We start from the raw sequence: 43,555 nt of genomic DNA, 5'->3' as shown, positions 1-43,555 counted from the left end.
GGCGTTGGTAGTCCCGGTACTGGCATGTAGGCGGAGAGACCTGGCAAATCCGGTTTCTCGATACGCAGAGGTGCCGAGTGGTCCTGACCCTACGGGGTGCAGGGAAGTCATTGATGCCAAGCTTCCAGGAAAAGCTGCTAGCCATAACTTATAGAGAACCGTACCGCAAACCGACACAGGTGGACAAGTAGAGAATACTAAGGCGCTTGAGAGAACTCGGGTGAAGGAACTAGGCAAAATGGTACCGTAACTTCGGGAGAAGGTACGCCCTTGCTGGTTAGTTTACTTGCTAAACGAAGCTGGTGAGGGCCGCAGAGACCAGGTGGCTGCGACTGTTTATTAAAAACACAGCACTCTGCAAATTCGAAAGAAGACGTATAGGGTGTGACGCCTGCCCGGTGCCGGAAGGTTAATTGATGGGGTTATCTTCGGAGAAGCTCTTGATCGAAGCCCCGGTAAACGGCGGCCGTAACTATAACGGTCCTAAGGTAGCGAAATTCCTTGTCGGGTAAGTTCCGACCTGCACGAATGGCGTAACGATGGCCACGCTGTCTCCACCCGAGACTCAGTGAAATTGAAATCGCTGTGAAGATGCAGTGTACCCGCGGCTAGACGGAAAGACCCCGTGAACCTTTACTACAGCTTTGCACTGGACTTTGATGATAACTGTGTAGGATAGGTGGGAGGCTATGAAGTGCGGACGCCAGTTCGCATGGAGCCGACCTTGAAATACCACCCTGTTATTATTGAGGTTCTAACTTGGGCCAGTAATCCTGGTTGAGGACAGTGTATGGTGGGTAGTTTGACTGGGGCGGTCTCCTCCCAAAGAGTAACGGAGGAGCACAAAGGTACCCTCGGTACGGTCGGACATCGTACCAAGAGTGTAAAGGCAAAAGGGTGCTTGACTGCGAGAGTGACGGCTCGAGCAGGTACGAAAGTAGGTCTTAGTGATCCGGTGGTTCTGAATGGAAGGGCCATCGCTCAACGGATAAAAGGTACTCCGGGGATAACAGGCTGATACCGCCCAAGAGTTCATATCGACGGCGGTGTTTGGCACCTCGATGTCGGCTCATCACATCCTGGGGCTGAAGCAGGTCCCAAGGGTATGGCTGTTCGCCATTTAAAGTGGTACGCGAGCTGGGTTTAGAACGTCGTGAGACAGTTCGGTCCCTATCTGCCGTGGGCGTAGGAAAATTGAGAGGAGCTGCTCCTAGTACGAGAGGACCGGAGTGGACGAACCTCTGGTGTACCGGTTGTGACGCCAGTTGCATTGCCGGGTAGCTAAGTTCGGACGGGATAACCGCTGAAAGCATCTAAGCGGGAAGCCTCCCTCAAGATGAGTTTTCCCATGAAGCCCGTTGAAGACTACGACGTTGATAGGCGAGGTGTGGAAGCGCAGTAATGTGTGAAGCTAACTCGTACTAATTGGCTGATTGTCTTGACCATATAACCTGAATTGCTTCGGAATATGGCAACAAAAGATTAGAGCCGAAAGGCAACTTGTGTTACCCTTACTTCTTTACCAGCCTGACTGGCAAGACAGTTAATCCTGTCAACCCCAGTTTAGGATAACCAGTTTTCCTGGCGACCATAGCGGTCTGGAACCACCTGACTCCATCTCGAACTCAGAAGTGAAACAGACCCGCGCCGATGATAGTGTGAGGTGTCCTCATGCGAAAGTAGGTCATTGCCAGGGCTTTATTCCAAAGCGGCCTTTGTGCCGCTTTTTTTATTTGTGCTTTTTGAATCGTTTGAATGTTGTTTTTGCGAGCAACGCGAAGCAATCCAAATGTTATTGCAAATATCTCAACTGCTCGAAAAACGCATTATTGCTGTAAATGTTGTTGCGAGTGAAAGTGAAGCATTTAATCGCGTTTCCTCTAGATCTGCTTGATGAAGGAGAATCCAAAAATAAAGTCGCTCAAAACTATAATCGATGTATAAAAGGACTTCTTAAAATGTTTAATTTTACTGGTAATTATACTGATAAATATCAATTAACTATGGCACAAGTCTATTTTTTAAAAGGACTAAAAGACGATGCTATATTTGATTATTTCTTTCGCAAACTTCCTTTTAAAGGAGGATATGCAGTTTTTGCCGGTTTGAAAGATTTTTTAGAAATACTCGAAAATTTTTCGTTTACTAAAGATGACGTTGAGTATTTAAGTGAACAAGGTTTCCATCCACAGTTTCTAAATTATTTAAAAAATTTTCGGTTTAAGGGTAATATATATTCGTGTCAGGAAGGGGAAATTGTTTTTCCTCTTTGTCCAATTGTAAGAGTTGAAGCATCTATTATTGAGGCACAAATTATAGAAACCGTTCTGTTAAATATTATAAATTTTCAATCGCTTATTGCTACAAAAGCTAATCGTATGCGACAAGTGGCGGGTGAACGTAAACTTCTTGAATTTGGGTTACGAAGAGCACAAGGTCCTGGTGGTTTTTATGCAAGTCGTGCTGCAATGGTTGGTGGATTTAATGCGACTAGCAATGTCTACGCAGGTCAAAAATATGGACTTCCTATTTCTGGCACCATGGCTCATTCATTTATTCAGCAATATAACGATGAATTATCGGCATTTCGTGATTTTGCAAATTATTGGCCGAACGATTGTATTTTATTGGTAGATACCTATAACTCATTAAAAAGTGGATTACCTAATGCAATTACGGTTGGCAAAGAAATGAAAGAACGAGGCCAACAGTTGAAAGGGATTCGATTAGATAGTGGAGATCTGGCATATCTTGCCAAAATGTCACGCCAGATGTTAGATAGTGCTGGTTTGCATCAAGTTCAGATTATAGTTTCTAATCAATTGGATGAATATGTAATTAAGAGCTTAATTGATCAGGAGGCTCCTATTGACGCTTTTGGAGTTGGTACTAATCTCGCTGTAGGACATCCGGATGCAGCGCTTGATGGGGTTTACAAACTGGCTTTTTCTAATAATAAAGCACGAATAAAATTATCAGAAAATATCAGTAAAATTACTCTGCCTGGCAAAAAACAAGTTTATCGACTATTAGACCAGAGGCGAAACTTCATGGGTGCAGATGTGATTGCTCTTAACGATGAAAAAGCTATTCCGAAGATGCACCATCCTTTGGATATATCGAAATCGTTGTCGATTCAAGATATTGAGAAACAACCCTTATTACAAAAGGTTATGGAGAAAGGCAAGTCATTACTTGGTTCTATAGCGCTTTCGAATATAGCACAATATCGTCAAGAACGATTTAATCAATTGTCTGAGGAATATAAGCGATTTGATAATCCTCATATTTATAAAGTTGGGCTAAGTAGCGCGCTTAGAGATGAGCGTGATGCACTAATAAAGCAGTTTAAAGATTTATGAAAACATTAATTATCCTTGATGTGCAAAATGACTTTTTACCCGGTGGTAGTCTTCCTGTTCCTAACAGTGATTCCATTATCCCAGTAATTAATCAATTACTGCCTAGTTTTGAGTTGATAGTAGCCACACAAGATTGGCATCCTTCCAATCATAAAAGTTTTGCCTCTAATCATAAAGAAAAGAATCCTTTCGAGAAAATCATGCTGCAAGGAGCTGAACAAACGTTATGGCCTGATCATTGTGTGCAAGGAACAAAAGGTGCTGACTTTCATCCGCAACTAGAGACACGGCCCATAGAAGCCATTTTTCGAAAAGGAACCGCTCCTGAAATTGATAGTTACAGTGGTTTTTATGACAATGGTCATAATAAAAATACAGGGCTGTCTGGTTATTTAAAAGCTAAGGATGCGTACAATCTTTATTTCTGTGGGTTATGTGCTGATATTTGTGTTTATGCCAGTATCAACGATGCACTGGTCGAAGGTTTTCAGTGCACTTTAATAGAGGACGCTACTGCGCCTCTTAATCATGCGACTTTTCAAACGATGAGAACTGAATTACTTGGTAAAGGAGTTCGCATTATAAAGAGTGATGAAATTAATCGTTAAGGCATTTTGTCTACAGGACAAATTAAAAAATCATGAATGCGCCAGCTAAATTGGTGAATTTCTTTAATGGCTCCACCAATGTTGGCAACTAAGTTGTCAGTTCTTTTGGGTACGACCAAGGCTTCACCAAAATAAATATGGCCGTCTTCTCGTATCCTAAGTTTTACTTCTTCCACCCAGGATAATTGCTTTAAGTAATTTAAAATAGTGGTAATCAAAGGCTCGATGTCTTGGCTACCAATTTTTGTAGGGGTTTCATCCATTAAATTGAAAATGGCATTTTTGGTATTGATAAAACCATCTTTGAGAATACTTATTGAAATAAGGATTGCGACTAAAGCATCACTCCATGGCCATCCCCAACTAATACCAATGATTCCAAAAATTGCTCCAACTGCGGCTATCCAGTCAGCACGGTTTGTACGTCCGTCAACATACAACGTTTTATCATGCAAAATTTTAGCAAGCTTAATTTTAAATAGGCCCAAAAAATAGGGAGCAATTACTTTGTAAAGCATCACGACAATGATTAAATAGCCAGCCCAAACCGAATGATTGGATATAGTAAAATATGGAATTGTAGGATGCTCTTGCTTGATAAGTACAAATGAGCTGTCAATCAATAAAAATAAACCAATACTCATTAATGCTGCAGAGCCAAGTAAAAAAGCAATCTTTACTGAACTATGAAATCCATAAGGAAATTGTGAATTAGGGGCACGAGTATAAATTCTAGCTGTGATTAAAAATGATATAGGGGCGGTTAAGCTTAGAATATCTTCTAACCATACCGTTTTCATAGTTTGGATGTTTCCCATCACCAGAAATTCAAGAATAATAATTGAAATCAGGTAGAAAATTGATAACCACTCCAGCAATTTCGCTTGATTGAAATGTGGAAGTAAATTTTTAGGGAATTCAAAATCTTTAGTTTTATACATAGTAGTCCATTTCTCAATTTTAGAGTTATGTTATCGCTTAAGTGGCGAGCTGTCTTCTCGCCATTATTTGGAACAAACCTTCTTGTTGCATTAGTTCGCTAAAAGAGCCAGATTGGATAATTTCACCTTGATTCATGACCACAATTAAATCGGCCTTTTCGATAGTTGTTAATCGATGTGCGATAACAAGACGAGTTACCTTTAACTGTTCAAGACTTTCAATAACAATCGATTGTGTAAGGTTATCCAAGGCACTGGTGGCTTCATCAAAAAATAAAATTTTTGGATTTTTAGCCAATGCTCTTGCTATGAGTACTCGCTGACGTTGGCCACCGGATAGTGTCCCACCACGCTCAGAAATAACCGTATGCATACCCATAGGCATTTTTTTAATATCATCCGCAAGACCTGCTTTTTCAGCAGCAAGCCAGGCATCTTCTTGAGTCAAGAGAGCAGTACCTACAATATTGTCAAATAGGGTACCTGAAATGAGAAAACTATTTTGCAGGACAACCCCACACTGTTCACGAACGCGCTGAATATTTAGCTGTTTAATGTCATGATCATCGAAAAAAATATTTCCTTGATTCGCTTTTTCAAAGCCTAGAAGAAGACGTAACAAGGTTGATTTTCCCGAACCAGAGGGACCAGTCACCGCCACATATTGTCCAGGTTCAATAGTAAAAGAAACATCTTTTACTACGGTTTGTCCTTTTGAGTAGGAAAATCGTAAACAATCCACTTCAATTTTTCCTTTTAGCACTCCAGGATCATACTTTCCAGCATGAATTTCAGGTGTATTTTCAATAATGGGTGTGAGACGTTTGAGCATAGGAATACTATTGATAACAGTACTAACCGCATCGGTCATTCCAAGCATTCCAGCCGTAAATTGGCCAAGAGCCGCATTAAAAGCCAGGAAGACGCCCAAGCTTAGAGGATCGGCGCGATTAATAAATTGAGCAAAAATAATGACAAATAATAGAGGCAAACTAAAAGCATTTAAGCTAGATAGTAAGGCGTTATACCAATTGGCTTTATAAGTTTCATTTTTTATTTGACTATTTTTAATCGCCCACAAAGAAAATGCTGTTTTTTCGCGACCTGTGGTCTGGATTTTTGCAATACCACCTAATAATTGGATAACCATCCCAGATAACTCACCGCTTATCTCTGTTACTGTTTTATAATAGGACAGCTGTCTTCTGCTAATAAATAAGGTATAGACACAAATGAGAAAAGTAATCCCTGTGGCAGTAAGCGCTAATCCACGGTCATAATAAAATAATAAAGCCAAAGAAAAGATTGAAAAAATACCGCTTAATAGCGAACTGATCACAACGCCTGCCATGATGTGACGAACGCTGCTGGCGGCCATTGCTCGTTTCGCTAAGTCGCCGCTGGTAAACTGTCGAAAAAACGTGGCTGGAAGTCGGATAAGTCTATCCCAGATGGCTATTTCAAGGTTAAGATTTAATTTACTGCCTATCCGAAGAACAGTAACTGCACGAACGAGTTCAAACATGCTTGCTGAAATCGCTGCTACTAATAAAGCCCACACGATTTGTTTAAGCTGTGAGAAGTCACCTGCAGGAACCACCTGTTCAAATAAAATACCAGTAAACCAAGGACTTACAAGGCTTAGTATTGCTGCCAAAGAACCAACGACAAGCAACCGCAGAATATCGCGCTTACAACCACGAAATGAAAAGGGGATTAAATCTCTTATCTTTAATGCCTTTTGTGGCAATGGGCAATAAACCTGCCAAGCGGTTAATGAGAATAATTGAGCTTCTTTCGCCGTTAGTTTTTTTCTAATACCGTCAAGAGGATTAATTAAAATTAAGCCGTAGGTGACTCTGGGAAGTGCCAAGAAAAAACCTTCTTCATCCGGTTTTTGCAATAAAACAGGTTGAATAATACTTCGCCACCATTTGCCGCTAAGCTGTACCTGACGTGTCTGCATCCCCGTTTTTTGTGCAATGTCATCAATAGTGTGGAGCGTTAGGTACTCAGAAATAGGATGTTGATAAAATTGGGCCACATGCTGAACGCAAAATGTTAGCGTGTTCTTGCGTCCTGTTTTGCCAATAATATTATAAGGATGGAGGGTAGACAACATCTGCATGTAGGCTCGCTTGAGCAGACTATTTTCAATTTTTTTTCGCTGGCTGGTACGGTATTTCTCATTTTGGCGAGTTAAATCAGCTGTTTTAATTAATGATTTATGAATAGAGTTATAGAAATTTAATACAGCTTGATGCTTATTTTTTTTCTCTTCTAGTATAAGGGATGTAGAATAACTGTCGTTATGTTGATGTAAATAATTAATAAAATGTTGTTGCCATTGGTGCAGGGTTTGGGCTGAAATCTCTTGCCAATCTATAAGATTAAGTTCAATATCAATAGCGCAAGAAGCTAATAATTGCCAATTCGTATTAGCGTTACTTCCTTTCAAACCAAGTAATAACTCACCTGCTTGCCAATGTCCTAAAGGATAACGTTTACCGCGCTCATTGCCTTTGGTTGGCACTAAAAATATATCAACACTACCTTTGGTAATGATATAGGGCTGCTCAAGGCTGAAGAGATTGAGTTCCCGTGATGAAGGAGTTTGGGTGGCTTGCTTATCATTCATAATTAAGCCTCACTTGCCAGTAAATGACAATATGTTCCTCTAATAGCTAACAAGTCTTCATGGGTGCCTCGTTCAACCACTTGGCCTCCTTCAAGTACAATAATCTCATCAGCATCACGGATAGTACTCAATCGATGAGAGATAATTAATACAGTACAACCTAATTGCCGTATATGAGAGTCTATAGTTTGCTCCATGTGTGGGTCGAGTGCAGAGGTTGCCTCATCTAAAACAAGGATGCTTGGTTTCTGCAGCAAAGCCCGGGCGATTTCCAAACGTTGACGCTGCCCGCCACTGAAGTTTGAACCGCCTTCATTAATCATGCTTTCATAACCTTCTTCACGTTCGCCGGCTATAGCATCATGCATTAAAACTGCCTTACAGGCACTGAGTATCTCTTCATCAGGAATGGTTGGGTTCCACAAGGTTAAATTGTCTTTCAATGTAGCATGAAATAAATTAATGTCCTGATCAACACTAGCGATAGAGTTTACCTTGATGTCATTCGGTATATCTTGCATTGATTTACCATCAATCAATATATCGCCTGACCAAGGCTGGTAATGGCCTAACAACAATTTCCCAATCGTTGACTTGCCGCTGCCTGAACTACCTACAAGTGCAACACGTTTGCCCGGTTTTATTTCTAAAGAAAAATTAGTGAACAAGGGCTCTGCTAAAGGACTATAGCCAAATGTAATATTATCAAGAACCACATGACCTATTAATTTGTGGTTCTTCGGAAATTCATTAATGGCAGATTTATGATAGCGTTGCGCTAATTTATGGGTGGTAATGTCTTCAATGGTGTATAAATCAGCAGAAATTTCCTGCACTTTTCCACCTAACATAACAAGCATTTTAATGGGCTGGATGAAACTTCGATAGAGGATTTGAAAGCCAATGACAGTGCCGATAGTCATTGCTCCTTGAATAGTTAACCAGGCACCTACACTCAAAATAATAGTATTTGTAAGTAGATCAAGCGCGTTTGGCACTATGGATGAGGAGTCTCTTGTCCAGCCCAATTGTTGCTCTGCCAGCAGATGATTGGCATGCATCCCACTAAATTTTCGAAAGAAATCTCCTTCAGAACCTGAAGCTTTATAAGTTTCTATAAGTTGTAATCCGCTTACGGCTGTGCTCATTAAACTATTTAATGCTTTCGTTTGACGTTGACTCTCACTCGCTCGCCGATTCGCTATAAATACCAAGGTTGCAGCATTGAGAAGTGTGGTTACAAGCACCAAAAAGGTTAAAGGGACGCTCAGTAAAAATAATACAATTAAATAAATGAAGGCCAACATTAAATTGACCATGTTAGTACCAAATTGTTGAGAAACTAAATTCGCTACAGAATCACTGGATTGCAGACGATTAAGAATATCTCCTAAATAACGCTGATTAAAAAACGACATGGGTAGACGCAGCAAACGCCAAAAGAAAGAAGAACCATTAACTAAGGCTATTTTAGTTTCGAGTCGTCCAAGCATTACTCGCTGGTACCAGGTTAAAAGTCCGCTAAAAATGGCTGCTATAATCAGACCTAATAATACAGGCCTTTGCCAACTAGTCAGTTGTTGGACTAACACTTCATCAATAAAAATTTTATTCAGTGCAGCAATGGCTATTCCAGGAATTGCAAGACTTAGTGTGGCTAAAATTATAAATCCCACTGCTGTTTTGGAATGACGTATGCGCTCAAGTAAACTGGGTAAAATTTTAGGTTTGTGGCCTGATTTTTTAAACGCGGGGCCAGGTTTCAACTCAAGAATGACCCCTGTAAAACCCTCATCCAACTCTTCCCAGGTTAGCGTTCGTGAACCATAGGCAGGATCATTAATATAAACATGATTCTTGCTTATTCCTTCCAATACCACAAAATGATTAAACTCCCAGTGAATAATGGCCGGTAGATGAGCGTCATGCAGTTCTTCAGGCTCCATACTGAACGCTTCGACTTCCATACCATATTTTTCAGCAGCCCGATAAATGTTATCAGCTCGGCTTCCATCTCGTGAGACGCCGCAATCATTGCGTAATACATCTTGAGGAATCCATTTGCCATAATGGGCTAATACAATGCCAAGAGCTATCGCACCACATTCAACAGCTTCTATCTGTAAAATTGTTGGCGTTCTTTTTATGCGATTAAGCCATCGGTCTAATATCATAATAACTAATCTAATCCCAGGAATTGTTTAAGCGCTGGTATAACCAAAGTAATTGGAGGCTGGGTTTTAGTGATAATATCTGCGGTGCATAAAGTCCCATTTGTAATAATCATATTTGGTCCTTTTGAGGTAGTCCATTTATACTGGCTGGGTGTGTTTGCCCTTATCAAATTAATGCGCACATACAGCTGAGGACCACCTTTGGTAAAATCCTCAACTAATTTTTCATTCGATAAAACTGCCATCATGCTGCTATTGGTGCTAGGGAAACTGGCCACGTCTTCCACAATCCCCACAATGCTGCCATATTCTTGTTTTTTAACCGTACTAGGGACAACGTGCGCAACCATTCCTGGCAGAATAATTTTACCCATCCCAGCCGGAACATACACAGCCGCATCCACAGTTTCTGCATAGGGCTCAATGTCCATGATTTTGCTACCTGCCTGAACAATTTCACCTGGTTTACCAATGATATTAATAACTTCACCATTAATTGGACTTACAATAATGCTGTGCACTTTAAGTTTTTTCCGTATGAGTGCTAACTCCATTTGTGCCTGTAGGATTCTATTTTTAAGGTCAACCAATCTTTGTTGATTGGATTCAGCACGGCGCTTAAATTCTATAATGTTTTCAGCCATTTTTTTTCTAATGGCATCGCGTTCCTGTAATTCTTTATAGTAGTTACTTCTCAATTGAGCTAATTCTTGTCGAGAAATGACTTTATCAACTAATTTTTCACGTTCTTCAAGCGCTTTTTTCAAATACTGTAAATGAAGATTGGCATTATTTAAATCATTTGCCCAGTTTCTCTGGAGATTGGCGTTATTTTCCTGTTCAAGCTTAAAATCTTTTTGGATAAATTGTTGTAAATCATTAAGTTGCTTCTGCAGCGTAACCAGTAGTTGTTCTTTGTTTTCTAGCTCTAAAGTAAGAAGGGGAAGTCTAAGGGTTGCTAATTGCTGTCCTTGTTTGACCAGATCGCCAACCTTCACATCCACTGTAAGTAAGCGTCCAGAATCCTCTGCAATCGCATCATATATTTTTTGACCACCACTAATTAAAATACCATTTCCTGTTACTCGGGTGTCAATACGCCCCCATATTGACCAAAAAACTATCATTAAAAGCAATAATGCGAGACCTGTCAGGATGAGCCAATTTAATGGAGAAACAATTCGAAAAAGATTGTCTAGTTTTTCTGGATTATTTAATTTTAGGAGACTTTTTTCCCGAAACAACTTCGCCATGAAATATTCCAACCACCGACCTATGTTTTCAGTATATCTCTGATATTCAAAGAATTCGAATTAACAAAAGGATTTTGCAAATGTCAAAAGTAATAGTTTGTAGTATAGACTTTTAAATGCATAAAAATGTAAGAAAATAAATTCCCGCTTTCGCGGGAATCAAGACGTGGTGATAGTTGTGAACCAGGATTAAACTAAATTGGCATCTTTCACATCCACCAGGAAGATTTTCTTATCGGTATTACTTTTGAGTGATGCGCGGATGGAGTGATCCTTCATCAGCTTTTTAGCAATATCGAAGGCTTGTGTTTTTGTTTTTCCTGTTTCCAATCGCAACCAGGTATATAAAGTTAAGAAAGAACCATCACTGTGATCTTCATAAAATGCATTATGAGAAATAATACCGTTCTTATCAGCTATGTTATTAGGCTCCAGAAACTCATAGTCCGTGATCATTACAAAAAAGTTCTTGTTAGTCCGTTCGGCTTCAGCAGGTGATATCTGCCTCTTTAAAGGTCCAAACTCCGTTAACCTCTTCATAAGAGACTAGTTGTAGCCAGGTGTCATCGATTGATGGGAAAAGATTATAAATAGAGATACCACTAATGGCTTGCAGTTTCGCGGGTAAATCAACAGTTAACCATTTCACCAGTTCTACTTCTTTTTCAAGCTGATCAAGAGAAGGGGGGACGCGATAAATGTTGAAACCATAGCCCCAAAATGCCCACAAGTAACCGTTTGCTTCTTTATAAGTTTCTTTTTGAGCCGCAGTTAAGGAGGACTCCTTGGCAGGTATGCCTTCGCCACCATCATCAGTAGAGGATGATAACCATCCTCGATTAACAAACTCTATACCGATGCTTGTCGTATTCATACCAGAACCATGGTTCTCAAATTCAACCAAATCATTAAATTGCAGAATGCTTGCATCGCGTTTGACAGACATGTGAGAGGTTTCATTTTGCGAGTCATCAAAGCCATCTCCAGAATCTGCAGTAATCTCATGAAGCACAAGATGTTTAATACCGAAAGGATCGCGGTAAGCATTTTTACTCTTATTATGGATAACAGAATTGTCTGTCTTCCAATCTTTATAGTTTTTATACCAGTGATTCCTGTATTGAACTAAACGGTATTAATTACTAAAGTATCTGCGCTTGCGGGATTGTACTCATTTAAATTTTTTACAATATCTGCTTCTGAAGGTGCCCCTTCACTGGCTTTTATATTTTCAAGAAAATTCACAACCTGAGTTGAAGGTTGTATATCACTGTCAGTAATAAGCTCTTTGAAGGCATTAGAGAATCCTTCAAAAGGTTGTATCAGTTTCTTACCAGTTAGGTTGAATGATCCAAAAATTCTTCCATGAGTAATTAAGAATTATAGACGATAAAATTTTAAAATTGGGAGGGCTTATCTAATTGTTGGTGTAAAAATTTAGTGAGAAGAGTCCTGTGAATCATTCTGGATATTATCAATGATTCAGCATTTTACTGGATGCCTCGGACAAACCGAGGCACGTAGGAATGAAAAGATGGTTTCTTGTCGCTTACAAGTTGGGACAAGCCGAGGCACGTAGGAAAAGATGGTTTCTTGCTGCTTACAAGTTCGGACAAACCGAGGCGCTTAGGAAGAGCAATGATGGCTTCTTATTTGCCTACCTGCCTCGGCTTGTCCGAGGCATCCAGTGAATGGAGGTCAGGCAGCATTATCGCCTGCCTCTCGTCTGAGCTTGATATTAAATAAACGAGTACTAAGAATATTAATGCAAAGTCCGCTGATGACGAGTAAACCAGCTGCTAATTTCCAGGGCTGGAAGGGTTCACCTAACACAATTACAGAGCTTAAAATGCCTACCAATGGAACCAATAGAGTAAATGGAACTATCATTCCTACAGGATAGCGGCTTAACAACCAATTCCAGACGCCATACCCAACCCAAGTTGAAATATATACAATGTAAGCTAAAGAACTTGCCCCACGCCATGTGATGTTATTATAAGTATTAATAATACTTGTCGCTCCCTCAAAAGTAAGGGTGATCAAAAACATCGGAATAATCGCAACAAAACTGCCCCAAACAACTAAAGAAATCATGTTAATTTTGGGCGCTTTTTTCGTAATTAAATTTCCGAAACCCCAAGTGGCTGCTGAACCAAGAATTAAAATAAAACCTAATACTGAAATATTACTATCAAAATGCAGCGCCACGAGTCCAATACCTGCAAAGGATACCAGAGCGCCTAAAATTTGTAAGGGATTGGGTGTTTCCTTTAAAAAAACTGTTGCAAAAAGCATACTGAAAAAAACCTGTACCTGAATCAAAAGAGAAGCCATTCCAGGTGTCATCCCAGCATGCATTCCTAAAAAAAGCAGGGTAAATTGCAAAGCAAACATGACTAAACCATATGACATCACTAATCTGAAAGGTACTGCGGGTGGTTTGATGAAGAAAATAGCTGGGATACTCGCGAGTGTGAATCTTAAAGTACATAACAGCAGTGGAGAAATTTCCTCAAGACTTAACTTAACAAAAAGAAAATTTATTCCCCAAACAAGAGCTACTAAAAGTGCGAGTAAAATATGAGAAACGGGCATTTTATTTGGATCCACTTAGCAAGTGCTCTATTTTAGCTTAAAAATTTAATATTGTTTAGAGAAAATTCACTTTGTAATATTGAAAATTAAGAGATAGAAGAAGTTTTTATTATTGTGATTTCGAGTAACTATTTGTAATATCAGATAATAAATTCTTGATCTCAGGTTGTCGTGCAAATTAGAAAAATAATTGTAAAGATAACAGCCTTGTTATTTGGCGCATATTCTACTCTGAGTCAAGCAAATAGCACTTATCAAATTAAAGCCTTATTAGATAATCATCAATATAAAGCTGCTTATGAATTAGCTGAGTCAATGGAATCAAAGTATGCCGGCAATCCACAGTTTGATTTCTATTATGGTAAAGCAGCTTTGGTGTCTGGCCATGTTGATGTCGCAGTATTTGCGTTTGAGCGTGTGGTCATGGCAGAGCCTTCGAACCGTGTAGCGTGGTATGAACTGGCTCTGGCCTATTACTTTACTAATGATTATAAGCCCGCCGAAAAGATTTTAAAAAAACTCAGCCCTTATGAATGTAAGGATAAGGTTTGTCTGGCCTCCCGCGCATTTATTCAACGAACTCAGAAAAAAACCAGGAGGAAAACTTACAAAATTATTGGAAACATTCAACTTACCCCAGGGTATGATTCCAATGTTAACAGCACCACGCTTGCAAGTTCCGTACTGGTCCCCTTTATAGGCCCTGTTCCATTGATTGGTGCGGACAAAGGTCTTGAATCAATGTTTACTGGTTATGCCACCGATTTTGGTTTTTTAAAAAGGTTGAATAAAACAACGCAGTTTTTTACTGACGTTAATAATGTCGGAAAAATTAATTATAGCGCCCACCGATTTGATAATAATGACGTGCTTATTTCACCGGGGATAATCAAAAAAATAGGGAATTATAAATTAAAAATTCCTATTATTTACCAACAAATTTCTATCAATCAGCGGTTTTTTAGTGAAACAATTGGTATTGGTTTGGAAGGTTCTCGTAAACTTAATACAGCGCATGAGGTTATTTTAGCCGGTGAGTACGGAAAGTCGGATTATTTTGTAGCTATTAGAAACGCTAATAATGCATTAATCACTGGAAAATGGATTTATACACCGCCTAAAAATCCTTATGAAATTGAGTTTTCTCTGTATACAAATATAGGTAATGCACTGGATACAACGGGTGCTTATTTGATTAAAGACTATTATGGGGCAAAATTTAAAGTAAAATGGACTGGGATTCCTAGATATCAGCCAAATTTACTCCTCAATTATATTAATTCAGAGTTTTTAGCCCCTAATCCTAGATTTTTAGTCACTCGAAAAGATGATTTTTACAATGTAATTCTTGGTGTTCAATGGGAGTGTACGCCTAGCTTATTGATTCAGCCTGCGTATAGTTATACTTATAATACAAGCACGTTACCCACCGTGAATTATGATAGAAGTGTTGTGCAAGTGAATTTTACTTATAAATTTGTAATTTAGTGCTCTTAAGGAGAGCTATGTTAACAGTCAACAATAACAATAAGCCTCTTGTGACATTAGTCAGTGCATTTTTTCTTGCGTCAATTTTTACACAACAACTGTTCGCAGAGGTAATAGGAAAAATTCTTGCTCAAAAAGGAGAGTGTTTTGCTTTCATTGGAAGTAGAAAACTTTCACTGAAGCAAGGCGATCCTGTCGTACGTGATGAGAAATTGGTAACAGGTACCGATGGTTTTTTACAATTGCGTCTGATGGATAAGAGTATTGTTGCTTTAAGACCCAATTCAGAGTACCAAATCAACCAATACAATTTTAGTAATGACAAAAACTCAACTTATCAAGCATCACTTCAGAAAGGGCAGTTTCGACAATTAGCAGGTTTAATTGCCAAAAAAAATCCCACGGCTTATAAAATACAAACTCCTTTGAGTACTTTAAATGTTAGAGGGACTTATTTTGGTCATCGAATCGTAGACCAGCAATCTATTGAAGTCAGTGGTTGTTGGCACGGACTAGCTTTAGTGCGTACACCTCACTCGTGGTTGTCCATTGGTCCTAATGCACCATTTAAATATAGCTACCTGGATCCCGAAAAGCATACCCCTATAGGATTAGCTGAGGAAGTCGGCATACTGGAAGGACTAATTCCAGACAATGAGAATTTAAATCTTTTAGAAACAATTGATTTCCAGGAAACATTAAATGACTTTTTGAATGATATCTCAGGCTTTGAACAATCCGTTGCTGCAATCGAGGATATTGAACTTATTACAGATTTGCAGCAACTCAATGAATTACAGGATATTGCTAATGAGGAGCCTCTTCCACCGGAACCTGAGCCTGAACCAGAACCTCCGGAACCACCTGTACCCCCTGAGCCGCCAATACCTCCAGAAGAATAAATGTTGAGATAAGTGAACAGCACAAAGCTGTTCACTTATTCTAAGATTAATTAATAAAATCATGTGTCGCTAATTGATAAGTGTTTAAAAAATCATCCTGAATGACGGTTGCTTTATTATCAATAGCTTTCAATTCCGTATCTTGCTTCAAAGTGCCTGTGCGGAATTGCCAACCTTTTGGTAATTTAAGTTCAGTACCCAGTTTCTCTAATGTTTCGGCGGTTTGCGGTTTCTTTTCAGTACTATAAGACTGCATGACAAATACCTGACCTTTAGGGTCGATTAATTCATACACTGGTTTTCCGGATTTATAAATCCAGGTGGTTTGACGATCAACCTGATGTTGTTTGTAGGGTTCAGACGCGGTTAATAAGTCGGTTATACCTAACTTAAGGACGCCTGCTTCACGCATTGCAAGGCCACAGATTACTTTTTTCTCAGGGTTTACGAGTTGAGAATTAACCATTCCATCAATCATCCAGTAGCGAGGTCCGTTCAACTTTACAAAGGAAGAATCGGTTTCTTTTTTAACACATTCCTTAGTGATTTTTCCCCAGTTAGCCTCGGGGCAATCATTAAGACCTATTGTGTTATAAACGGCCAAATTTAATCTACTTTTTGAATAAAGAATTTCACAATAGCGTGAATCTCGAAGACCCTCAATTTGATTGGCGTAAATTGTAAGTGGTAGGCACAACAAGGGGAAACACAAATTCCTTAGTTTAGAAAGGGGCGCTTTCATTTGGTATCTCCATGGGTTAAAGTTCGCAAAAAAACCTTGTTAATAGGTTTATTGGGAATATTCACTATACTGTACAGATAAAGTTAAAGGTAGTACTTTTCAATGAAAACACTGACAATTGCAATGTGGGATCCTGGCTTTAGTATTCAGGACTTATCACTTTCAGAAAAAATTGATGTGCTTGAAGAAAAATTCAAAGCTGTTTATCAATTAGCAATGTCATCATTGACCGACGAAACAACGTTTCTTTTTCTTTGTCCTGAATTTAACTTATTGAATATGAAGGATTTATCAAATCTTTCATACACTAAAAGCGAGTTTGTCGATATTGAAAAACGTCTTCAGAAATTAGCGAATGATTATCCACAAGCGATTATTATTCCAGGTACTGCTTATATTCAGAAAACATTAGATTTGAATGATCCGGAGAAAGATAAGAAATATGCTGCCACGATAAAAAAATGGCAGCTAGAACATCTGAGAACCTTAAAAAATTTTCGACAAGAAATTAAAGACAAAACGATTATCAAGAGTACTGCCTCTATTTTTTTCGAATCAAAAGCAACTAAACCCAAACGCTATAGCAAACGAGTGGAAGCAGGTGAGTACATTGATGCCATTTCTAGTATTTTATACCCAGGACATTCCTCACCATTTTTCACCCATAACGGTATTCGATTTGGAATCGAAATTTGCGCTGATCATGAAGATGGTGTTCTACTTTCTGAACAAAAAGAACCAATTGATGTCCATGTTATCATTGCTAATGTCATGAGGACTATGGCAGGTAAAGTTGCTAACAAAGGTTGTCAAGAAAATGTTATTGTCGTCAATTGTGCCGGCAATTTTAGCTATGCCCCAACGGCTGCAAAAGAAGTAGGGGTTTGGGTTTCTGGTGAAGGGGACTTAGAGCGACTTAAACAAGATGATAGTTCAAGTAAAGATTTGAGGATTTATTCTGATATTCCTGTGCCTAATCAAAAAATTTCTTTAACACCCTAAACTCTTTTCTTTAGTTAAGACATTGATTATAGTGCATATTACCTAATGGACTATGCTAAGGTCTTGCTATGAAAATTACATTCATTTCCACTCAAAATTTTGCAGTACAATTGGAGCAAAAACTGCAAAATAACAGCGATACGGTTTTAGATTTGTCGAATAATCCCTTGGGCAAGCGAAAAGAGCAAGAGCTGTTGGATATTGCAAAGGTTTTAATTCCAAGCCCAGTGACTACCCTCAATTTATCCCAAACAGGCCTCCATTTGTTAAAGCCTATTGATGTATTGCTTCAATTTCTTAGAAATCTTAAGAGCACAAAGGTTGTTAATATTGATTTATCAGGAAATTGGTTAGGCACTCAAAAAACAAATGAAGATTTAAAGCAGATTGTTCAAGCATTAATAGAGGCTGGTGTTGAGGAAATCAATTTTTCCAGTAATCAATTCGGCAAGGTGGATATAAAAACGCTTCAGGAAATATTTACCATTCTTAATCAGAAGCCTATATCTAAAGTTTATTTAAATGGTAATCAATTCGATAGCTTAGGCGGTGCGCATTTTGTTGCTGATTTCTTATTTAAGACGTTGGAAACTAAAGCAATACTCACAGACAATGATTCATTTACCCAGCAAGTTATTACACGAATAAATTTGCTTCATGAGGCCAATAATCCGGAATCATGTATTCCAGCTCTGCAATAAATTTCAATATTAGAGCGCATAAACGGAAAACAACAAAAGGAGTTGAGCGTGAAAAAATCAGCGTTAGCTATTCGTAATGTATCTTCAATAGTCCCTGATGAAATTGAGGCGATTATGAGGCTTTCGGGTTTGGATAAAACCATTGCTATTGATCCCCATGCTTTAGAACCCGTTAGAGAATTGCAAACTAAACTTGCCAATGATGAAAAAATAACCGCTGAATTAATAAAAAAACAAGAAGTACGCGATTATTTGTATGAAGCGATTAAAGCAAAGACTGGAAATCATGTCATTCTTCACCTTGATCATGATAAAGAAGATGCAGAAAGCTATATTTTGAATAAGCTTGATAAAATGAAACAGAATCAGCATATCAATGTTCTTTATCTGGGAGGAGGGCATGGTGGTGGTCACAATGGTCTTGTTGATGAGGAAACGAATGGTTTAAAAAAGAAGTCTGTTCTTGCCATAGTGAAGAGTCTTCAGGATAAGGAAATTACTACAGGGGCTGCAATATTAGGCTCCTGTTACAGTGCTGCATTTACCAATCAATTTAGAGATTTTCTTATTAAGGAAGGCACTATGCTGACGGATTCGGTAGAGTGCAATAACAATGGGTTTACCAATGTTGTTGATTGGGCTACTGACGAGGCGCGAGAGGCATTTTTTTCCGCAGCAGATATTGATGGTTTTATAGTTAAACCGGGTGATATTCGTGCTAAATTTAATGAACTTGTAGGAGTTAATCCTGAATTAGAGAAGAAATATCTTCTTGCAGCCTATGCTGATTATACAAAAAAAGACATAAATACTTTCGATTATGAACAGGTGAAATCTGCCCTGCAGGTTAATAAAGATCTTAATTGCGAAGTATTAAATCATCGTACTGATTTATTTGATAAAGAGCTCATGGCGTTGGCAGAAGAAATAGCAGCCTTAGATGACGTGAAAGCGAGCACGGTACAACCAATTATCGCTAAATACCCAAGAATTAAGGATTACACAGAGCATTTATTCAATTCAATTATTTTTGAAAGTAATCAACAAACGTGTATTGACAAGCTTTCTCAAGAAATTGAGGCATTTGGAAATGCAAAGCAACCAGGTGAAGACGATGATATCAGTGAGGAATTATTTAAATATCTGGACACTAAATTTCAAACGTCTGAAGAAAAGAATTTTTTAGAAATTGCCAAGCATCTCTGTAAAATTGATTATGCTCAAACACTTGATGAGTTTAAAACATTTTCAAATAATAATTTGAAGAATTATATGTCTCAACATTATAGTCCGCTGGATAGTTTGGGGCCGCAGATCAAGGTTTTTGCCAGTGAGGATGATGTTTATCAAAAGATAGCGCAAACTCTTCAACGAGATACTCTGACATCAAAAGTAATTAGCACGCCTACTGAAAGTTTATTACTAAAATTAAGTGAAATGACTGGAAAGCCAGCGCATGCCTGTGCAGATGCCTATAGCAGAATTGAAAAGGTTATCGCTCTTCTTCAGTCTAATCAATTGATAAATGTACACACAGAAGAGGATGTCAGGAAGTTTAATCAAATTTTGATGATGAATGATTTCAATACACGTTTTGCACAAGCAATGGTGGCTTCACAGAAAGTGGTTGAAAAAAATGAACAAGATGATGTGCAAGTTGCTGTAGTTATTGAACATAATCATGATTATAAAGATAAATTTAACGCCTTAAAGGCAACAATATCTTCAGATAATGTGGATAGTGATGAAGCAGTGGAAGCTGATGGAGAGGGAATATCTATTTAAAGTATCAATAAGGGCAGTCAGTACTGAAGGGTTGGTTTATAAATTCGGCAGGGGATAAAGCACATTGTTTAATAAAAATATTGACTATGTGCTGAGCAACATAATGTGATGTTTGACTTCCGCCATGACCGTCATAAACCCCTAAAAGAATTGGTTGCCCAGAGGTGATAGTTTGTATGGCAACGGAAATGTTATCCCATGAGCGAGATTTTGCAGTTTGTACTAAGTGTTTGGCAATTTCTTTTTCAGTTTTCTGTCCTGGTTTGCCCTGATTAAGGCTAGACAATGCTCTGGCAAGATAATTTTCATGTTCTGCTTTAGTCTCACCTCTGGCGGCATCTGTAAAACCATCACAGGTTGTAATAATCTGTAATTTTTGAGCAAGTAGAGCATCTAAATTGGTTATATCAATTGTGGCATTGGAAGAAATAAGTTTTTCTGCCTTATTTATACCTCGTATTCCAAAATCACCAATCGCTCGAGATACGGCTAGAATGCCATTGACTCGATGAGCAAAGCCGTCATAGGTAATAAAACCTCCTTGTTTTTTTACACGAATTTGTTCAGAGCGTAAATTGGGTTTATGGGTGAGGGAATTTAAGCGTGTTACTCCTGTGATGTGTCCTTGTGGATCATAACTCACGAGAAATGCAGCTGCATCTGCTAAGGTCGCTGTGATAAGACTGCAGCATCCGTCATAGATCGTGGTTGAGGCTGTAGTACCACTTTTTTCTGATAATGATCTCACCTCTTCATCAAGTTGTTTATAGGTTGTCCATAAACGTTTTCCTATTTCTTGAGGAGTTAGGTTTGTCAGTGTATTTTTTTCAAGAACGCACCAGGCTAAAGCATCTTCTTGTGTTGGGCGCACATGGATAGTTTCAAAGCAGCCAAATTTATAGTCTTTGTTCTCTTTCTCTACATCATTTTTTTCAGGTAAGGAAATAATCTCAATCATTATTATTCTCGTGAGACCTTGTGTTAGCTACTAATAAGTGTAGAACTTGCCCGATAAGAAAAGTAAATTTTTTATCACACAATAAAAAATTTATGCAAATAATATGCTGATTAATTCCTGGTACCCAAAAAATGCACTACTCTTATAAAGTACCTCTTTATTGGATAGAGTTATGAAAAAATCGAATGATGCTACAAAAGAAAGTAAAAAAAATAAGAAAATTTCAAAAGAAAACCTCAAAAAGACCTCCGGTGGCAATCGACGTGAGCCTCGTGAGTTGCCTGGTGTGATACTACCAAATGACGATCTTATTACAAGATTACGTAATCTAACTCGGAATAAATAAACGTTGGATCAACGACTATTCTCGTGTTCCTGCGTGCCTCGGTTTGCCCGAGGCATCCATGGAAAAGTTAATTAAAATAGCGTCGATACAATACTAAATAAGTGCCGTCATTTTCCAAGTCAAGAAGATATTTGTTAATAATAGCAACAAGACCCTCTTTGCTTTTATTAGCCATAATGCCATAGCCTGAGCTAATTGGTTTACCCACGGACCTAAATAGATTGCTGTTGTTTGCAACCCAATATTGAACGATGCCGGCATCTAATAATACTGCATCTACTTTGTTGTCATAAAGTGCTTGAAGAACGTCTTCTACATTTTTATATTCCAGAACTTGGGAGGAGTGGCCAAATTGAGCATGAATCCATGCTTTAAAAATAGTTCCTTCCTCTATTCCAACACGTTTACCTTTGATATCACTAATCGTTTTAACTGAGCTGGATACTCTGGTTGCATATTGTCCTCCGCCTGGAAGATAGGGAAGGCTAAAAATAAAATCTTTTTGTCTCTCTGGGGTGATAGAGATTGATCCTATTGCTAAATCAATATGGTTAGTCAGAGTTTCACTAAATAATTGGGGAAATGTAAAATTTCTAAACAAGCATTCAAGTTGCGCGCGACGACATATTTCTTGCATTAAATCGATTTCAAAGCCAGAGAAATGCTCTTTCTCGTCAGCCGGTATACCAAAGGGCGGATTGTAACCAGATATGCCAACAAGTATGGGTTGAGCAAATAAATGAAAGGGGCACCATAGAAAAATCAGAAGAAGAAGTATGTGCATAGAGCTTCCTATCTCATTTATTGTTCATTTTAGACCAATTACTGAATAAAAACAGGAAGTTTAAATAGGGTTTCTACGAACGCAGTGAAGCAATCCTGGAGATTGATTAAAATCTGGGTTGCTTCGCACCGCTCGTAAGAGATAAGTCTGATATTGGTTAAAACTCAAGCTTGCCATTCATAGTTGCTTCTTCATTCAAGCCTAAATTAACTGGCGTGTAGCCTGCACGAACAAAAGCAGCTTTGAATTGTTCAATTAGATAATCTGGTGCATTTTCTCTGTCATTATTCTGACTTTTTTTACTGCGATGGCCTCCACCATGCATGGTCACAGTAGCTTTTTCGCAGGCTTTTGCGAGTGTTTCTTCAGGTATAAGCAGATGCGCATAAATATTTTTTATCTCAATTCGACAGCGATTTGCACCAGTGGTAGTAAGCGTTCCGCCAAATGCTTGAGTAAGATTTACTAAGGCTCTTAGATTAATTGAGTCATACGGTATTAGCTCAAAAACTTTTAAATAGGTATCTACATCGTTTTTACCAAGATTCAATACATTGCGCTTCGTTTTTACAACTGGAATTTGTGGTTTAGTTGTATCTTTCCTAGCAAATATTGAGAAGTCAGTCACACTAGAATAATCATCAGTTATATCTTCCTCTTTGGTATTATCATTGGAAATGCTTACGTCCTGCTTTTTATCTGAACAAGGACTAGTGGCCTCAAGATCGGATGAAAGAGGTATTGTTGATGAGATTTCCGATGATGGTATTTGGCTTTTTAATTGTTCCGAAATGATATCTGAAGTGACTTCAGAATCACTTGATGGATGACCCACCAATGAGATTACTTTTGGAGTTAGAGACGGAGATGATTCTAATGATTGATGTATTTTTTCCTGAGTTGATTCTAATTGAGCTTGAACGGTTTTTTTCGGTAACCCTTCCTCGGGTGACTTTACAGTGGGTTTTAACTCTAGACTTGCAGCTATTATAGTGTTTTTCTTTTGCCTCGCTTCTTGCATCATCGATAACATTCTTTCTTCTAAACGATATCTAATTTTCATTGTCTCAAAGAGAGCTAGATAGCTTGTTTTGAGATCAATACTCACCTGCAACGTCTTAATGGAGTTAGTTGTCGATAAATACTCTCGTGCCAGCAACAAGTATTCTTTTTCAGCAGTGACTTCTCTTAAAAATTTTTCGATCTTAGGATGTATCCCACGTAATGCCTCATTTGTAGGCGTAAACCTTGTTAAGTTACCCATGCTCTTGAACTCGGTATCATCTATAAATCTAAGGACTAAAGGATTGATTTCTGGTTTTAAAACTTTAAGCATCTCAGACATGATAATAGTTTCAGTCATTAGGGGCGATTTTGCACTCTTGGTGTTAAGGATTCGCATTGTTTCTTTCACTTTTTTCTTCAGTTCTTTTCCTTCATACAAATTAGATAATAACTCTTCAACACTTTTTGAGTTTGTCTGGGCAATTCCTAAGTACCATTGTTGTAGAGTAAAATGAATAGTTAAATAAAGGTTATCCAAATTATTACAATCCTTTGCAAGTTTTTTAAGACGTTTAAAATCTGCTATATCAGAATCAATGTGCTGTATAACATCTTGTTTACGGCGTTTTAAATCTTCGTCTGGCACTGGCTTAATTAATGAAGTGGGGACTTGAGAAAGATCAAGAAACATTGAAATAATAATTTCAAAAACTTCATGCTGACTAGTATTAGTTTTACTAAGCCTTTCCTTTAAAAATTTATTGTACTCAATCTGAGCTTCAATAGTCTTTTGGATGTGCTCTAAAGAAGATTTTGCGGTTCTAACAGTACTAAGCTGCATAGTTGCCGGGAAAAATTGAATATTCGATTTAAGCATAAGTATTAACTCAGGAAAAAAAAATTTATTCTAATCTTTAAATATTAAAGAAATATTAAATTAATAATCTATTTGATTTTAATTAGTTCATATGGTGTTTTTACTTTTCAATTAATGCTATGTTTTGGCAAGAACAGAGGCGGATTCAGATTATCGTGATTAACCTGCCAGTTAGATGGTTTTAAATCAAGCAAAATGGGCATGATTAAAATTGCGGTAAGATGGGAAAGCTATACTTAATAATAGGCCCTTTATTGAGTTTATTCCTATGTTATTTGCACAAAAATTAAAATCCTATTTTGCTAACATCGCTCTGAGATCACCAAAACTCTCTGATTTTGCGGGGGCTGCAATTGTAGCGGCAAAAAAGCACGCGCGAGCTAAAAAAAATGATGTGTTTGATTGCTTCGTTATTCCCCAGAAGCCTTTTTTGCAAGCCATTGCACAATTAAACGATAAAAATATTAATAGGGAGAAAGGAATACAGAGTCGTACTCAAGCGTTGGTACGCGTCACCAGTGTTCATTTTACTTATGTTGATATTCAAAATACTAACGGGGAGCTCAGCTTTTTTATTTTGGACGCTGCAGGAGCTCCCGAAGCAGTAGCGCTTTCGAAAGAAATTCAGAAACAACATCCCAATGCTAAAGTTTTTTATTGTCTACAAAGAATACAAAAAGATGGAGAAAGTTGTTTTAATTTTTCGTTATCTCATGCTGAATCGTTTTCTAAAATAAAAGATTGGCATTCTCAATTATCAGCATTTGCAGCAGAAGGTATACTGAAACAGGATATTCAGGGAGATGAGAAACAAGGTCCTTATATTCTTGAAAGAAAACACATACCCATCCAAGCATTCAAACAGGCTCATCGTCAAGAGATAGGCATCAAAGAACTTTTAACTCGTGATGAAGTAGAGACAATGCGCCCGGTGAATAAATATGATGAATCATTATCAAAACATCTTCAGCGACATCAAATTCCGCTAGACAAGCGGTAATTAGCGGCCAAGTGAGTACGATAGATAGTGGGTATATCGATCACAAGTTTGAAAGTTACAAAATATTAGTTAATAAATATATCGATAGCGGATATGGTGAGATAAGTTTATTTCAATTTTTTAAAGAAAATTATTATTGTCGCTCACAAAATTTTTTTGCAGCAAGTTTAGGTGCTGGAGATAAGTTTGAATTATGGGATGAAGCGCTAAAAATCAAATTTATGAAATTCGCGACGAAGAGTCATGCCACTTATTTCCCTATTCTGGACGGTGTTTTTGCTGAAAATCCAAATATTTTAAAAGAATTAGGAGATACACCCATTGCTTGCGTGGCAATGAAAAATGCTGTTGCTTATTTTAATGTAGCCACTATTGCATGTTTGGTTAAAGATGGTGCGTCAGTTGATCAAAAAGATCCGAAAACAGGTTTGGCGCCTGTTCATATTGTCGTAAAAGAATTTCTGGTTGATTCCTATAAAGTGGATGCAATTAGATTTCTAAAGGGAAATGGAGCGGATATTCTGGCAAAAGATAATGAAGGAAAGACCATACTTGATTATCTAGATTTTAACAAAGAAGAAGATATTAAATTGCTCAAGTTTCTTATTGAAATTGAGCCACGCATAGCCATTGAACATCCGCAATTGTTAACAATAAACCTGGATGTAAAGAATCCAATACTCGATTTACTCGGCGATGAAAAGAAAGTATTAACTAGTAATGATTTGCTTGAAAATCTTAAGGGAATTGATGATATTTGCCAGAAATTATTTTGTTTAGACGAGGCTTATAAGAGCATTATAGCGAACGATAATATTTACTCCGCACAACCAAAACACAGGCTTCAATCCTATAATGAAGCCTACAGTGATAGACAGTTAAAGGATATTCAGGCTTTGAAATTTGCTTATTGCGACTTAATTAAATCAGAAGTAGACAAGGGGACTTGCGACAAAGAAAGCTGATTGGATATTACTAAACGTAGTGATAATCCTAGCGAACCACATTTGCTTGATTTCAATCGTACTTGTTACAAATTCTTCGTAAAAGAAACCACAAGTTCTCGCGACTTTGTTGATAAACTACTAAATCGAGAGTTATTGGCCACAAAAATAGGATAATACATGCTAGTAAAAGCGGTTATTCAAAATTTAAGTTTATTACAGTCTTGTCCGAGGTATCCAGAAAGAGAGTCTCCGTGTGCCGAGTACTCAGCACAGGATTCGTGATTTACTGCCCTAAGGAAGGCGTTAATTCAGTTGATAAAGACTCCATTATATCTTCGATGATGCGAGCTGTTTTTAAATATTTTGACTCATTTTTACAATCAAACAGTTCGTCCATAAGCTTTTGACCGTCAATACTATTAATAAAATCTAACTGTTTTTTTGTTGTGACTCGGACAGTGCAATTATCCATTACCCATTTGAATGTGCTAATTGGCTTGGGGCTTTTAAAATGGTTGGGTGTATATTTCATTGTAAAATTCTCTGAAAATAGCAAGAGTCGCGCAGAATAACTTATCAAAGCTTAAGATAGCATTAAATGAGTGGTTTTTTTACAATTGATTTCATTGAAAAGGAAGGGGGGAAGACTCTATAAAAGTGAGATACCTATAAATTATAGGTAGGCAGTTAATTTACTTTGATATGCGTTTTGACTGCTCCCAAGTTTTCAATATATCAGGTCCAAGAAGACTTATTGTAGCCAACTGAGCATTTTTACTCCATCGATTACTACTTGCTTTTCATATAGACTTTAAATTATCAGTAATGGAAAAATAGCTTAATCCAAGTAAATGAGTTTGGAATTCATAAGGAATAAAGGGATGAGTAATTGGTTGATTTATGGGGCAAATGGATATACTGGAAGATTAATAGCTAAAGAAGCAAAATTAAGAGGGTTAAACCCAATTCTTGCAGGGCGTAATGAGCATTCCATCAAGGCACTTGCAGAAGAATTGGGGTTTAAGAGTTGCATTTTTGAGTTAAGCGACCTGCAAAATATAACTGAGCAACTCGCGGATATTAAATTGATTTTAAATTGTGCAGGCCCATTTTCATCTACAGCTAAACCACTGATTAAGGCATGCATTCACTCCAAAACTCATTATCTGGATATTACTGGTGAAATTTCCGTTTTTGAATATGCTCATAGCAAAAATGAATTAGCAGAAGAAGAAAATATTATACTTTGTCCAGGTGTTGGTTTTGATGTTATACCAACTGACTGTGTAGCAGCCAAATTAAAACAAATTCTTCCAGACGCGAATTATTTAGCGCTTGGATTTGATTCTGATTCAGGGATGTCTGCTGGAACCGCAAAAACAGCAGTGGAAGGATTAGCATTGGGAGGAAGAGCCCGAATTAATGGACAAATAAAAAGAGTACCTTTAGCCTGGAAATCTCGCAGGATTGATTTTGGAAGGGGTGAGAGGTTAGCAACAACAATACCTTGGGGTGATGTTAGTACTGCTTTTTACACTACTGGTATACCGAATATTGAAGTGTATATTCCGATTAGTCCCAAACGACTATCGATGTTGAAGAAGCTAAATTATATACGTTGGTTTTTAGGTTTAAGGTGGATACAAAATTATATAAAATCCAAAGCTGCTCAGCAAAGGGGACCAGATACCAAACAGTTACAAAATCAGTTGACTTATGTTTGGGGTGAAGCAAAAAATGCTCAGGGAAATAGTCAAACTATTCGAATTAAAACTGCCAATGGATATGCTCTCACAGTAAAATGTAGTTTAACTGTCGTTGAGCACCTACTTAACACTCAATTGAAAGGGGGTTATAAAACACCCTCCCAAATCATGGGAATAGATTTTATTACTCAATTACCTGGCTATGCTGATTAGCTTAATTGATGTTCTAAATTTTTATTGAATGATGTCACGCGCTATCGGTTCTTGTGGGATGACCGGTGGTGAAGAACTTGATATAGAAATGGTGAAACAAACAGTTTCAGTCGAAGATATAGAGAATATGTATCAATTAAAAACAGGACGTTTATTAGCTGCTAGTTTGATATTAGGTGCTTAGCTTGTCACGTTCAAGAACAATCGAAATTATTTCATCTGGAGGAATGTGGTAACCTGTTAGGAATATCGTTCCAAATTCATGATGATATTATCGGAATTGAGTTGATACAAAAACATTGGGGAAAAAACAAAATGCGGATTTAGAGCTTAATAAGCCTGTGTATCCTGTCATTGCAGGAATGAAGAGAGCAAAGGAAAGACGTGATGAGTTATATTATATGTGCAAGTTTGTGAAGGGAAGAATCTTTTTATAAAGACCATAAAAGCTTTCAAGTTAAAGGCTCATTTACCATGATTTTGTTGGCTCTCGCTGAATAATTCACACGCTTTTAATAATTCGCTTCTGTCAAAGTCTGGCCAAAGAATGGGAGAAAAATAAATTTCTGAATAAGCTATTTGCCATAATAAAAAATTACTTAGTCTAGTATCTCCACCCGTTCTTATAAGAAGCTCAGGCTCTGGAACTGTTTGAGTGACTAAACATCTAGATTTTTGACGCCAACTCTCTTCTTTTAGTAGATGATCAAGTCGTCAAGCCCAAAATGCAAGCATTTCCTCCATGTGTCCAATGATAATTTTAAGGTTTGGATACCTATCAAAAGTCCAGAGCATTAAGCGCAAAACATGACCAACCAATATCTCATGATACTTGGCTATAATTAATCATATGTGTAATTATTTAACGAGCGATGAGATGAAGTCTTATATAAATAATCAGCAAAGCAGCGAGTCTTTTTCATTTCAGAGATCAATGCAACGGATTATGGCAAATATTTTGTTTCCTACGATAAGACGAGATTGGTATGCCTACAAGGGCTATAAAACCTTTGAAGAATATGCCGAAAGTATGTTTTCAAAGAAAGCTATTGGCAATTATGTAGTAAAAAAAGGCTGGGAAAATATTAAAGCTGAACGTAATTTTGTTATGAGTCAGGATGTAAGAGGAAATTTTTGCAAATTAGATAGTATTAGCTTGTCTTCCATAAGTAAAAACGACAAGCTTCCTGGAGATGGAAAACACATTCTGAATTTCCTTGGAAGTTTTCAGTTTTACGAGGGATTTGTACCTAGCATGATAAAACAACAAATAAAATCTGGAGCCACTATTCACGCGTTTAATTACCCAGGTATGTATAGCAGCAGCGGAGAAGTTTTAGAGTTTAATGATTTGGTGAATTCAGGTATTGCCATGGTGAATAATTTATTGCAAAAAGGTATCAAACCTGACGATATTATACTTCAAGGAAATTGCATGGGAGCTGCAGTTGCAGAGGCGGTGGCTACCCAATTTAGAGCTCAGAATGTTCAACTACGCGTCGTAAATAGTAACAGTTTTAAATCTATGAAATCCTTAATTCTCGAAAAATTTCATATACCTTCACTGTTAAGCAATCTTGTCGATAAATTATTACATTATACAGGATGGAAGATAACGCCTGCGAAACAACGGCAAGGAGAGCAGTACAGCCCTTATCATATGATCTTAAGTAGAGCAGGGGATAAAACTATACCTTTAAGAAGTCAAATGATTAGTTCAAAAAAATACAGCAATGGAAATGACAGTCTCTTCGAAAATTATAAAGAAGAATTTAAACTAAAATTAGAACCTCATTTAGAATTGAAACACGAAGATACATTTCTTACAGAAGAGCAACGCAAAGCATTTGCGGAGCTTTCCAAGCTAAGTGGTTCTAAAGTAATTAAAGATCCCCACCTTGCTCCTTCAGAGGGGATGTATTCTGCGCGAGATCAGACTAAGAACTTTTACGATATAGTAAATACTTATCTTCAAATATCCGAAAAGTATATTAATAATCATAAGCAAGTTTTCCCTGCTGGATATATTCCAATGGCTCCATTCATTTTAAAGACAGAAGAACAAGTTATAAGCTATGACGAAGAAAAGAAAATGTCGGCTTTAGCTGATATTATTCAGGCATTGCATAATGACTACTATGAGGAAGAGTCAGAAAACAAATTAACAAGCTTTGAACGAAAAATTCAAGCTTTTGTTAATCATTCTTTTATGTTGTATCAACAGCTTTATAGCGAAAATGTTGCACATGATGGATTTAAGGAATACAGTAATTTCAGTCTTGCTATTTCTCGCATTGAAAAAAAAGGCTCTAATACAATTATGGCTTTGTCTGATGTTCTTGAGGGACACATTAGTCATAAAATGAAACCTAATTCTTATAATCAGTTTGTTGTAGACCTTTTATTAACCTATCTAACTCCCGAAAGAATAGAGGGAAAATCACACGCAACAGGAGAAGATTTACAATTTTTAGTGGAAACACTAAGAACTCTTAATAGTGAACTACAAATTAATGCCATTGTTACGCATCAACAATCTATATAGTCACTTGGTTGGGTTCATGCAGTGGGTTGTATAGCTCGACAAATATTACCACTTAAATGATTTTTAATATTTTGGCTATAATATAAGAACCATAGTTTAATCAGGGGTTATGTATGTTAATTAAATCCTCTTGTAAAGCTAAAAAGTTGGTTCAATCTCCCAAAGTTAAGCAGCTTAACAGAAAAAGGTTCGTGGCTGGAGCAAAAAAATTTGAGAAGGGATGGATAGAAGTCGAATGACAGAAAGAATTGCTCTTCTGCCTGATAAACTTCCCATGTTTTTTAAGGAGAAGGCAAGCAATTTTTGCTTGCTTATTCCTCCTTCTCTAAAAGGACTTATTGAGATTAATCAATGTCAAACTTATGCAAACTTTTTCGTTAAAATACTTCCTCCAAATGTTGTATTAGATGAATTCGTTAAGCATATAGAAGATGACACCGATATTCTTTTTATTCCGTATCAGAGTCCGTTAGTTGATTGTTATCCAGTAGACGGAAATCTTAAACCTAATCAACGATTTGTTGATGTTCTTGCTAATTTACAAACCCCAGTGACTTTTCAAACATTAGAACATATTTTAAATAACATTTATTATACATCAGTCCAGCAACTCGAGCATTCAACTGACATTTTTTTTGATATGCTGTCCGCCGCAGATCATCTTATTTTCACCAACAAAACTTATGGGACCACGGCAACTCTATTTTTTAGAGAAGATTACTTATGGAGCGAAAACATTGGCTTGGTGTTGAAAGGGGAGTCAATTCGCGCACCTTATGGCGAAATTGCCTTAGTATCCACTTTGCTTCGAGATGATATAATTCCATGTTTGGAGATGGAAGGTGAAATTGTCTTTGATAGCACTGTTATTCTTCATTTATTTGCTTTTGAAAAATCATTTCTAAATGAACAGCATAACATGTACCATTCTTTGGCGAAAATCGATAAAAATCCAGTGAAAATTTATGTTAATAATGGAACAGTAGAGAAGGTTATCTCATTAACTCAAAATGATGAGACAGCTTTAGCTTTAGAGCAGTTTTTTTCTCATGATCCTCAATTAAGAAAAATAATTGAAGTGGGGTTTGGTATTAATAAAAGTATTCAACTCTTACCTAAAAACCTTGCAGCAAGCGAGCCTTATGGCGGCATTAATAATTGCTTGCATTTGGGTTTTGGGTCAAGAAAACTTAATTATCATTTAGATATTCTCTGTCCTCAAACTACTGTTTTCACGAATCAGGGTTTCCTCCTTGCCGGTGTTTAATTTACCCCAGAATCCATTCTATGCAGTAGTTTTAATAAAGAGCCAGTTGCGGAGCAACTAGCAAGTGTTGCCTCGATGGCAGCTTAAGCTGGCATCCCGAGTAAGTTGCGTGCTAATGTTTGAAAACCTCGTTATCACACCGTGCGAACCTGGCCCACGCTGCTGGCCTTATGCGTTTTTTGCCAATTTTTACCTTTATTGAAATTAAGGCATTTTACGATCCGCGGCAAAATCTAAAACCAGCTCTTGGTTTTCTTGCGGCTTTTGCCTTTTAAAAAATAGGCTATATCTTTGTCCGATTTCTAGAATGTTTTTAGCTCTTATCGGGTTATCGATGGTGGGCGCAAAAATTTCAAGTCCTATCACAGGAGTGAATATTGACGCTACTAATAGAAGTGCACTGAAAACTAGAGCCGTTATAAAAACTCCTAAACTTATTATAGGTAAAAAAGTAAGAGCAATTGTTCCTGTTATAAGGAGTGGCACATATAACGTTGTAAATTCTTTTCGTTTTTTAGACAGTTTGCCAGATAAATAAATTTTTGTTCATCTTTTATATTATCAAGTTTTATTGTCTTTAGGATATGGGCGCTAATACTATGACTTTCATCAGGTGTGCATTTATCTTGTGGGAGGGATTTAAATCTATAATTATTGATTTGCGCCTGATACAGTAAAAAGCCTAAATACTCATATTCGATACAAGCTGGATATTTATCTTTGTCTTTCAAGAAATCGATAAAGCATTTGTTTTTATAATTGGGAAGAGGAGTAAAGCAGGCGGTGAGTAATTCAAAATATGAAGTTTCTTCATTTAAAAATTTCTTAACAGGCTTTAGTTCATTATCATCAAATTGGGCGCTAATAATCCTATTCATTAAATTTTTATGCAATTCTCTTAAATTCATACGTTTAACTATTTTTATATCTTTGTGTGGCTATATTGCGCACCTAGCCTCTCTATAAGTCAATTTGGTCAGGTGTGCTATCCGTATAAATGAAAAAAAGGATGCAGGGTGGTTGCTATTTTCTCTTCTCCTAGATTCAACTGACTCAGATTCAACTGATTAGTGACTGTGATGAGAGTGTAAAAGTTGGCTGGTCTTATGTGGATGGGAATTTTATCGCACCAGAACCACCTCCGGTTTATAGCCTGCCTTTAATAGAAAGAAAAATGGATGCTCTTTGGGCATCAATTGCTCATGGGAATAATACATTACTAAATTCATTAAAAGACGAACTTGGAGAATGATATGCCATTAAAAACCGGAAGCTCAAAGAAGGTAATCAGTCAAAACATTGCTAAAGAAATAAAGTCTGGGAAGCCTAAAAATCAAGCCATCGCTATTGCCATGAGCAAAGCGGGGAAGTCTAAGAAAAAACCAAGTCCAAATCAAAATACTAAGGAGTGCAACAGCAAAATTGATGTATGGGAACATTTTTTCTAATAAACAAATGGCATTAACTTACACTACTGACGGGGTTGCATTGTTTGAAGTAGTGGTATCAGGTGACCAAGTAAGTTTGCAAGCTGCAATTGATGCTGGCAGTGTAACTTTGCCTGTTGTTGACGGTAACTTTGCTAATTTTGACGGAACTACTGGAAAGATTAAAGACGATTGTTTTCTACCTTCGAATGCTGCGAAAACCCGTGTTGTTATGGCGGGTGCTGCTACAGTAGTAAACAATCTTTCACAATTTGCCGATACTACGGGTACCGTAAAAGATGCAGGCTATAGAATTATTGCCAATACAACAGCGGCTTATGCTGGTGGCGGAACTAATAACGTGTTTGTTGCAACTGGATTAAGCGCTGGAGCAGTAGGGAGCCCCGTTATTAGAACCTCAACAAACTCAGTATCAATAACCAAAGCATTACCAGGAACAAATACACTAGATATTACATTCAGTGCAGACCCTGGAGCAGGAACAACAGTTGATTATATTTATACAACAGCGGCTGCAAGCTAAATAGACCAATAGGCAAAGGAATGCCTATTTTAACTATTGATTTTATCATCGATTAGCTTTGCCCATTCTTTATAGGCTTCAATATTGACATGTATCCCATCCGGTGAATATTTTGCCATTAACCCCTTTTTGGGAGTGGATAAAATAGAATTTAAATCAATAAATGTAAGATTATTATTCATCGCGTAATTTTTTAGCTTTGCATTGAGTTCATTAACTTGAAGATTAATGCTGTAGCAAGCCGGTAATTTTTCAGTGCTGCAATATAATGTTGACTGAACAACTGTTTCTATATTTTGCTGTGTTAATTGATTAATAATTTTAATGTAATTATCAAATGCTTTATCAACAGGAATATGATTTAAAAAATCATTGATACCAAACATTAAAAATGCTTTCTTCGGGTGGGTGCTTAATATGGAATCCATTCTATAAAGAATGGCGGCCGAAGAGTCTGCACTAACGCCTCGATTAGCAATATTTACATTTGCAAACAAATCTGACCATGGCGCAATCCATGTGATTGAATCGCCTATCATCACAACATCAGCGGTTAACTTTGATTCTTTATATACTTCAAGTACGGCGTCACGTGGAAGTTGATAGCTATGGCCAAATAAAGAGTATAGAATTCCTATAGCAAAAATAATCGCTTTCATTTTATCCTTTAATCCGTCTGTAAATATCCAACCACTCATTATTATATATATAGAACGCCAAGATCAAATTGCCTTGGGATTAAAATTGCTAAGTCTGATTATCAAAATAATCAGACTTAAGATTGCTTTTTGTACGTGGATTCAAACAATAAACGCAACTGCCTTAGTCGAAAAGAAAAAACTGTCTTATGGTTTCAGGTTCAATGGGTTCCATTTTAAGTTCTTTCCGAAGTTCTGAAAACTAGAGTATTAAGAATATTAGTTAAATCACCCTTTTTATCTTTTTTGTAGCAAACAAGAAATGCATTGAGTGCAGAAATTATTTTATTAGAGCCAAGTATTTGTATGTCTTCAATAACGTTTTCAATTCCACGTTTTTCCTCTTTGGTCAAATTTGGATTATGAACCCAGCCTGATAAAACACGATGTGCATTTATCAAATAGCTGTGGTTAATTTCTCTTTGGCGCTCTTTTACAGCTTGTTTATCTCTTAGGTAGCTAACTATTCACCATCCCAGAATAGCTACAATAACATTTAAAAAATTTGGTTTTAAAAAAGAGCCCCAGTCAATGTCCATATTCTTTCTCTTTAAGAAACATTGATTAATCAAAATTTACACACTTGAATCTAGTAAAAAACTGGCATGTTCAATTTTTAAGGTAAGTTATTTTAAGTTTTTAGTTAGCCATAAAATTAAATCATCATCTAGAGAATATGCTTGACCCGGCACTGCGAGTTGGTAGTTATAAGTTACACCTAATCCATCTGGTATATAACCTTTTTTTACATAAAGTCGATGAGCAGGTCCATATCCCCCATCAGCTCCACCATACAAACCTACACCAATACCAACAATATTTCCTCGAATGATTGCTTTTTCTTCTGCTATCTGAAGTAACGTACTTCCTATCCCAAATTTTCGAAAATTTGGTAACACATTTAAATCCATAATTTCAGGAATATTTAGCTTTGCAAAAGGGTCATACTGAGATACCCATTTTAAAGTGATATATCCTGCAAATTGCCCTCCTAAGTAAGCTAACCAAATAATTCGTTCTGATTTTCGTTGCTCTTGATAATAGCTATTAAATAAAGAGGCGGGTTTTTGCCAGTTTATTTTTTTAAAAGCATCAACAATAACAGGTATGTCGGATAAGTCTAAAGTTTTTATAGATATTTCAGTTATTGATTTATTCATTTCAATTCATCTTTCAGATGTTCGAACCATTGCAAATCTTCTACTATTTCTGATTGACTCATTCTTTTATTAAATAGCTGTTTTCGGCCGCGACAAGAATGATCAAAATTTAATAAGACTGCAATAAATGAGATTGCGGATTCAAGTAATAAAAGCAATTGCTTGTTTTATCAGTATTGTTTAAAAAATAGAGCTATCTTCTTATTTACTATGTTACCAAGTAATAAATTCTTCATACAAAGAGTCTATAATAATTTTATTATTCTTTGTATAGTAGATTTTTAAATGAAAGGTGCTGAATCGATTACGCCTCAAATCGCGGTGGTTTTGCCAAATGTGGAATACCATAAGCCCCCCTTTGGCCATCTACATCAATTAGACAAAATCGGTATTTCAAATATTTATATTTTGCTTAACGAAGATGAGTTTCAAAAGGCAAATACTGACAAATCAATACTATTTGATAATACGGAACCAAAAACTATAATAGAGCACTATCAGTCTCAAAGCTCCAGGTTAAAAATTCGAGTTGTAAATACTGGCGGAGCAACGATGGAAGAAGAAAAGCTCCATTTTTATTTGGAAAATACTCAGGATCAATATTTACTCAATCTTTTTGTATGTAAAGAGTCTATCCCATTGGTAAATAAAGAATTAAGTGCCACACCTCCAATTGTGGAAACGACAGATTATACTTTTATCCCTTTTTTTAAAAGCACTGATCGAAAAATGATGCCTTTATTCGATGCGCCTTGCTCATCAGCGAAAGCAATCGAGTTATTACAACGTGATTCAAATCCTTGCCTCTGTTATCAACAATCTAACTTCGATGTTTTACATTATCAATGGTTATTTAATATCTTTGTTGAATTAATAGCATTCGAATTAAACTCGACTAAAAATACCGCCTCATCGCAAGAATTAAGCAAATTAATTAAAAACTATAATAAAAATATAATAGCGCTGGAAAAAGCAGAAGAGTCATTTGAAAAAACGCATAAAGAGGCTTATAGAACACTCGATGAGCCTGGAGCCATTTTGCGATGGCAGCATGTTAGAAATGTGACAGCACGAGAAACTCTAGATAACAATTTCCCTAAACTAATTAGTCAACTCATTAGCTTATATGGGGAGGTATTAGCACCTCAAAATAGTTATACTCCTCCTAAGTAGAAAGAAAAATTTCATTAGGAGTTGCGTAGCCTAAATTTTTTCTGGGTCGATTATTTAACTTAATAAATATCTTTATCGGTTACATGTTTAAAATCTGAACCCTTTTTTAAATATTGTCTAATAAGTCCATTCGTATTTTCGTTGAGTCCTCTTTCCCATGATGCATATGGAAGAGCTGAAGCCATCTGTGAAACGGGAGCTGGTTGATTATCGAGTGAATACTCATACTGTGAGTTTACGCCGGGCGTGTAAGGTTGTGGGTATCAGCCACTCGGTTTATCGATATAAGCCGGATAGCCAAGCTGATGAGGGCGTTACTGTGGCATTGCAGGAATAATCCGAACACTATCCGGCGTATGGCTTTAGAAAATTGCTTAAAGTCTTGCGCCGTAAGGATCATAGGTGGAATCATAAACGTGTTTATGGGTATATTGTGAGCTGAAGCTCAATATGCGTCGTAAAGGCAAAGAACGGCTTCCTAATCGCTCACCTGCCCCCCTGAGTGTGCCAGCATCCATTAATCAGTGTTGGTCTATGGATTTTATGTGTGATGCGTTGCTGTGTCAGAACATTTAGCCTAGTAGATCATTTTAACCGTGAAGTGTTGGCTATCGAAATCGATTTAAGCCTGCCTGCGCAACGAGTATTCGCGTATTAGAACGTGTTGTTGCATGGCTAGGTTTCCCTGCTAAATTACGCATGGATAATGGCCCTGAATTTATCTCAAGCACATCAGCAGACTGGGCTGAAAAGCATCAAGTGGTTTTAGGATTTATGAAGCCAGGTAAACCAACGCAAAATTCATTTATTGAGCGATTCAATAGAACTTACCGCACGGAAATATTGGATATGTACGCGTTTAAAAATCTACAAGAAGTCAGAGAGCTGACAGACAACTGGATAAAGGAGTATAACGACGAGAGACCGCACGATTCACTGAATGATTTAACACCTGGCAAAAAATAAGACAATGAACTCTAATTTAGGTTGCCACTAAAGATGGGAGCTTTACAATCTGCCCTGGTTCTTTTTGCTATCTCTCCCAAAATTTTGGGCCTAATACCGCATGAGTATCCGCGATAATTGATCAAACTCAACCATTTCATCCATTGTGCCTATTCAGCCGGGGCTAATTCGCCGGACCATCATCCCAATGGCGGATAATTTTATGAATGCTTCGCTACTTTTTGGCAAAAACTCATAGTCTTTACTTAAACGTCGCTGGTAATTCATCCAGTCGAAGGTGCGTTCAACTATCCAGCGAAATTTCACAATTTTAAAGATCTTCCGAGGGCGTTTAACCACCGTCGACACGATATCGAAAAAAGAGAGAGCCCAGTCAATCAACTTATTTCCAGTATAACCACCATCAGCCCAAATAAGCTTGATGCTACCGAAAAAAATCATCAGCTAAGCAATGACTAGTCTTACGCCAGCTCTGTCTTGAATACCTGCTGAATGCACCATAACCGTAAGCAATAATCGAAGAACATCCACTACGATATGTCGCTTTCTTCCTTTAATTTCCTTGCCACCATCATAACCTGTATCCAGTGTAGGTCCTGCTGTTTTTACCGTCTGGCTATCAATTATACCCGCGCTCGGCTTAGGGTTTCGTCCAACAGATGTCCTTATCTCTTCTCTTAATACGCGCATCATGTCATCTAAAACACCATCACCTCGCCACTGTGAAAAATAATCATAGACCGTCGATTTAGGTGGAAAACATTTCGGTAAGTAGTCCCATTTACGACCGGTGCAAAGGAAGTAAAAAATGGCATTCATTACCTCCCCCATATCAGTCACTCTTGCACGACTTCCCTCTTTTTCTGCAGGAATCAATGCCTTGATGATAGCCCATTGATTGTCAGTTAAATCACTTTGAAAACGCTTCCTCATCCAATTAAATCGCGGTAATCTTCAAATCAGCAGAGCATAATTTGGCATCACATAGTTCGCTATAAAATGATTTTAATTTGAACATAAAAATGGCTTTGATAGAGTTTCCGGACAACCTCTTAATGTCAACAAAGTATCTATGATGAATATGGAGTGAAGCCAGGAAAACTGATCATCATTGGCCATTTCTTAAATTTTGCTCTCATATCCGGCAATAATTTTTACTCTAGAACTAGATCCGCCTTCTTGTTTATTTTTTCATACCTCCAATTTCGCCCTGAATGATATCTTATGTATTAGTCGCCCCATGGGTCGCTCCTTTGCCAGATGAGTATGCTACAGAGGGTTTTAGTTTTGACCAAAACTGTATTGACGACTCATTGAGATTTTTTTGAAACGGGGTCAATGCCTGAGGCTTCAGTGGTGCCGCACTATGAGGGATTTCATCTGGGCCAGGAGCCTCAATCACTATTTGATCCTTTTGCAGATCAGTCATTAAATAATCTTCCTTGATAAGGCGATCGAAAAAAAACTCAATACGATCGTCGCGCTCGCGTTTTCTTGATGGTATCGACGCGTTATTAAGAATTTCTTGGAGTTGTGGCGAGGATTTTCCTGTTATGGAATGGAATGAATTAGGAACCCAATATCTCGGATAACCTGAGTTGTAATGATCATAAAGAAATACTACAAAGCCTGGCGATCTGCTGGTGCCGTAAGCTCCGTTAAATCCATCAAATTTAGATTTTTCATTTCCTGATAGTAACGTATGGCACTTTTGGCATGATTTAATACCACTTGCCACAAAAAGGTATGGAATTTCTTCTTTACTATTTTTTAATAGAGGTAATTGACCCTTAAATTGAGAATAAAATTTATTAACATAGCTCACTAACGTAATTTCAGGATGGGGATTATGGCTTTTTACCCTTTCGCCATGTATTTCTGAATTCTCGATGTAGGTCATATTATCTTGATCTAATAAAGCAAGTACCCAGTTATCTTTTTCAATAATGCTAAGAGCCAGAACAGCACAATCAATGTCATCTTGCACACCAATAATTGTACGCTCAAAGAATTTATACACGTCATCGATTGTACAAGATGAACCGTCATAATGTTTTTTATATCGCCATTTGTCGTTAAATTCCTGTCTTACTTTCTCGTGAGAATATGATTGGGTATGCCCACTGAGTTTGTCTCTTTGCTCATTAATAAATCGAGTTACTGACTCTTTACCTTCTCTTGCGTGAGAGTTCAATTTGGTAACCAAAGACAATTTCATTTTTTGGATAATTTTAGCTTCGATATGATTTTCTGTAGCAAAAAAAAGTTCATCTCCTACAGCTATCACTGCTGTTGAACCAGGTTTGGTATCACGTACATTATTCCTTTGTAGTTCTAATAATAACTCTCTATGAATGAGTCGTGCTAATCGCCCTAGCAATATGTCACGATGTTGAAGAGGTTTAGTTATATCAAGAGTTGTATTTTCATTACTATGAAGAATTTTGGGCATAAAGTTCTTTGAATTAAATAAAATGGGAATTATATATCTGCTATATTATGGAAATATTAAATTGATAGCCAGACGGTAAAAACAGCAGGACCTACACTGGATACAGGTTATGATGGTGGCAAGGAAATTAAAGGAAGAAAGCGACATATCGTAGTGGATGTTCTTCGATCATTGCTTACGGTTATGGTGCATTCAGCAGGTATTCAAGACAGAGCTGGCGTAAGACTAGTCATTGCTTAGCTGATGATTTTTTTTCGGTAGCATCAAGCTTATTTGGGCTGATGGTGGTTATACTGGAAACAAATTGATTGACTGGGCTCTCTCTTTTTTCGATATCGTGTCGACGGTGGTTAAACGCCCTCGGAAGATCTTTAAAATTGTGAAATTTCGCTGGATAGTTGAACGCACCTTCGACTGGATGAATTACCAGCGACGTTAGGCTTTAAAACACCAGCTATGTTATTTTTGTCCGCAATCAAATGATGAGAAGAGTACGGTTGCATTAACAAGTTGAATCCACGAAAAAAACAGTTAATAAAGTTTGATTATACGATTAATCAAATGAAATGGACTCGCCCACTCTAGTACGGCGCCCAAGAAAGTTCTGAAAAATGGAGGAGTCCAAGGTGAATATTAAACGATTAGCTGTTGATTTGGCAAAAGATGTCTTTCAATTATATGGTGTTGATGAACAAGGCCAAAAGGTATTAGATAAGCGTCTTACTAGTCGGGAGAAGTTTACTCGATGTGTTATCAAGCTCGGCGCAAGCTGTGAGATTGTGATGGAAGCATGCGGTAGTGCTAATTATTGGGCAAGAAAATTTATCGAGTTTGGTCATGTCGTCAAACTAATTTCCCCACAATACGTTAAGCCCTATATTCAGCGGAATAAAAATGACTTTCGAGATTCTAAAGGGATAATGGAAGCGTCTTTCTGGCCAGGTACACCCTATGTGACACCTAAAACGATAGTTCAACAAGATATCCAAAGCTTGCTTCGTATACGCACTAACTATTTAGAAATGCGTACAGCTGTGAGTAATCAAATAAGAGGGTTAATGAAAGAATATGGCGTTTTCGTTAAACAAGGCTATAGAAGCTTTTGTTAGGTATTAGTAAGCGCGGCGATACTTATGTGCGTCAGTTACTTATTCATGGTGGTCGAGCTGTTGCTCGTACTTGCGCCTGAAAAACCTGATTAAGTCTGGGGCCCACCAAGGCCGGTAATCAGATAAGGAGCAAGCGTGCAAAGTTCATTAGGGCACCGGAGGCAATAAATTGATTCTAATATGCATTCACTGTCTTTCCAGATGTCGGATATAAGACTGAAATCTTAACCTTTTAAACAAAATGAAGTTTATTCTTTGACAATATGGTCGAGTCCATATAAGACTTTTTTCTTAGTTTCCAAAAAATTGCTCTTAATACTTGCTCTAAAATTAGATTATGCAACACTCTCTACATTTACTGTTAAAGACAATCCTTCACGGTCAAGTAAATCTTGTAAACAAAGACGGACAAATTGTTTCTTTGAGTAACCTAATTTCTCCGCGTATTCAGCAGCCATTTTAGGACTTATAAACCTTCGTCCATGTTCTATGTCACATAAATTTTGACGTGATATACCTAAGGTTCTTGCGAACTCGGCTTGCGTTTCCTCTTCACCTTGGCGAATTGACATGATGAAACTTCCAAGGGTAAGTTTTTTTTCAACTAAAGATTCAATATACCTTATTGATTCTCTTGATTGTTTAGTAATCATGTTTATTAACCTCCAAGATCTCTACTATTTCCATCTCACCGTTCTTACCTATTTCATAAATAGCTGGATAACCTTTACTTAATCGAATTGAGCGCTGGCCATTTCTATTGCCTTTTAAAGGTTCATCATCGAATCCAGGAATTTTCCTTACTTCCAGTAGACCATCATGAGAAACTGCTTCAATCCATGCGACCAGTTTCAAAGCTATATATTTCGGTACCTTTTCTAAATCTTTTTTGGCACTTTTAGTTATTATTACGGTGTAAATATTCACAGAAAAGCCATTAATATTATATTAGATCATTGTACTCGAATATAGGGTACAAATCAAGTTAATTTATTTAAGTTAGTCTGCAAACAAACTTATTTAAGTAAGAAATTTAGTTGTCTCGTTGGACCAAAATAAAAAATCTTCCTGGTGAGAATAAATAAAAATTGAAGATAAAATCGTGATAAGGCAATTGCTTTTCTGGGTCTCCTCTACTTAGCAATTCAAATCTTCTTGCTTCAGTAACAGAGGCTAATTGTAGCCTTTCATTATACAAATCAATTTTAAGTAATTGGTAATTTAACAAAATACTTCTCCAAAAATCTAAAGTATAGTCAATTTTGAGATTCACGAATTTGATCTTCGAAACCGGCCATTTTTTTGAGACCAGAAAGTTTTCTCCTTTTGGATTGGAAAGTTTAGCTATCTGTAATATCAGATATTCAAAATTTTTTGAGCGTTAAACACTTTAAGATTTATGAAAACAGTTAATTTTTTTTGAATGGATATTGATTTTTGATTTCTAATGCCACATTGTCATAGGTGAGCATAAGTTTAGTTCTACTAATATTCATTTGACTTAATAGGGACAATATTTTTTTTGAATCTTCGACTGTTAGTTCAATTTTTCTTAAATGCTGCTTTAGTTTGTCTAACGTTCAAAGATACCACTTCGGACTCACGAAGACCCGTTCCAAGTAACAAATAAAAAAGTGCAGTTTCCATTAATGGATTTTGATTTTTGCGAGTACAACTTTTAATGCGCTGTTCACAAGCTGACTTTAATCTCATTAATTGTCGGGAGGTCAAACCATTCCAATCGGGTGCATCCGTTTGTAAATCATTAACTTGCGCTAAAGGGTCGCCCTCTACTAAAGGACGTTGCTGATGAAGCCAGCGACCTACATGGCGAATTGTTGCCATCGTTCTATTAATAGAAGTCGCTTTATAAGGTTTTCCTGTTTTCTCGGAAATTGTTTTACATAAATGTTTCTGAAAATGTTTATTAACAGCAGGTGTCCAACTATCCACCAAATCATGCCCTACTTCCATTTGAAAGAAATTAATAAATTTCGACAGGTCTTTCATTTTTGCTTGTTCAGTTTTTTCAGGCGCCCCTTTAACATGCACTGAGCAATAATAAGTCAACCAGGCAGAAAGTGAATTGGTATAAAATGAACATCCAAGGGATGGAAAATCTTATCTATCACAAACTTTTGATTTTTCGAATTTTGCTCGTCCAGGAAATTCATAGGGTCTCAT

The 43,555-nt window shown here is 37.2% G+C and carries 39 protein-coding genes, 2 rRNA genes and 4 pseudogenes (1 of these 45 only partly in view); 22 read left to right on the top strand and 23 right to left on the bottom strand.

Annotation, left to right across the window (positions count from 1 at the left end):
* From LHA_RS08145 to pncA, 4 genes are all read left to right on the top strand, one after another.
* Nucleotides 1-1,446 (top strand): 23S ribosomal RNA (locus LHA_RS08145); it begins 1,449 nt to the left of the window's first position.
* 134 nt (nt 1,447-1,580) lie between these two features.
* Nucleotides 1,581-1,696: ribosomal RNA gene (rrf, locus tag LHA_RS08140) — 5S ribosomal RNA — on the top strand.
* A gap of 262 nt (nt 1,697-1,958) precedes the next feature.
* On the top strand, nt 1,959-3,362 hold the full coding sequence (locus tag LHA_RS08130) for a nicotinate phosphoribosyltransferase (protein ID WP_045106097.1): 1,404 nt from the start codon (nt 1,959-1,961) through the stop codon (nt 3,360-3,362).
* Nucleotides 3,359-3,970, top strand: a complete 612-nt coding sequence (gene pncA / locus LHA_RS08125) for a bifunctional nicotinamidase/pyrazinamidase (RefSeq protein ID WP_045106096.1) — start codon at nt 3,359-3,361, stop codon at nt 3,968-3,970. The genes LHA_RS08130 and pncA overlap by 4 nt, the downstream gene beginning before the upstream one ends.
* Here the strand turns inward: pncA and LHA_RS08120 are convergent.
* The 7 genes from LHA_RS08120 to LHA_RS08090 all read right to left on the bottom strand — a co-directional run bounded on the left by LHA_RS08120 (nt 3,967) and on the right by LHA_RS08090 (nt 13,574).
* The gene (locus tag LHA_RS08120; RefSeq protein ID WP_045106095.1) at nt 3,967-4,911 is read right to left on the bottom strand and encodes a cation diffusion facilitator family transporter; all 945 of its coding nucleotides are present in this window, start codon (nt 4,909-4,911) and stop codon (nt 3,967-3,969) included. The genes pncA and LHA_RS08120 overlap by 4 nt on opposite strands.
* A gap of 37 nt (nt 4,912-4,948) precedes the next feature.
* On the bottom strand, nt 4,949-7,549 hold the full coding sequence (locus tag LHA_RS08115) for an NHLP bacteriocin export ABC transporter permease/ATPase subunit (RefSeq protein WP_052673646.1): 2,601 nt from the start codon (nt 7,547-7,549) through the stop codon (nt 4,949-4,951).
* A gap of 2 nt (nt 7,550-7,551) precedes the next feature.
* Entirely contained in the window at nt 7,552-9,723 is a 2,172-nt protein-coding gene (locus tag LHA_RS08110) for an NHLP family bacteriocin export ABC transporter peptidase/permease/ATPase subunit (protein WP_045106094.1), read from the bottom strand.
* A 5-nt stretch (nt 9,724-9,728) separates the two neighbouring features.
* Entirely contained in the window at nt 9,729-10,976 is a 1,248-nt protein-coding gene (locus tag LHA_RS08105) for an NHLP bacteriocin system secretion protein (RefSeq protein WP_045106093.1), read from the bottom strand.
* A gap of 189 nt (nt 10,977-11,165) precedes the next feature.
* Nucleotides 11,166-11,432, bottom strand: coding sequence for a hypothetical protein (locus LHA_RS17330; RefSeq protein ID WP_045106092.1), 267 nt, complete (start codon nt 11,430-11,432; stop codon nt 11,166-11,168).
* A 31-nt stretch (nt 11,433-11,463) separates the two neighbouring features.
* Entirely contained in the window at nt 11,464-11,988 is a 525-nt protein-coding gene (locus tag LHA_RS17325; RefSeq protein WP_045106091.1) for a peptidoglycan recognition protein family protein, read from the bottom strand.
* 686 nt (nt 11,989-12,674) lie between these two features.
* Nucleotides 12,675-13,574, bottom strand: a complete 900-nt coding sequence (locus LHA_RS08090) for an EamA family transporter (RefSeq protein WP_045107477.1) — start codon at nt 13,572-13,574, stop codon at nt 12,675-12,677.
* Between the two features lie 171 nt (nt 13,575-13,745).
* Here LHA_RS08090 and LHA_RS08085 point away from each other — a divergent pair, with 171 nt between their 5' ends.
* On the top strand, nt 13,746-15,062 hold the full coding sequence (locus LHA_RS08085) for a tetratricopeptide repeat protein (RefSeq protein ID WP_147292332.1): 1,317 nt from the start codon (nt 13,746-13,748) through the stop codon (nt 15,060-15,062).
* Nucleotides 15,063-15,079: 17 nt separating this feature from the next.
* Nucleotides 15,080-15,964 (top strand): FecR family protein, encoded by an 885-nt coding sequence (locus LHA_RS08080; protein WP_045106089.1) that lies wholly within the window; start codon nt 15,080-15,082, stop codon nt 15,962-15,964.
* Nucleotides 15,965-16,010: 46 nt separating this feature from the next.
* On the opposite strand, the gene LHA_RS08075 is transcribed toward LHA_RS08080, so the two are convergent.
* Nucleotides 16,011-16,706, bottom strand: coding sequence for a hypothetical protein (locus LHA_RS08075; RefSeq protein WP_045106088.1), 696 nt, complete (start codon nt 16,704-16,706; stop codon nt 16,011-16,013).
* A 102-nt stretch (nt 16,707-16,808) separates the two neighbouring features.
* Between LHA_RS08075 and LHA_RS08070 the strand changes: the two genes are divergently transcribed.
* The 3 genes from LHA_RS08070 (at nt 16,809) to LHA_RS08060 (ending at nt 20,194) form a co-directional block, all read left to right on the top strand.
* Entirely contained in the window at nt 16,809-17,708 is a 900-nt protein-coding gene (locus LHA_RS08070) for a hypothetical protein (RefSeq protein ID WP_045106087.1), read from the top strand.
* A 68-nt stretch (nt 17,709-17,776) separates the two neighbouring features.
* Complete coding sequence (locus tag LHA_RS08065; RefSeq protein ID WP_045106086.1) at nt 17,777-18,409, top strand: hypothetical protein; 633 nt, start codon at nt 17,777-17,779, stop codon at nt 18,407-18,409.
* A 48-nt stretch (nt 18,410-18,457) separates the two neighbouring features.
* Entirely contained in the window at nt 18,458-20,194 is a 1,737-nt protein-coding gene (locus LHA_RS08060) for a hypothetical protein (RefSeq protein ID WP_045106085.1), read from the top strand.
* 4 nt (nt 20,195-20,198) lie between these two features.
* Here the strand turns inward: LHA_RS08060 and LHA_RS08055 are convergent, their stop codons facing one another.
* Nucleotides 20,199-21,152, bottom strand: coding sequence for a PP2C family serine/threonine-protein phosphatase (locus LHA_RS08055; RefSeq protein WP_045106084.1), 954 nt, complete (start codon nt 21,150-21,152; stop codon nt 20,199-20,201).
* A gap of 172 nt (nt 21,153-21,324) precedes the next feature.
* Between LHA_RS08055 and LHA_RS16940 the strand changes: the two genes are divergently transcribed.
* Nucleotides 21,325-21,498: a hypothetical protein gene (locus tag LHA_RS16940; RefSeq protein WP_156413580.1), complete on the top strand. Its 174-nt coding sequence runs from the start codon at nt 21,325-21,327 to the stop codon at nt 21,496-21,498.
* 67 nt (nt 21,499-21,565) lie between these two features.
* Here the strand turns inward: LHA_RS16940 and LHA_RS08050 are convergent, their stop codons facing one another.
* Complete coding sequence (locus LHA_RS08050) at nt 21,566-22,282, bottom strand: transporter substrate-binding domain-containing protein (RefSeq protein ID WP_045106083.1); 717 nt, start codon at nt 22,280-22,282, stop codon at nt 21,566-21,568.
* A gap of 157 nt (nt 22,283-22,439) precedes the next feature.
* Nucleotides 22,440-24,164: a hypothetical protein gene (locus LHA_RS08045; RefSeq protein WP_045106082.1), complete on the bottom strand. Its 1,725-nt coding sequence runs from the start codon at nt 24,162-24,164 to the stop codon at nt 22,440-22,442.
* Nucleotides 24,165-24,432: 268 nt separating this feature from the next.
* Here LHA_RS08045 and LHA_RS08040 point away from each other — a divergent pair, with 268 nt between their 5' ends.
* On the top strand, nt 24,433-25,164 hold the full coding sequence (locus tag LHA_RS08040; RefSeq protein ID WP_045106081.1) for a YopJ family acetyltransferase: 732 nt from the start codon (nt 24,433-24,435) through the stop codon (nt 25,162-25,164).
* Between the two features lie 11 nt (nt 25,165-25,175).
* Entirely contained in the window at nt 25,176-26,129 is a 954-nt protein-coding gene (locus LHA_RS08035; RefSeq protein WP_045106080.1) for an ankyrin repeat domain-containing protein, read from the top strand.
* 265 nt (nt 26,130-26,394) lie between these two features.
* Here LHA_RS08035 and LHA_RS08030 read toward each other — a convergent pair whose 3' ends face one another.
* Nucleotides 26,395-26,643 carry a hypothetical protein gene (locus LHA_RS08030; protein WP_045106079.1) on the bottom strand — a complete coding sequence of 83 codons (249 nt, stop codon included), beginning with the start codon at nt 26,641-26,643 and terminating at the stop codon, nt 26,395-26,397.
* A 349-nt stretch (nt 26,644-26,992) separates the two neighbouring features.
* Here LHA_RS08030 and LHA_RS08025 point away from each other — a divergent pair, with 349 nt between their 5' ends.
* A complete protein-coding gene (locus tag LHA_RS08025; RefSeq protein ID WP_045106078.1) occupies nt 26,993-28,030 on the top strand; it encodes a saccharopine dehydrogenase family protein in 1,038 nt (345 codons plus the stop codon).
* 31 nt (nt 28,031-28,061) lie between these two features.
* Nucleotides 28,062-28,214, top strand: a complete 153-nt coding sequence (locus LHA_RS16935) for a hypothetical protein (RefSeq protein WP_231861887.1) — start codon at nt 28,062-28,064, stop codon at nt 28,212-28,214.
* A gap of 281 nt (nt 28,215-28,495) precedes the next feature.
* Here LHA_RS16935 and LHA_RS17510 read toward each other — a convergent pair.
* Nucleotides 28,496-28,690, bottom strand: a pseudogene (locus tag LHA_RS17510) (undecaprenyl diphosphate synthase family protein); the annotation flags it as partial.
* Between the two features lie 217 nt (nt 28,691-28,907).
* On the opposite strand from LHA_RS17510, the gene sdbB reads away from it, so the two are divergent.
* Both sdbB and LHA_RS08015 read left to right on the top strand, forming a co-directional pair.
* Nucleotides 28,908-30,575, top strand: a complete 1,668-nt coding sequence (sdbB, locus tag LHA_RS08020) for a Dot/Icm T4SS effector alpha/beta hydrolase (protein WP_045106077.1) — start codon at nt 28,908-28,910, stop codon at nt 30,573-30,575.
* 235 nt (nt 30,576-30,810) lie between these two features.
* Entirely contained in the window at nt 30,811-31,842 is a 1,032-nt protein-coding gene (locus tag LHA_RS08015) for a hypothetical protein (protein ID WP_045106076.1), read from the top strand.
* A gap of 204 nt (nt 31,843-32,046) precedes the next feature.
* Here LHA_RS08015 and LHA_RS17315 read toward each other — a convergent pair whose 3' ends face one another.
* Nucleotides 32,047-32,328: a hypothetical protein gene (locus LHA_RS17315; RefSeq protein WP_045106075.1), complete on the bottom strand. Its 282-nt coding sequence runs from the start codon at nt 32,326-32,328 to the stop codon at nt 32,047-32,049.
* Entirely contained in the window at nt 32,313-32,750 is a 438-nt protein-coding gene (locus tag LHA_RS08005; RefSeq protein WP_045106074.1) for a hypothetical protein, read from the bottom strand. Before LHA_RS08005 ends, LHA_RS17315 begins: the two co-directional genes overlap by 16 nt.
* 345 nt (nt 32,751-33,095) lie before the next feature.
* Here LHA_RS08005 and LHA_RS08000 point away from each other — a divergent pair, with 345 nt between their 5' ends.
* The gene (locus tag LHA_RS08000; protein ID WP_045106073.1) at nt 33,096-33,290 is read left to right on the top strand and encodes a hypothetical protein; all 195 of its coding nucleotides are present in this window, start codon (nt 33,096-33,098) and stop codon (nt 33,288-33,290) included.
* A 7-nt stretch (nt 33,291-33,297) separates the two neighbouring features.
* Nucleotides 33,298-33,813 (top strand): hypothetical protein, encoded by a 516-nt coding sequence (locus tag LHA_RS07995; protein WP_231861886.1) that lies wholly within the window; start codon nt 33,298-33,300, stop codon nt 33,811-33,813.
* 29 nt (nt 33,814-33,842) lie between these two features.
* Here the strand turns inward: LHA_RS07995 and LHA_RS07990 are convergent, their stop codons facing one another.
* Together LHA_RS07990 and LHA_RS07980 are read right to left on the bottom strand one after the other, a co-directional pair.
* Entirely contained in the window at nt 33,843-34,511 is a 669-nt protein-coding gene (locus LHA_RS07990; RefSeq protein WP_058393225.1) for a GDSL-type esterase/lipase family protein, read from the bottom strand.
* 626 nt (nt 34,512-35,137) lie between these two features.
* Nucleotides 35,138-35,671: a GNAT family N-acetyltransferase gene (locus tag LHA_RS07980; RefSeq protein ID WP_045106070.1), complete on the bottom strand. Its 534-nt coding sequence runs from the start codon at nt 35,669-35,671 to the stop codon at nt 35,138-35,140.
* A gap of 285 nt (nt 35,672-35,956) precedes the next feature.
* On the opposite strand from LHA_RS07980, the gene LHA_RS07975 reads away from it, so the two are divergent.
* Nucleotides 35,957-36,844: a hypothetical protein gene (locus LHA_RS07975; RefSeq protein WP_045106069.1), complete on the top strand. Its 888-nt coding sequence runs from the start codon at nt 35,957-35,959 to the stop codon at nt 36,842-36,844.
* Here the strand turns inward: LHA_RS07975 and LHA_RS16575 are convergent.
* Nucleotides 36,837-37,020 (bottom strand): annotated as a pseudogene (locus tag LHA_RS16575) (transposase); the annotation flags it as partial. The gene LHA_RS07975 and the pseudogene LHA_RS16575 overlap by 8 nt on opposite strands.
* Here LHA_RS16575 and LHA_RS16570 point away from each other — a divergent pair.
* Nucleotides 37,020-37,841: pseudogene (locus tag LHA_RS16570) on the top strand (IS3 family transposase); the annotation flags it as partial. The pseudogenes LHA_RS16575 and LHA_RS16570 overlap by 1 nt on opposite strands.
* Nucleotides 37,842-37,963: 122 nt before the next feature.
* Here LHA_RS16570 and LHA_RS17565 read toward each other — a convergent pair.
* Together LHA_RS17565 and LHA_RS07960 are read right to left on the bottom strand one after the other, a co-directional pair.
* Nucleotides 37,964-38,743, bottom strand: a pseudogene (locus LHA_RS17565) (IS5 family transposase).
* Nucleotides 38,744-39,032: 289 nt separating this feature from the next.
* Complete coding sequence (locus LHA_RS07960) at nt 39,033-40,262, bottom strand: hypothetical protein (protein ID WP_045106068.1); 1,230 nt, start codon at nt 40,260-40,262, stop codon at nt 39,033-39,035.
* Between the two features lie 60 nt (nt 40,263-40,322).
* On the opposite strand from LHA_RS07960, the gene LHA_RS17660 reads away from it, so the two are divergent.
* Nucleotides 40,323-40,502, top strand: a complete 180-nt coding sequence (locus tag LHA_RS17660; protein WP_115678705.1) for a transposase — start codon at nt 40,323-40,325, stop codon at nt 40,500-40,502.
* Between the two features lie 371 nt (nt 40,503-40,873).
* Nucleotides 40,874-41,371: an IS110 family transposase gene (locus LHA_RS07955; RefSeq protein ID WP_082060318.1), complete on the top strand. Its 498-nt coding sequence runs from the start codon at nt 40,874-40,876 to the stop codon at nt 41,369-41,371.
* Between the two features lie 335 nt (nt 41,372-41,706).
* Here the strand turns inward: LHA_RS07955 and LHA_RS07950 are convergent, their stop codons facing one another.
* The 3 genes from LHA_RS07950 to LHA_RS17055 form a co-directional block, all read right to left on the bottom strand.
* Nucleotides 41,707-42,024 (bottom strand): helix-turn-helix transcriptional regulator, encoded by a 318-nt coding sequence (locus LHA_RS07950; RefSeq protein ID WP_045106067.1) that lies wholly within the window; start codon nt 42,022-42,024, stop codon nt 41,707-41,709.
* Entirely contained in the window at nt 42,014-42,298 is a 285-nt protein-coding gene (locus LHA_RS07945; RefSeq protein ID WP_045106066.1) for a type II toxin-antitoxin system RelE family toxin, read from the bottom strand. The genes LHA_RS07950 and LHA_RS07945 overlap by 11 nt, the downstream gene beginning before the upstream one ends.
* A 615-nt stretch (nt 42,299-42,913) precedes the next feature.
* A complete protein-coding gene (locus tag LHA_RS17055) occupies nt 42,914-43,423 on the bottom strand; it encodes a site-specific integrase (RefSeq protein WP_231861885.1) in 510 nt (169 codons plus the stop codon).
* Between the last annotated feature and the right edge of the window lie 132 nt (nt 43,424-43,555).

Source organism: Legionella hackeliae (genome assembly GCF_000953655.1).
In the GTDB taxonomy this organism is placed as follows: domain Bacteria; phylum Pseudomonadota; class Gammaproteobacteria; order Legionellales; family Legionellaceae; genus Tatlockia; species Tatlockia hackeliae.
Note: the sequence above shows the minus strand (reverse complement) of the source record. Positions and strands in the feature narration are given on the sequence as shown.

Bases quoted from the DNA above. Each gene is read 5' to 3' on its own strand.
- LHA_RS07980 (WP_045106070.1), bottom strand. From the start codon at position 35,671: ATGAATAAATCAATAACTGAAATATCTATAAAAACTTTAGACTTATCC.
- LHA_RS07960 (WP_045106068.1), bottom strand. From the start codon at position 40,262: ATGCCCAAAATTCTTCATAGTAATGAAAATACAACTCTTGATATAACT.
- LHA_RS16940 (WP_156413580.1), top strand. From the start codon at position 21,325: ATGAAAAAATCGAATGATGCTACAAAAGAAAGTAAAAAAAATAAGAAA.
- LHA_RS08025 (WP_045106078.1), top strand. From the start codon at position 26,993: ATGAGTAATTGGTTGATTTATGGGGCAAATGGATATACTGGAAGATTA.
- LHA_RS07950 (WP_045106067.1), bottom strand. From the start codon at position 42,024: ATGATTACTAAACAATCAAGAGAATCAATAAGGTATATTGAATCTTTA.
- LHA_RS08005 (WP_045106074.1), bottom strand. From the start codon at position 32,750: ATGAATTTAAGAGAATTGCATAAAAATTTAATGAATAGGATTATTAGC.
- LHA_RS08030 (WP_045106079.1), bottom strand. From the start codon at position 26,643: ATGAAATATACACCCAACCATTTTAAAAGCCCCAAGCCAATTAGCACA.
- LHA_RS08120 (WP_045106095.1), bottom strand. From the start codon at position 4,911: ATGTATAAAACTAAAGATTTTGAATTCCCTAAAAATTTACTTCCACAT.
- LHA_RS08065 (WP_045106086.1), top strand. From the start codon at position 17,777: ATGAAAATTACATTCATTTCCACTCAAAATTTTGCAGTACAATTGGAG.
- LHA_RS08015 (WP_045106076.1), top strand. From the start codon at position 30,811: ATGACAGAAAGAATTGCTCTTCTGCCTGATAAACTTCCCATGTTTTTT.
- LHA_RS08130 (WP_045106097.1), top strand. From the start codon at position 1,959: ATGTTTAATTTTACTGGTAATTATACTGATAAATATCAATTAACTATG.
- LHA_RS08050 (WP_045106083.1), bottom strand. From the start codon at position 22,282: ATGCACATACTTCTTCTTCTGATTTTTCTATGGTGCCCCTTTCATTTA.
- LHA_RS08115 (WP_052673646.1), bottom strand. From the start codon at position 7,549: ATGAATGATAAGCAAGCCACCCAAACTCCTTCATCACGGGAACTCAAT.
- LHA_RS08070 (WP_045106087.1), top strand. From the start codon at position 16,809: ATGAAAACACTGACAATTGCAATGTGGGATCCTGGCTTTAGTATTCAG.
- LHA_RS07975 (WP_045106069.1), top strand. From the start codon at position 35,957: ATGAAAGGTGCTGAATCGATTACGCCTCAAATCGCGGTGGTTTTGCCA.
- LHA_RS08090 (WP_045107477.1), bottom strand. From the start codon at position 13,574: ATGCCCGTTTCTCATATTTTACTCGCACTTTTAGTAGCTCTTGTTTGG.
- LHA_RS08110 (WP_045106094.1), bottom strand. From the start codon at position 9,723: ATGATATTAGACCGATGGCTTAATCGCATAAAAAGAACGCCAACAATT.
- LHA_RS07955 (WP_082060318.1), top strand. From the start codon at position 40,874: ATGGAGGAGTCCAAGGTGAATATTAAACGATTAGCTGTTGATTTGGCA.
- LHA_RS07995 (WP_231861886.1), top strand. From the start codon at position 33,298: ATGGCATTAACTTACACTACTGACGGGGTTGCATTGTTTGAAGTAGTG.
- LHA_RS08000 (WP_045106073.1), top strand. From the start codon at position 33,096: ATGCCATTAAAAACCGGAAGCTCAAAGAAGGTAATCAGTCAAAACATT.
- pncA (WP_045106096.1), top strand. From the start codon at position 3,359: ATGAAAACATTAATTATCCTTGATGTGCAAAATGACTTTTTACCCGGT.
- LHA_RS08040 (WP_045106081.1), top strand. From the start codon at position 24,433: ATGTTATTTGCACAAAAATTAAAATCCTATTTTGCTAACATCGCTCTG.
- LHA_RS08075 (WP_045106088.1), bottom strand. From the start codon at position 16,706: ATGAAAGCGCCCCTTTCTAAACTAAGGAATTTGTGTTTCCCCTTGTTG.
- sdbB (WP_045106077.1), top strand. From the start codon at position 28,908: ATGAAGTCTTATATAAATAATCAGCAAAGCAGCGAGTCTTTTTCATTT.
- LHA_RS16935 (WP_231861887.1), top strand. From the start codon at position 28,062: ATGTCACGCGCTATCGGTTCTTGTGGGATGACCGGTGGTGAAGAACTT.
- LHA_RS08105 (WP_045106093.1), bottom strand. From the start codon at position 10,976: ATGGCGAAGTTGTTTCGGGAAAAAAGTCTCCTAAAATTAAATAATCCA.
- LHA_RS08055 (WP_045106084.1), bottom strand. From the start codon at position 21,152: ATGATTGAGATTATTTCCTTACCTGAAAAAAATGATGTAGAGAAAGAG.
- LHA_RS08080 (WP_045106089.1), top strand. From the start codon at position 15,080: ATGTTAACAGTCAACAATAACAATAAGCCTCTTGTGACATTAGTCAGT.
- LHA_RS08045 (WP_045106082.1), bottom strand. From the start codon at position 24,164: ATGCTTAAATCGAATATTCAATTTTTCCCGGCAACTATGCAGCTTAGT.
- LHA_RS07990 (WP_058393225.1), bottom strand. From the start codon at position 34,511: ATGAGTGGTTGGATATTTACAGACGGATTAAAGGATAAAATGAAAGCG.
- LHA_RS17330 (WP_045106092.1), bottom strand. From the start codon at position 11,432: ATGATCACGGACTATGAGTTTCTGGAGCCTAATAACATAGCTGATAAG.